This window comes from Bradyrhizobium sp. CB3481 (assembly GCF_029714305.1).
Classification (GTDB): Bacteria; Pseudomonadota; Alphaproteobacteria; order Rhizobiales; family Xanthobacteraceae; genus Bradyrhizobium.
On the sequence record NZ_CP121647.1, the window covers coordinates 3,671,769 to 3,727,301 of the forward strand.

At 63.9% G+C, this 55,533-nt stretch carries 59 protein-coding genes and 1 tRNA gene (1 of these 60 cut by a window edge); 36 read left to right on the forward strand and 24 right to left on the reverse strand.

The annotated features are described in order from the left end of the window. Positions 1-9: 9 nt before the first annotated feature. From rpmG to topA, 6 genes are all read right to left on the reverse strand, one after another. Positions 10-177, reverse strand: a complete 168-nt coding sequence (gene rpmG, locus QA643_RS17770) for a 50S ribosomal protein L33 (RefSeq protein ID WP_057756569.1) — start codon at positions 175-177, stop codon at positions 10-12. A gap of 124 nt (positions 178-301) precedes the next feature. After that, the gene (locus QA643_RS17775; protein WP_283034377.1) at positions 302-1,627 is read right to left on the reverse strand and encodes an LLM class flavin-dependent oxidoreductase; all 1,326 of its coding nucleotides are present in this window, start codon (positions 1,625-1,627) and stop codon (positions 302-304) included. A gap of 234 nt (positions 1,628-1,861) precedes the next feature. Continuing rightward, positions 1,862-2,599: an NUDIX domain-containing protein gene (locus QA643_RS17780; protein ID WP_283034378.1), complete on the reverse strand. Its 738-nt coding sequence runs from the start codon at positions 2,597-2,599 to the stop codon at positions 1,862-1,864. A gap of 40 nt (positions 2,600-2,639) precedes the next feature. Next, positions 2,640-3,080 carry a DUF983 domain-containing protein gene (locus QA643_RS17785; protein ID WP_283034379.1) on the reverse strand — a complete coding sequence of 147 codons (441 nt, stop codon included), beginning with the start codon at positions 3,078-3,080 and terminating at the stop codon, positions 2,640-2,642. Then, entirely contained in the window at positions 3,068-5,428 is a 2,361-nt protein-coding gene (rnr, locus tag QA643_RS17790) for a ribonuclease R (protein ID WP_283034380.1), read from the reverse strand. The genes QA643_RS17785 and rnr overlap by 13 nt, the downstream gene beginning before the upstream one ends. Then, positions 5,429-8,206: a type I DNA topoisomerase gene (topA, locus tag QA643_RS17795; RefSeq protein WP_283034381.1), complete on the reverse strand. Its 2,778-nt coding sequence runs from the start codon at positions 8,204-8,206 to the stop codon at positions 5,429-5,431. 229 nt (positions 8,207-8,435) lie between these two features. On the opposite strand from topA, the gene QA643_RS17800 reads away from it, so the two are divergent. Next, on the forward strand, positions 8,436-8,684 hold the full coding sequence (locus QA643_RS17800; RefSeq protein ID WP_283034382.1) for a hypothetical protein: 249 nt from the start codon (positions 8,436-8,438) through the stop codon (positions 8,682-8,684). Positions 8,685-8,842: 158 nt separating this feature from the next. Here the strand turns inward: QA643_RS17800 and QA643_RS17805 are convergent, their stop codons facing one another. Beyond that, entirely contained in the window at positions 8,843-9,319 is a 477-nt protein-coding gene (locus QA643_RS17805) for a helix-turn-helix domain-containing protein (RefSeq protein WP_283034383.1), read from the reverse strand. 110 nt (positions 9,320-9,429) lie between these two features. On the opposite strand from QA643_RS17805, the gene QA643_RS17810 reads away from it, so the two are divergent. Both QA643_RS17810 and QA643_RS17815 read left to right on the forward strand, forming a co-directional pair. Beyond that, positions 9,430-10,203: an SDR family oxidoreductase gene (locus QA643_RS17810; protein ID WP_283034384.1), complete on the forward strand. Its 774-nt coding sequence runs from the start codon at positions 9,430-9,432 to the stop codon at positions 10,201-10,203. 151 nt (positions 10,204-10,354) lie between these two features. Next, positions 10,355-10,495 (forward strand): hypothetical protein, encoded by a 141-nt coding sequence (locus QA643_RS17815; protein WP_283034385.1) that lies wholly within the window; start codon positions 10,355-10,357, stop codon positions 10,493-10,495. A 65-nt stretch (positions 10,496-10,560) separates the two neighbouring features. Here QA643_RS17815 and QA643_RS17820 read toward each other — a convergent pair whose 3' ends face one another. After that, positions 10,561-11,169 (reverse strand): NAD(P)H-dependent oxidoreductase, encoded by a 609-nt coding sequence (locus QA643_RS17820; RefSeq protein WP_283034386.1) that lies wholly within the window; start codon positions 11,167-11,169, stop codon positions 10,561-10,563. A 100-nt stretch (positions 11,170-11,269) separates the two neighbouring features. On the opposite strand from QA643_RS17820, the gene QA643_RS17825 reads away from it, so the two are divergent. Beyond that, complete coding sequence (locus QA643_RS17825; protein ID WP_283034387.1) at positions 11,270-11,671, forward strand: helix-turn-helix domain-containing protein; 402 nt, start codon at positions 11,270-11,272, stop codon at positions 11,669-11,671. 99 nt (positions 11,672-11,770) lie between these two features. Here the strand turns inward: QA643_RS17825 and dprA are convergent, their stop codons facing one another. After that, positions 11,771-12,889, reverse strand: a complete 1,119-nt coding sequence (gene dprA / locus QA643_RS17830) for a DNA-processing protein DprA (RefSeq protein ID WP_283034388.1) — start codon at positions 12,887-12,889, stop codon at positions 11,771-11,773. Positions 12,890-13,031: 142 nt separating this feature from the next. Here dprA and QA643_RS17835 point away from each other — a divergent pair, with 142 nt between their 5' ends. Continuing rightward, a complete protein-coding gene (locus QA643_RS17835) occupies positions 13,032-14,273 on the forward strand; it encodes an amidase (RefSeq protein WP_283034389.1) in 1,242 nt (413 codons plus the stop codon). A 3-nt stretch (positions 14,274-14,276) separates the two neighbouring features. Here QA643_RS17835 and plsY read toward each other — a convergent pair whose 3' ends face one another. Genes plsY through QA643_RS17850 form a run of 3 tightly spaced genes read right to left on the reverse strand, consistent with a single transcriptional unit; the run spans position 14,277 to position 17,163 of the window. After that, complete coding sequence (plsY, locus tag QA643_RS17840; protein WP_283034390.1) at positions 14,277-14,867, reverse strand: glycerol-3-phosphate 1-O-acyltransferase PlsY; 591 nt, start codon at positions 14,865-14,867, stop codon at positions 14,277-14,279. 36 nt (positions 14,868-14,903) lie between these two features. Further along, the gene (locus tag QA643_RS17845) at positions 14,904-16,205 is read right to left on the reverse strand and encodes a dihydroorotase (protein WP_283034391.1); all 1,302 of its coding nucleotides are present in this window, start codon (positions 16,203-16,205) and stop codon (positions 14,904-14,906) included. A 4-nt stretch (positions 16,206-16,209) separates the two neighbouring features. Next, complete coding sequence (locus QA643_RS17850; RefSeq protein WP_057861804.1) at positions 16,210-17,163, reverse strand: aspartate carbamoyltransferase catalytic subunit; 954 nt, start codon at positions 17,161-17,163, stop codon at positions 16,210-16,212. Between the two features lie 150 nt (positions 17,164-17,313). Between QA643_RS17850 and QA643_RS17855 the strand changes: the two genes are divergently transcribed. From QA643_RS17855 to QA643_RS17880, 6 genes are all read left to right on the forward strand, one after another. Further along, entirely contained in the window at positions 17,314-18,132 is an 819-nt protein-coding gene (locus tag QA643_RS17855) for a M15 family metallopeptidase (RefSeq protein WP_283034392.1), read from the forward strand. Between the two features lie 129 nt (positions 18,133-18,261). After that, on the forward strand, positions 18,262-18,675 hold the full coding sequence (locus QA643_RS17860; protein WP_283034393.1) for a hypothetical protein: 414 nt from the start codon (positions 18,262-18,264) through the stop codon (positions 18,673-18,675). A gap of 184 nt (positions 18,676-18,859) precedes the next feature. Further along, positions 18,860-20,503 carry an acyl-CoA dehydrogenase family protein gene (locus QA643_RS17865; RefSeq protein ID WP_283034394.1) on the forward strand — a complete coding sequence of 548 codons (1,644 nt, stop codon included), beginning with the start codon at positions 18,860-18,862 and terminating at the stop codon, positions 20,501-20,503. A 132-nt stretch (positions 20,504-20,635) separates the two neighbouring features. Then, the gene (locus tag QA643_RS17870; protein ID WP_283034395.1) at positions 20,636-21,412 is read left to right on the forward strand and encodes a type II CAAX endopeptidase family protein; all 777 of its coding nucleotides are present in this window, start codon (positions 20,636-20,638) and stop codon (positions 21,410-21,412) included. A gap of 125 nt (positions 21,413-21,537) precedes the next feature. Beyond that, positions 21,538-21,702: a hypothetical protein gene (locus QA643_RS17875; RefSeq protein WP_283034396.1), complete on the forward strand. Its 165-nt coding sequence runs from the start codon at positions 21,538-21,540 to the stop codon at positions 21,700-21,702. A gap of 47 nt (positions 21,703-21,749) precedes the next feature. After that, a complete protein-coding gene (locus QA643_RS17880; protein WP_283034397.1) occupies positions 21,750-22,217 on the forward strand; it encodes a CPBP family intramembrane glutamic endopeptidase in 468 nt (155 codons plus the stop codon). Here the strand turns inward: QA643_RS17880 and QA643_RS17885 are convergent. The 5 genes from QA643_RS17885 to QA643_RS17905 all read right to left on the reverse strand — a co-directional run bounded on the left by QA643_RS17885 (position 22,214) and on the right by QA643_RS17905 (position 25,302). After that, the gene (locus tag QA643_RS17885) at positions 22,214-23,146 is read right to left on the reverse strand and encodes an AEC family transporter (protein WP_283034398.1); all 933 of its coding nucleotides are present in this window, start codon (positions 23,144-23,146) and stop codon (positions 22,214-22,216) included. The two genes, QA643_RS17880 and QA643_RS17885, sit on opposite strands and share 4 nt — an antisense overlap. Positions 23,147-23,148: 2 nt before the next feature. After that, complete coding sequence (gene ruvX / locus QA643_RS17890; protein ID WP_283034399.1) at positions 23,149-23,631, reverse strand: Holliday junction resolvase RuvX; 483 nt, start codon at positions 23,629-23,631, stop codon at positions 23,149-23,151. 130 nt (positions 23,632-23,761) lie between these two features. Next, positions 23,762-24,025, reverse strand: a complete 264-nt coding sequence (locus QA643_RS17895) for a PepSY domain-containing protein (protein WP_283034400.1) — start codon at positions 24,023-24,025, stop codon at positions 23,762-23,764. A 14-nt stretch (positions 24,026-24,039) separates the two neighbouring features. Continuing rightward, on the reverse strand, positions 24,040-24,231 hold the full coding sequence (locus tag QA643_RS17900; RefSeq protein WP_283034401.1) for a hypothetical protein: 192 nt from the start codon (positions 24,229-24,231) through the stop codon (positions 24,040-24,042). A 189-nt stretch (positions 24,232-24,420) separates the two neighbouring features. Beyond that, on the reverse strand, positions 24,421-25,302 hold the full coding sequence (locus QA643_RS17905) for a LysR family transcriptional regulator (protein WP_283034402.1): 882 nt from the start codon (positions 25,300-25,302) through the stop codon (positions 24,421-24,423). A 103-nt stretch (positions 25,303-25,405) separates the two neighbouring features. Between QA643_RS17905 and QA643_RS17910 the strand changes: the two genes are divergently transcribed. Together QA643_RS17910 and QA643_RS17915 are read left to right on the forward strand one after the other, a co-directional pair. Next, positions 25,406-26,380, forward strand: a complete 975-nt coding sequence (locus QA643_RS17910; RefSeq protein WP_283034403.1) for a nitronate monooxygenase — start codon at positions 25,406-25,408, stop codon at positions 26,378-26,380. Positions 26,381-26,417: 37 nt separating this feature from the next. Beyond that, entirely contained in the window at positions 26,418-27,494 is a 1,077-nt protein-coding gene (locus QA643_RS17915) for a nitronate monooxygenase family protein (protein ID WP_283034404.1), read from the forward strand. Between the two features lie 15 nt (positions 27,495-27,509). Here QA643_RS17915 and QA643_RS17920 read toward each other — a convergent pair whose 3' ends face one another. The 3 genes from QA643_RS17920 to QA643_RS17930 form a co-directional block, all read right to left on the reverse strand. Continuing rightward, entirely contained in the window at positions 27,510-28,391 is an 882-nt protein-coding gene (locus QA643_RS17920) for an MBL fold metallo-hydrolase (protein WP_283034405.1), read from the reverse strand. Between the two features lie 36 nt (positions 28,392-28,427). Beyond that, the gene (locus QA643_RS17925; RefSeq protein WP_283034406.1) at positions 28,428-29,219 is read right to left on the reverse strand and encodes an alpha/beta hydrolase; all 792 of its coding nucleotides are present in this window, start codon (positions 29,217-29,219) and stop codon (positions 28,428-28,430) included. A 237-nt stretch (positions 29,220-29,456) separates the two neighbouring features. Further along, positions 29,457-29,621 (reverse strand): hypothetical protein, encoded by a 165-nt coding sequence (locus QA643_RS17930; protein WP_283034407.1) that lies wholly within the window; start codon positions 29,619-29,621, stop codon positions 29,457-29,459. Positions 29,622-29,992: 371 nt separating this feature from the next. On the opposite strand from QA643_RS17930, the gene gatC reads away from it, so the two are divergent. The 8 genes from gatC to QA643_RS17970 all read left to right on the forward strand — a co-directional run bounded on the left by gatC (position 29,993) and on the right by QA643_RS17970 (position 36,763). Then, complete coding sequence (gene gatC / locus QA643_RS17935) at positions 29,993-30,280, forward strand: Asp-tRNA(Asn)/Glu-tRNA(Gln) amidotransferase subunit GatC (RefSeq protein ID WP_283034408.1); 288 nt, start codon at positions 29,993-29,995, stop codon at positions 30,278-30,280. A gap of 30 nt (positions 30,281-30,310) precedes the next feature. Continuing rightward, positions 30,311-30,526, forward strand: a complete 216-nt coding sequence (locus tag QA643_RS17940; protein WP_283034409.1) for a hypothetical protein — start codon at positions 30,311-30,313, stop codon at positions 30,524-30,526. Then, on the forward strand, positions 30,523-31,998 hold the full coding sequence (gatA, locus tag QA643_RS17945; protein ID WP_283034410.1) for an Asp-tRNA(Asn)/Glu-tRNA(Gln) amidotransferase subunit GatA: 1,476 nt from the start codon (positions 30,523-30,525) through the stop codon (positions 31,996-31,998). The genes QA643_RS17940 and gatA overlap by 4 nt, the downstream gene beginning before the upstream one ends. A gap of 2 nt (positions 31,999-32,000) precedes the next feature. Next, positions 32,001-32,294, forward strand: coding sequence for a hypothetical protein (locus QA643_RS17950; RefSeq protein WP_283034411.1), 294 nt, complete (start codon positions 32,001-32,003; stop codon positions 32,292-32,294). Then, positions 32,291-33,775 (forward strand): Asp-tRNA(Asn)/Glu-tRNA(Gln) amidotransferase subunit GatB, encoded by a 1,485-nt coding sequence (gene gatB, locus QA643_RS17955; RefSeq protein ID WP_283034412.1) that lies wholly within the window; start codon positions 32,291-32,293, stop codon positions 33,773-33,775. Before QA643_RS17950 ends, gatB begins: the two co-directional genes overlap by 4 nt. 1,110 nt (positions 33,776-34,885) lie before the next feature. Then, positions 34,886-35,470, forward strand: a complete 585-nt coding sequence (locus tag QA643_RS17960; RefSeq protein WP_283034413.1) for a helix-turn-helix transcriptional regulator — start codon at positions 34,886-34,888, stop codon at positions 35,468-35,470. A gap of 23 nt (positions 35,471-35,493) precedes the next feature. Further along, complete coding sequence (locus QA643_RS17965) at positions 35,494-36,171, forward strand: HD domain-containing protein (protein WP_283034414.1); 678 nt, start codon at positions 35,494-35,496, stop codon at positions 36,169-36,171. Positions 36,172-36,496: 325 nt separating this feature from the next. Continuing rightward, positions 36,497-36,763 (forward strand): hypothetical protein, encoded by a 267-nt coding sequence (locus QA643_RS17970; protein ID WP_283034415.1) that lies wholly within the window; start codon positions 36,497-36,499, stop codon positions 36,761-36,763. A gap of 190 nt (positions 36,764-36,953) precedes the next feature. Here the strand turns inward: QA643_RS17970 and QA643_RS17975 are convergent. Next, positions 36,954-37,047: transfer RNA gene (locus tag QA643_RS17975), tRNA-Ser, on the reverse strand. A gap of 495 nt (positions 37,048-37,542) precedes the next feature. Beyond that, positions 37,543-39,774, reverse strand: coding sequence for a lytic transglycosylase domain-containing protein (locus tag QA643_RS17980; RefSeq protein WP_283034416.1), 2,232 nt, complete (start codon positions 39,772-39,774; stop codon positions 37,543-37,545). Positions 39,775-40,067: 293 nt separating this feature from the next. On the opposite strand from QA643_RS17980, the gene dapA reads away from it, so the two are divergent. From dapA to QA643_RS18000, 4 genes are all read left to right on the forward strand, one after another. Next, on the forward strand, positions 40,068-40,958 hold the full coding sequence (gene dapA, locus QA643_RS17985) for a 4-hydroxy-tetrahydrodipicolinate synthase (protein ID WP_283034417.1): 891 nt from the start codon (positions 40,068-40,070) through the stop codon (positions 40,956-40,958). 44 nt (positions 40,959-41,002) lie between these two features. After that, positions 41,003-41,416, forward strand: coding sequence for a large conductance mechanosensitive channel protein MscL (gene mscL / locus QA643_RS17990; protein WP_283034418.1), 414 nt, complete (start codon positions 41,003-41,005; stop codon positions 41,414-41,416). A gap of 15 nt (positions 41,417-41,431) precedes the next feature. Further along, a complete protein-coding gene (gene smpB / locus QA643_RS17995; RefSeq protein ID WP_283034419.1) occupies positions 41,432-41,905 on the forward strand; it encodes an SsrA-binding protein SmpB in 474 nt (157 codons plus the stop codon). Positions 41,906-42,018: 113 nt separating this feature from the next. Next, positions 42,019-42,594 (forward strand): peroxiredoxin, encoded by a 576-nt coding sequence (locus tag QA643_RS18000; RefSeq protein ID WP_283034420.1) that lies wholly within the window; start codon positions 42,019-42,021, stop codon positions 42,592-42,594. A gap of 175 nt (positions 42,595-42,769) precedes the next feature. On the opposite strand, the gene QA643_RS18005 is transcribed toward QA643_RS18000, so the two are convergent. Continuing rightward, positions 42,770-43,423 (reverse strand): uracil-DNA glycosylase, encoded by a 654-nt coding sequence (locus QA643_RS18005; protein WP_283034421.1) that lies wholly within the window; start codon positions 43,421-43,423, stop codon positions 42,770-42,772. 144 nt (positions 43,424-43,567) lie between these two features. Beyond that, positions 43,568-44,200 carry an NYN domain-containing protein gene (locus QA643_RS18010; protein ID WP_283034422.1) on the reverse strand — a complete coding sequence of 211 codons (633 nt, stop codon included), beginning with the start codon at positions 44,198-44,200 and terminating at the stop codon, positions 43,568-43,570. A 352-nt stretch (positions 44,201-44,552) separates the two neighbouring features. Between QA643_RS18010 and rpoZ the strand changes: the two genes are divergently transcribed. The 11 genes from rpoZ to parC all read left to right on the forward strand — a co-directional run. Continuing rightward, positions 44,553-44,945: a DNA-directed RNA polymerase subunit omega gene (gene rpoZ, locus QA643_RS18015; protein WP_024512695.1), complete on the forward strand. Its 393-nt coding sequence runs from the start codon at positions 44,553-44,555 to the stop codon at positions 44,943-44,945. 284 nt (positions 44,946-45,229) lie between these two features. Further along, complete coding sequence (locus tag QA643_RS18020; RefSeq protein ID WP_283034843.1) at positions 45,230-47,527, forward strand: bifunctional (p)ppGpp synthetase/guanosine-3',5'-bis(diphosphate) 3'-pyrophosphohydrolase; 2,298 nt, start codon at positions 45,230-45,232, stop codon at positions 47,525-47,527. 149 nt (positions 47,528-47,676) lie between these two features. Further along, the gene (locus tag QA643_RS18025; RefSeq protein ID WP_283034423.1) at positions 47,677-48,441 is read left to right on the forward strand and encodes a pyridoxine 5'-phosphate synthase; all 765 of its coding nucleotides are present in this window, start codon (positions 47,677-47,679) and stop codon (positions 48,439-48,441) included. Further along, positions 48,438-48,857, forward strand: a complete 420-nt coding sequence (gene acpS, locus QA643_RS18030; protein WP_283034424.1) for a holo-ACP synthase — start codon at positions 48,438-48,440, stop codon at positions 48,855-48,857. Before QA643_RS18025 ends, acpS begins: the two co-directional genes overlap by 4 nt. A 283-nt stretch (positions 48,858-49,140) precedes the next feature. Further along, positions 49,141-49,899 (forward strand): signal peptidase I, encoded by a 759-nt coding sequence (gene lepB, locus QA643_RS18035; RefSeq protein ID WP_283034425.1) that lies wholly within the window; start codon positions 49,141-49,143, stop codon positions 49,897-49,899. Beyond that, entirely contained in the window at positions 49,896-50,717 is an 822-nt protein-coding gene (gene rnc / locus QA643_RS18040) for a ribonuclease III (protein ID WP_283034426.1), read from the forward strand. The genes lepB and rnc overlap by 4 nt, the downstream gene beginning before the upstream one ends. Next, complete coding sequence (gene era, locus QA643_RS18045) at positions 50,707-51,636, forward strand: GTPase Era (protein WP_283034427.1); 930 nt, start codon at positions 50,707-50,709, stop codon at positions 51,634-51,636. The genes rnc and era overlap by 11 nt, the downstream gene beginning before the upstream one ends. Before the next feature lie 131 nt (positions 51,637-51,767). Then, entirely contained in the window at positions 51,768-52,148 is a 381-nt protein-coding gene (locus QA643_RS18050) for a hypothetical protein (protein ID WP_283034428.1), read from the forward strand. A 133-nt stretch (positions 52,149-52,281) separates the two neighbouring features. After that, complete coding sequence (gene recO, locus QA643_RS18055) at positions 52,282-53,031, forward strand: DNA repair protein RecO (RefSeq protein WP_283034429.1); 750 nt, start codon at positions 52,282-52,284, stop codon at positions 53,029-53,031. 97 nt (positions 53,032-53,128) lie between these two features. Then, positions 53,129-54,199, forward strand: a complete 1,071-nt coding sequence (locus QA643_RS18060) for an acyltransferase (RefSeq protein WP_283034430.1) — start codon at positions 53,129-53,131, stop codon at positions 54,197-54,199. Between the two features lie 224 nt (positions 54,200-54,423). Further along, positions 54,424-55,533, forward strand: the start of a protein-coding gene (gene parC, locus QA643_RS18065) for a DNA topoisomerase IV subunit A (RefSeq protein WP_283034431.1). 1,146 nt of this gene lie beyond the right edge of the window; 1,110 of the gene's 2,256 nt are visible here — the first part of the coding sequence; its start codon is at positions 54,424-54,426; the stop codon falls past the right edge of the window.

Below are 55,533 nucleotides of genomic sequence, written 5' to 3' on the forward strand. Positions count from 1 at the left end.
CTTGCGACGTTACTTGATCTTCGCTTCCTTGAACTCGACGTGCTTGCGCGCGACCGGGTCGTACTTCTTCTTGACCAGCTTGTCGGTCATGGTGCGCGAATTCTTCTTGGCGACGTAATAGAAGCCGGTATCCGCCGAGGAAACGAGCTTGACCTTGATGGTGACCGCTTTGGCCATGTTCAGAACCTCAAAATAGGGGGTGTCAGCGCCGGCCAAACCGGCCTGCAGTTGCCGCGCAACCTAGCCTCTGATCGCCCAAAGTCAAGGTTTTCGGGGCAAAAACCGCCCCGATCCGGGGTGATTAACCCTCAAAGAACCGGTTTTTTGGCCTCGGCAGCCCCAAATTCTCCCGCAGCGTCCGGCCCTCGTATTCTTTGCGGAAAATACCGCGCTTCTGCAGTTCCGGAATCACCTTGTCGACGAAGTCGTCGAGCCCGGCGGGCAGGAACGGGAACATGATGTTGAAACCATCGCTGCCGCGGCTCGTCAGCCAGTCCTCCATCTGGTCGGCGATGGTTTTGGGCGTGCCGACAAAGGAGAGGCCGCCGTAGCCGCCGACGCGCTGGGCGAGCTGGCGCACCGTGAGCTTGTCGCGCGCGGCAAGATCGATCAGGCGCTGGCGGCCGCTCTTGCTGGCGTTGGTCTCGGGGATCGGCGGCAATTGCCCGTCCGGATCGAAGCCGGAGGCATCGGTGCCGAGTTGCACCGAGAGCGAGGCGATGGCGCTGTCGTAATGCACCCTGCTGTCGAGCAGCGCGCGCTTCTCCTTGGCTTCCTCGACGCTGTCGCCGACCACGACGAAGGCGCCGGGAAGGATCTTCAGATGCTCGGGATCGCGGCCGACCTTCTCCATGCGGCCCTTGATGTCGGCATAGAGCTTCTGCCCGTCGGCAAGGCTGCCGCCGCCGGTGAACACGGCTTCCGCCGTCTCCGCTGCCAGCTGCTTGCCGTCCTCGGAGGCGCCGGCCTGCACGATCAGTGGCCAGCCCTGCACGGGGCGGGCGATGTTGAGCGGCCCGCGCACGGAGAGATATTTGCCCTTGTGATTGAGCACATGCATTTTGGCGGGATCGAAATAGAGCCCCCTTTCGACGTCGCGCACGAAAGCGTCGTCGGCAAAGGAATCCCACAGACCGGTGACGACGTCATAGAATTCGCGCGCCCGCTTGTAGCGCTCGGCGTGCTCCATGTGGTCGTCGAGCCCGAAATTCAGCGCCGCGTCCGGATTGGAGGTGGTGACGATATTCCACCCCGCACGGCCACCCGAGATATGGTCGAGTGAGGCGAAGCGCCGCGCGACGTGATAGGGCTCGTCGAAGGTGGTCGATCCCGTCGCGATCAGGCCGATATGCTCGGTGGCGCCGGCCAGCGCTGACAATAGCGTGAACGGCTCGAACGAGGTGACGGTGTGGCTGGGCTTGAGCGCATCGATCGGCATGTTCAACACGGCGAGGTGGTCGGCCATGAAGAAGGCGTCGAACTTGCCTGCCTCCAGCTTCTGGATCAATTGCCTGATGCGCGGGAAATTGAAATTGGCGTCGGGCCAGGCGCCCGGATAGCGCCATGCGCCGGTATGGATGGAGACCGGCCGCATGAACGCGCCGAGCTTGAGTTGCCGCTGTGCCATCGCCCCGTTTCCGTCGCTGTTGTTGTTGGGAAAGAGATAGGCACGGGCGAGAGCGGCGCCAGCGGGCAGCGCCGAGAAGAATTTTGCAATTTAAGGGATTGGGAGAGGATATTTGCCGTGACGCCAATACCGTCATTGCGAGGAGCGCCAGCGACGAAGCAATCCATGTCTCAGCTTGCGGAGAGATGGATTGCTTCGCTTCGCTCGCAATGACGAGAAGAGGGCGCGTGGCCCTTACGCCCCCAGCACGTCCTTCTGCATCTTGCCGCCGTAGAAATGGAAGAACGGCACCGGCGCGTCGTGGCGCAGCGGGCCGGTCGCAAGGCGGCTGTCGAGTTCGGCGAGCACGTTCTTGGTCATCGCATGCGCGTCGGCGAGCGGCTGCGAGCCGATCTCGACCCATACCAGCTCGACCAGTTCGGCATCGGCGTGGATCACGCCTTCGACGCGGTGCGCGATCGCCGATGCATCGGCGGTGAAGAAGCGCGTATCGAAGCGGCGGACGCGGCCGGGCGGGGTGATCGCGCGCGCGATCAGGAACAGCCCGGACGGATCGGGCAGCAGGCCCGCCTCGGCAAACGGCTGCCAGGCGCCGTCGAGCGTCACTTTCTTGTCGACCTTGCAGCCGAGGCAGAGACCGGTTTCCTCGCAGGCCTCGCGGATCGCGGCTACCGCCAGCGCGCGCGCCCGCGATGGCGTGATTTTCGGGCTGCCCTTGAGGAGATTGGCCTCGAGCTCAGGTGAAATCGGCGCGGCGACCGGCACGCGATTGTCTGACTTGTCGACGCGGCCGCCAGGGAAGACATACTTGCCCGGCATGAACACGACCTTGTCGTGGCGCTTGCCGACCAGCACCTTCGGCTTTGCGCCGGAGCGGTCGATCAGGATCAGCGTGGCTGCGTCCTTGGGCCGAAAGTAAGGATGGTGGTCGGCCTCTTTTCCTTCTTGTACATCAGTCGCAGCGTCGCTCATTCCACCCCCATTGTTGATGCTCCTGTCGCCTGTGGTCCAGCTAGACCGGAGGAATGTCGCTCGGCGCATTTTCGTCAAAGCCATGCATGCGCAGCGCCCACTGGATGCCGACGACGGCGCCCTTGATCGGCTGCAGCAGCGCGAGCGACGAGACGAATGTCGCCGGCAGATACATCGAGAGCTGCAGCCACACGGCCGGCGAATAATTGGTCTCGATCCACAGCACCGCCGGTACCACGATATGGCCGACGATGACGATGACGAGATAGGCCGGCAAATCGTCGGCGCGATGCGGGGTGAAATCGAGGCCGCATTTTGAGCAATTATCTGATGTCTTCAGAAAGGCGCGAAACAGCTTGCCTTCACCGCAGCGCGGGCAGCGGCAGCGGAAGCCGCGCTTCATCGCGGTCCAGACATCGCGCTTCTCGGCCTGCACGGTGTCCCGGGTCCAGACTGTCGTCGCAGTGTTCACCGTTTCCATGACTTGCCTTTCTTCGATTTGCCGGACTTGAATTTACCAGACTTGGTTTTGCCCGACGTTTCCTTGCGCGCTTTGCCAACCTTCTCGCGCGGGCTGCGGCCCGGACGCGATTTCGAAAGCGCGTTCGTACCGTCGCGTTTTCTGCCGCGCGGAATGAACTTGCCTTCCACTTTGCCTTCCGACAGCAGCTCGAACCGCAACGCGCCGGCTACCGGTGCAGCTTCTACCAGACGCACGTCGACAACGTCACCCAGCCGATGCATGGCACCGCTGCGTGAGCCGACGAGCGCGTGGCGCGTCTCGTCATAGTTGAAGTATTCGGTGCCGAGCGTGCGGATCGGGATCAGCCCGTCGGCGCCGGTATCCGATAACTTCACAAACAGTCCGGCGCGGGTCACGCCGGAAATCCGCCCCTGAAACGTCGCGCCGATGCGATCGGCGAGGAAATGCGCGATCAGCCGATCGGCGGTCTCGCGTTCGGCCTTCATGGCGCGGCGTTCGGTCAGCGAAATCTGTGCCGCAACCTCGCTCAAGCTCTCCAGCGTCTCGTTGTCCGGCAACGCGCCTTCGCCAAGGCCCAGCGCGCGGATCAGTGCGCGATGCACGATCAGATCGGCGTATCGCCTGATCGGGGAAGTAAAATGCGCATAGCGGCGCAGGTTGAGGCCGAAATGGCCGTAATTTTCCGCCGAATATTCCGCCTGCGCCTGCGAGCGCAGCACCACCTCGTTCACCAGCGGCTCGTAATCCTCGCCGCGGACCTGGCCGAGCACGCGGTTGAACAGGGAAGGGCGCAGGGCACCACTCTTCGCGAACGGCAGATCGAGCGTCTTCAGGAATTCCTGAAGGTTGTGAACCTTCTCCTGGGTCGGCTCGTCATGCACCCGATAGATAAGCGGCAACCCCTTCTTTTCAAGCATTTCCGCCGCCGCGACGTTGGCGAGGATCATAAATTCCTCGATCAGCCGGTGCGCGTCGAGACGCTCAGGCACGATGACGCGATCGACGGTGCCGTCGGGCTTGAGGAGGATTTTTCGTTCGGGCAGATCGAGGTCGAGCGGATCGCGCTCATCGCGCGCGAGTTTTACGAGCGCATAGGCCGCGTAGAGCGGTTTGAGGATCGGCTCCAGCAGCGGGCCGGTGGTGTCGTCAGGGCGTCCATCAATCGCGGCCTGCGCCTGCGCGTAATGCAGTTTTGCAGCCGAGCGCATCAGCACGCGATGAAAACTGTGCGAGCGCTTGCGGCCATCAGGGCCGATCACGAGGCGCACCGCGAGCGCGCCGCGTGGCTCGCCCGGCACCAGCGAGCAGAGATCGTTTGAGATACGCTCAGGCAGCATCGGCACCACGCGGTCGGGGAAGTACACCGAGTTGCCGCGCATCAGCGCGTCACGGTCGAGCGCCGAGCCTGGCCGCACATAAAAGGCAACGTCGGCGATCGCGACGTGGACGATGTAGCCGCCCTTGTTGTTCGGATCAGGATCGGTGATGGCGTGTACTGCGTCGTCATGATCCTTCGCGTCGGGCGGATCGATGGTGACCAGCGGCACGTCGCGCCAGTCCTCACGTCCTTTCAACTCGGCGGCTTGGGCGTCCTCGGCTTCGCGCAGCGCGGATGGCGAAAACGCCTGCGGAATTTCGTGGGCGTGAATCGCGATCAAGCTGATCGCCTTCTCACTTGACAGCGAGCCGAGCCGCTCCTTCACCTTGCCGGAGGCGAGGCCATAGCCGCGCGAGCGCAACAGATCGACGCTGACGAGGTCACCGTCCTCGGCGCCGCCGGTATCCGACGGCGCGATGTTCAATTCACGGCCGGCCTGCTTCTTGTCGACGGGAACGAGCAGGCCGCCGCCACCAGGCAGTTTGCGGAAGATGCCGAGCAGGCGCGTCCGGGCTTGATCGATGATCTTGATGATGCGGCCGCGATAGGGGGCGCCTTCGCCATCATCAGCCTTTTCGATCCGCAACAGGGCCCGGTCGCCGACGCCGGCAGCTATGCCCGGTTGCAGACGGCGCGGGACGTGGATGCGGATCTTCGGCGCGGGACCGCTTTCCTCGGTGTCCCATTCGGTGGGAGCAGCGAGCAATTCACCGTCGGTATCGCGGCCGGTGATGTCGGCGATCACCGTTGGGGGCAGCAGAGCCGTCTCGTGGATTTTCCGCCCGCGCTTGGCAATGGCGCCCTCGTCGGCGAGCTCGCGCAGCATGCGCTTCAGCTCAGCGCGGTCGGCATTCTTCAGCCCGAACTCGCGGGCGATCTCGCGGGTGCCGATCTTGCCGGGATGGGCACGGATATAGGCAACGATGGCGTCCCGGCTCGGAAAGCCATGGTCGTGTTTTTTCTTCACTTATCCCCGGGCCTTGCCCGCACTTTTCTTGGCGGGCGTTTTGGATGATTTGGCGGGCTTGGCCGCCGAAGTCTTGGCGGCGGACGCGACCGGCGCGCGCGCCTTGCTGACGGAATCCGATTTCGGCTTTGTCGCAGCCTTCTTCGCCACGGTTTTCTTGGCCGGCTTTGGCGTATCCGGATCGGCCGGCTTCTCTGCCGACTTGTTCTCTGCCGACTTGGCGGCCTTCTTCGGCGCAGCCTTCTTGGCCGGGCGCTTGGTCTTGCCGCCGCCCTTGGCAGCACGCTCGTCGATCAGCGCGATGGCTTCGGCCAGCGTGATCGTCTCCGGCGTCTTGTCGCTGGGGATCGTCGCATTGACGCCGCCGGCGGTGACATAGGCACCATAGCGGCCGTTCTTCACGGCGACGCCGCCAAGGCTCGGATGCTCGCCGAGCGGCTTGCCGGGGTCGGCGCCGAAGCGGCGGCCGCTTGGGCCCTTGGCTACCTTCTCGGCGATCAGCGTCACCGCGCGGTTGAGGCCGATGTCGAACACTTCGTCGCCGGCTTCGAGGCTCGCATAGGTCTTTTCGTGACGCACGAACGGGCCGAAGCGGCCGATGCCCGCCGTGATCGGCTCGCCGGTTTCCGGATGCTTTCCGATTTCTCGCGGCAGCGACAACAGCTTCAGCGCCAGATCCAGCTCCATGTCGCCGGGCGACATGTTTTTCGGAATGCCGGCGCGCTTGGGTTTTTCGCCTTCCGGATAGTCCTTCTGCTCGCCGAGCTGGATGTAGGGGCCGAAGCGTCCGGCCTTCACCGTCACGTCCAGATCGGTCTCGGGATCCTTTCCGAGCACGCGATCGGCGCTGGCTTCGCTATCGGCGGCCAGCGGGCGGGTGTAGCGGCATTCCGGATAATTCGAGCAGCCGACGAAGGCGCCGAACTTGCCGGCCTTCAGATTGAGTCGGCCGGTGCCGCAGGTCGGGCATTGCCTGATATCGCCGCCATCGGCGCGCGGCGGGTAGATGTGCGGCCCCAGCATGTCGTCGAGCGCATCGAGCACCTCGGCAACACGGAGATCCTTGATGTCGTTGACCGCGCCGATGAACCCGATCCAGAAATCCTGCAGCACCTGCTGCCAGGAAATCTCGTTGTTGGAGATGCGGTCGAGCTGCTCCTCCAGCGCCGCTGTGAAATCATATTCGACATAGCGCGCGAAGAAGTTCTCGAGGAAGGCGACGACGACGCGGCCCTTGTCCTCGCCATGCAGCCGCTTCTTCTCCAGCTTGACGTAGCCGCGGTCTTTCAGCACCTGCAGGATCGAGGCGTAGGTCGAGGGGCGGCCGATGCCGAGTTCTTCCATCCGCTTGACCAGCGACGCCTCGGAGAAGCGCGGCGGCGGTTCGGTGAAATGCTGGGTGACGGCTAGCGCCTGCCGTTTCAAGGGTTCGCCCTGGCTCATGGCGGGGAGGCGGCGCGAATCCTCGTCCTCCTCGTCGTCACGGCCTTCCTGGTAAAGCGCGAGGAAGCCGTCGAACTTGATGACCTGGCCTGAGGCGCGCAGCTCCAGCACCCGGGAGCCTGCTTTCGCAGCGATATCCACGGTGGTGCGTTCGAGTTCGGCCGATTCCATCTGGCTCGCGATGGTGCGAATCCAGATCAGTTCATAGAGTTTGGCCTGGTCGGGATCGAGGCGGCGGCGCATGTCGGCCGGGCGGCGCGACAGGTCGGTCGGGCGGATCGCCTCGTGCGCCTCCTGGGCATTCTTGGCCTTGGCCTGGTACTGGCGCGGCGCGTCAGGCACGTAGGCCTTGCCGTAATCATCGCCGATAACCTTGCGCGCCTGGGTGATCGCTGAGCCGTCGATCTGCACGCCGTCGGTTCGCATATAGGTGATGAGGCCGGTGGTCTCGCCGCCGATATCGATGCCCTCATAGAGCCGCTGCGCGATCCGCATGGTGTGCGCCGGCGCAAAGCCGAGCTTGCGGCTGGCTTCCTGCTGCAGCGTCGAGGTGGTGAAAGGCGCCTGCGGATTGCGGCGCGCGGGCTTTGCCTCGACGGTCGAGACCGTGAAGTTGGCGGCTTCAATGGCCTTCTTGAGGTCTTCGGCCTCGGCGCCGGAGCCGATGTCGAGGCGCTGGATCTTCTTGCCGTCGGCGCCGACGAGGCGCGCCTCAAACGCGTCGCCGCGCGGCGTGGTCAGTGTCGCCACCAGCGACCAGTATTCGCGGGGCACGAATTTTTCGATTTCGAGCTCGCGGTCGCAGACCAGCCGCAGCGCCACCGACTGCACGCGACCAGCCGAGCGTGCGCCCGGCAGCTTGCGCCACAGCACGGGCGACAGCGTGAAGCCGACCAGATAGTCCAGCGCGCGGCGCGCCATGTAGGCGTCGACCAGTGCACCGTCGATCTGGCGCGGCGCCTTCATCGCGTCGGTCACGGCCTGCTTAGTGATGGCGTTGAACACCACGCGCTCGATCTTCTGATCTTTCAGCGCGCGCTTCTCCTTCATCACCTCCAGCACGTGCCAGGAGATCGCTTCGCCCTCGCGATCAGGGTCGGTTGCGAGAATCAGCCGGTCGGCGCCCTTCAGGGCCTTCGCGATGTCGTTGAGTCGGCTCGCTGCCTTCGGATCGACCTCCCAGATCATCTGGAAATTGGCCTCCGGGTCGACGGAACCATTTTTGGCGGGGAGGTCGCGGACATGGCCGAACGAGGCCAGAACCTCGTAGGAGGCGCCCAAATACTTATTGATCGTCTTGGCTTTCGCCGGCGACTCCACGATGACGATATTCATGTCATTCCAAGGGCTTACGGGAAAAGATAAAGGCGGGTTCCACGAGACTCGCGGCCCACCGATTGGACCCGAACATGGGTGGTGAGGCGGCCCCTGTCAAATCAGCAAATGCTGCGAGGGAACTTTTTGGGGCGACTTAATATCTAGTGAGTTGCGAAATACGCCCTAGAGTTGCGCCCACAAAGGGGCTATTTCTGGACCATACTTTGTATCTTGGGATGCAAGTTTTTTGAGCAAAGCTGCGGGCGGCCGGAAGCGTAAGGCTTCAGGCAAGAAACCGGACTCGCCAACCGAAGATCATGAAAGAGGTGGGGAAGGCGGTCCTGACGAGGCCGTGGCCTTCATTGCCGAAACCGTTGCCGAACTGGTCAAGCTGGCCGAGCGCCACCGGCTCGAGGTGCTCAGCCATTTGCTTGGCATGGCGCAGCTCGAAGCGGAAGAGCGCCTGCGTACCAGGAGCAAACACAAGCTGTCGTGAGAGGGCGCTTCGAGCACTTCTCCCTCTCCCCGTTCTTACGGGGAGAGGGTCGGGGTGAGGGGCTATCTCCGCGCGCTCAATGCCAGCGAGTATGTAGAAGCAGCCCCTCACCCCGACCCTCTCCCCGCGAAAGAGCGGGGAGAGGGAGAAGAACCTACTTAAGCCATCGCGCGCCTGCCTTGCTTTCCCGACGGCCGCGGCTTCAGCGCGACATCCGCCGCGCCCAATAGCCGTCCGTCCTGCGAATGGAGTTCGAGCTTGCGAACCGGGCGGCCCTTTGCCTTGTCAACCAGGATAGTGGCGATCTCCTCCGGGCGCGCGTCGAATTCCTCGCTCCATTGCCGCAACGCGACCAGGATCGGGAAGACCCCACGGCCTTTCGGCGTCAGCAGATATTCCTGATAGGCGCTGCCGTCGGAGGCTGGCGCCGTCTTGAGGATGCCCTGATCGACCAGCGCGCGCAGCCGCACCGCGAGGATGTTCTTCGCAAGCCCGAGCTTCTTCTGGAATTCGCCGAAGCGGCTGACGCCAAACAGCGCCTCGCGGATGATCAGCATCGACCACCAATCGCCGAGTGCGTCCAGCGAGCGCGCGATCGGGCAATCGTCACGCTGGAAGCTTGTGCGTTTCACCATGACGGGCTCCCTCGAAAGCAGACGGATCACAGCCTTGTGTAGTTGCAACATTAAACCGAATGCCCTAGCTAAAGCAATCTGGTTTAATTATGCAACCACCGGAGACCGCCATGAGGCTTGCGAACAAGACGGCATTGATCACAGGGGGCAATAGCGGCATCGGGCTTGCGACCGCAAAGCTGTTCGTGGCCGAAGGCGCGCGGGTGGTCATCACCGGACGAAATCAGGCGACGCTCGACGCCGCCGCCAAGGAACTGGGTCCAAATGCGCTCGCGCTGGCGGCGGATACGACCGACGTTGCCGCCACCGCCGCCGCAATCGGAAAGGGAGCCGACAAGTTCGGTAAATACGACATCCTGTTTGCCAACGCCGGGATCGCCGGCGGCACGCCGCTGGGCGCTGCCACCGTCGAAACATTTGAGAAAGTCATCAGCACCAACCTCACCGGCGTGTTCTTCACCGTGCAATCCGCGCTGCCGCATCTGAATGACAACGCCTCGATCGTTCTCAACGGCTCGGTGATCTCAGTGCTCGGCAATCCCGGCTATTCGGCCTATGGCGCGGCCAAGGCCGGCGTCCGCGCGATGGCGCGGATCATGGCCTCGGAACTGTCGCCGCGCGGCATCCGCGTCAATGTGGTGGCGCCCGGCGCGATCCGCACGCCGCTCTGGGGCCCGGCGATTGCGACGCCGGAAGCGGAAAGGGCGTTCGAGAAGCGCATCGCACTGTCGACGCCGCTCGGCCGCCTCGGCGAAACCGACCATGTGGCAAAGACGGTGCTGTTCCTGGCATCGGACGATTCCGCCCATGTGCAGGGGCAGGAGCTATTCGTCGACGGCGGCGCCACGGCCTCTCCGAGCGGCGCGCCGATCTATCGGGGGTAGGGCTCACCGCCGCAAATTGACCTCCGGCCAATCCGCGCGCCCTGCGACGGATTGGCGCTGGGCCGGAAAGGCGCATTGAACGTTGGCGGCGATTGCCGGACATTCGAAACAAAGGAGTCTTTTGACCGGAGAGAACTGGAGAGCAGCAGTCATGCCGAAACAGGTCGGCGTCTCCTCGTCCGTCTCGCAGCAATCGGACAGCGCGCAATTTACTTCAATTGCGTTGTTCTCCGGCATCGGCCTTTTGATTTCCCTCGTCATCGTGCTCTGCCGCATGCACGGCATCTTCTGATCCGCTCTGCCGGTCATAGAAAGGTGGCTGCCGTCGGCGGGCGACGGCAGCCGACTTGTCTCAACTCACGCGGCGTGAAGATCGGCTGCCGCCTTCAGTGCGCCCGCCACCGCCTTTTCGCGATGCTCGGGGCCGACCTTGATACCATCGGCGGAAATGAATTCCGGATTGTTGATGCCGATGAAGCCGAACACCCAGCGCAGATAGGTTTCGAGGTGCTCGCCGGCCGCCGCCGGCGTGCCCGAGCCGTAATAGCCGCCGCGCGAGATCGCGACGATGACGCGCTTGCCGCCGGCAAGCCCTTCGACGCCCTGCGCGCCGTATTTAAATGTCTTGCCCGCGACCAAGATGCGATCGATCCAGGCCTTGAGCTGGCTCGGAACGCTGAAATTGTACATCGGAGCCCCGATCACGACGATGTCGGCGGCGAGGAACTCGTCCAGCACGGCCTGTCCCGTGGCGAGGTCCTCGCGCACCGACGGCTCGGGTGCGGCGCCTTGGCCGGCGGCGAGGTGCAGGCCGCTGAGGTGGCCGAGCGGCGTCGCCGTGACGTCGCGATACACGGTTTCAAGCCCGGGATTGGCCTGGCGCAGCCGCTCGACGATGGCCGCGGAAACCTGGCGGCTGACGGAGTGGGGGCCAAGGACGCTGGAATCGAGATGCAGGAGTTTCATGGTAGGGTCACCTTCATGGTATCGGTTTGTAACTGGCGCTATATGAGTGACCGTGGCATAACCCCGCAAGAACGCACATTTTTTACACCCGAGCACAGCCATGAGACCCGAGCACATCAATGTTCCTGCCTTGCCGCCCCGCGGTCACGACGGGGAAAACTGCCGCGCCGTGGCGTCGGTGCTGGCGCGGGTCGGCGACAAATGGAGCGTGTTCGTGATCATGATGCTGATCGACGGGCCGCAGCGCTTCAACGAGCTCAAGCGCAAGATCGGCGGCATCTCGCAGCGGATGCTGACGCTCACACTGCGTGGGCTGGAGCGCGATGGTCTCGTCACGCGCACGATCTTTCCGACGATCCCGCCGCGGGTTGATTACGAGCTGACCGATCTTGGCCGCGGTCTGGCCGAGCCCGTGCAGGCGCTTGGCAAATGGGCGTTCGAGCACCTGCCGGAGATCGAGGGCGCGCGGACCAGTTTCGACGCGCGCAATCTAAGGGATTAGACCCTGATCCGATCGGGTTCAGCCGATCGCCTGGCTACGCGTTCCCCCTTGACGGCTACTGTGCATGGGGTTGTTTTCGATATTTTGTTTGGGCGTGCCTTAGACTAGCGACACCAGCCCGCCGCCGTGGCGCTCCAGCCGGCCGGCAAGTTCGAGCTCCAGCAGCACGGTGCGCACCAGCGCGGCTGATAGCCCCGACATCCGGATCAGATCGTCGAGGCTGATCGGGCTTGGCCCGAGCAGCGCAACGATGCGCTCGCGCTGGTCCGGATCGGTGTCGAAGTCGAGCGGCTCGTCATCGCCTTCGCGCGCCGTGAGCACGATCGGCCGCTCCATGATCGGGGCAATGGCATTGATGACGTCACCGGCTTCGGTGACCAGCGCCGCGCCCTGCTTGATCAGATCATTGGTGCCGGCGGCGCGCGGATCCAGCGGCGAGCCCGGCACGGCAAACACTTCGCGGCCCTGTTCGGCCGCCATCCGCGCCGTGATCAGCGAGCCGGAGCGGTGCGCGGCCTCGATCACGACGACACCGAGCGAGGCGCCCGAGATCAGGCGGTTGCGGCGGGGAAAGTCGCGGGCGCGCGGCACGTGGCCGAGCGGCATTTCCGAGATCGCGCCGCCGCATTCGAGCAGCGCCGCGAGCAGATCGTCGTGCTCCGGCGGATAGATCCGGTCGTGGCCGCCGGCCAGCACCGCGACCGTGCCGCTCTCGATCGTGGTGCGATGCGCGGCCTGGTCGATGCCGCGCGCCAGGCCCGAGATGACGACAAAGCCGGCGTCGCCGAGATCGCGCGCCAGCTTGCCGGCGAATTTCAGCCCGGCGCCGGAAGCGTTGCGCGAGCCGACGATGGCGATCATCGGCCGCATCAGCGTATCGGGATGGCCGCGCACGCCGAGCAAAGGCGGCGGGTCATCGAGCGCCGCCAGCCGCGGCGGATAGGCGACTTCGCCTGGCGCCACCAGCGAAACGCCGATCTTCCTGCTCGCGGCGATTTCTGCTCGCGCGTCGTCCTCGCTGCAGATGCGCTGCGAACGCTGAGCCCCGCCGCGCCGCGCCAGATCGGGCAGCCGCTCCAGCGCCGCCCGCGCAGAGCCGAAATGGGCGATCAGCGAGTTGAAGGTGCGCGGGCCGACATTGTCGGAGCGGATCAGCCGCAGCCGGTCGATACGATCGGCATCGGTGAGGTGAAGTATCTGGTAGGAGCGGTCATGCATGCTAGTGCAGCTTTGCCCAACCTGAGATTGTGATCAACCTGTTTCAAGCGACCCTCATGGCCGGACTTGACCCGGACGTCCGTGCCTTCTCCAATGCCGCTGATCCGTACCTAGCACGCCCCACGGTAGAAAGTGTGTTCCCATGATCTCGCTCGCCGAACTCCAGCGCCGCATCGAAGCCGGCGATCTCTCCGCCGATGCCGCAATCCAGCAGTCTCTGGAAGCCATCGCCGCGCAGGACAAAACGATTGGCGCCTTCGTTTGCCACCGTCTGGCGGCTCATGCACCGAGCGACGGCCCGCTGCGCGGAATTGCTGTCGGCATCAAGGACATCATTGATACGGCCAACTTCTCCACCGAAATGGGCTCGCCAATCTATCGCGGCTTTCATCCGCGCGCGGACGCGCCAGTCGTCGCCATGCTCAAGCTGGCCGGCGCGACCATCATCGGCAAGACCACCACCACCGCGTTCGCCTCGATCGATCCAACACCGACGCTCAATCCGCACAACCACGGCCATACGCCCGGCGGATCATCATCGGGATCAGCGGCCGCGGTCGCAGCCGGCATGATCCCGCTGGCGCTGGGCACGCAGACCGGCGGCTCGGTGATCCGCCCCGCCTCGTTCTGCGGTGTCGCTGCCATCAAGCCGTCCTACCGTTTGCTGCCGACGGTCGGTGTCAAATGCTACTCGTGGACGCTCGATACGGTCGGCCTGTTCGCGGCCGGCGTCGATGACGTGGCGCGCGGACTTGCTGGGATGACCGGCCGGCCTGAATTGCTCCTGCCGCCGGACATTCCGACACCGCGCATCGGCGTGGTGACCCAGGATTTCGCAGGTAGCCCGGAGGCGTCAGGCGGAGAGGCGCTGCAGACCGCCGCGCGCGCGGCGGAACGCGCCGGTGCCACTGTGCATGGGGTTGATTTGCCGGAAATTGTCGCGGAGGCTTGGCGCGCACATCCAGTGATCCAGGAATTCGAGGCGCACCAGGCGCTCGCCTGGGAGTATCGCGAACATTACGACGCAATGGCGCCGCTGTTGCGCGCCAAGCTTGATGAAAGCAAGGGCACGCCGCACGCCGCCTATGATGCGGCGGTTGCCGTCGCGCACCGCGCCAGACAGGCGCTGGAAACAGTGTTCGACGAGATCGACGTGCTGCTGACCTTGTCCGCGCCGGGCGCGGCGCCCAAGGGATTGGGTTCGACCGGCGACGCCCGTTACAACCGTCTGTGGACGCTGATGGGCGTTCCTTGTGTCAACGTCCCGGCCTTTGTGGCCGAAGGCAATCTGCCCGTGGGTGTGCAGGTGATCGCGAAACATGGTGCTGATGCCAGGGCGCTGGCGGCAGCGCGGTTTGTCGAGCGGGCGATCGCGCGCCAGTAAAGCCTACTTCGCTCCGATCCGCCCCTCGGTGCCCGCCTGCAGCCGCTTGATGTTCTCGCTGTGCTTCCAGAACAAGAGCAGCGTCAGGACAACGAACAGCGAGGCCAGCGCGGGGTGGCCGAACCACCACAGGAATAGCGGCGTCACGAAGGCGGCGATCAGTGCCGACAGCGACGAATAGCGCGAGGTGAGGGCGGTCGCCAGCCAGATCAGGCAGAAGATCACGGCGGCCGGCCAGAACAGGCCGATCAGGACGCCGATGTAGGTGGCAACGCCCTTGCCGCCCTGGAATTTCAGCCAGACCGGAAAGAGGTGGCCGAGGAAGGCGCCAAGCGCCGCGAGCATTGCTGCATTGGCGCCGCCCAGATAACCCGCGATGACGACCGCGACCGTGCCCTTGAGCGCGTCCCCGATCAGCGTTGCCGCGGCGAGGCCCTTGCGGCCGGTGCGAAGCACGTTGGTGGCGCCGATATTGCCGGAGCCGATCGAGCGCAAATCCTCCGTGCCGGCGAGCTTGGTCAGCACCAGGCCGAACGGGATCGAGCCGAGAAGATAGCCGATCAGGAAGGCGACGATGAGCAATGCATCAGACATCGACGTGGCTCCTATCGCGGCAGCGTATACCGGGCACTAGACGTGCTCATAGACGGTGCGGCCGCCCACGATAGTACGCACGACGCGTCCCGAGAAGCGGGCTTCGTCGAACGGGGTGTTCTTGCACTGCGATTTGAGGTCGGCCGGATCGAGGATCCAGGGCGTATCGGGATCGATGACGATGACATCGGCCGGGGAACCGGCCCGCAGCGTGCCGCCGGGAAGACCGAGCAGTTCGGCCGGGCGGGTCGACATCGCCCGGATCAGCGTCTTGAAATCCATCTCGCCGTTATGAACAAGCCGCAGCGCCGCCGGCAGCATGGTCTGCAGCCCGACCGCGCCCGAGGCCGCTTCGGCAAACGGCAGTCGCTTGACCTCGACGTCCTGCGGATTGTGGTCGGACATGATCACATCGATCAGGCCGGAGGCGACGGCGGCAACCAGCGCCGTGCGATCCTCTTCGGTGCGCAGCGGCGGCGACAGTTTCAGGAACGTGCGGTAGGGACCGATGTCGTTTTCGTTCAGCGTGACATGGTTGATCGACACCGAGGCGCTGACGTCGAGCCCCGCCTCGCGGGCGCGCTTCAGAATTTCCAGCGACTCCATCGAGGACAGCGAGGCGGCGTGATAGCGCCCGCCGGTCAGCGCGACCAGGCGCATGTCGCGTTCGAGCATGACCGCTTCGGCGGCATTAGGAATGCCGGCCAGGCCGAGCCTTGCGGCGAACTCGCCCTCGTTCATCACGCCCTCGCCGACGAGGTCGGGGTCCTCGGTGTGGTGCACGATCAGCGCATCGAAGTCGCGCGCATAGGTGAGGGCGCGGCGCATCACCTGGGCATTGGTGACGCTCTTGTCGCCGTCGGTGAAGGCAACCGCGCCGGCCGCCTTGAGCAGCCCGATCTCGGTCATCTCCTCGCCGCGCAGGCCTTTGGTCAACGCCGCCATCGGGTGGATGTTGACGATGGCGGTGTCGCGGGCGCGGCGCAGCACGAAGTCGACGGTGGCCGAATTGTCGATGACGGGCGAAGTATCCGGCTGGCAGATGATGCTGGTGATGCCGCCGGCGGCCGCCGCTTGGCTGGCGGAGGCAAAGGTTTCGCGGTGGCTGGCGCCGGGCTCACCGACAAAGGCGCGCATGTCGATCAGCCCGGGCGCGACGATCTTGCCGGCGCAGTTGATGATGTCGGTGCCCTCGGGCACGCCGGCCGCGCCGATGCCACGCTTACTGTCACGGATCGTGCCGTCGGCAATCAAGACGTCGCCGGGGCCGTCAAAATCCCTGGAGGGATCGACGACGCGGGCATTGGCCAGCAGGATCGGGCGGCGTTCTGTCAGCATGATGTTACGCATTCGGCAGGTTGCGGGCGAGCGCTTCGAGCACCGCCATCCGCACCGCCACTCCCATTTCTACCTGTTCACGGATCAGCGATTGCGCGCCATCCGCCACCAGCGAGTCGATCTCCACACCGCGGTTCATCGGACCCGGATGCATCACCAGCGCGTCCGGCTTGGCGTAGGACAGCTTCTTCTGGTCGAGGCCGAAATAGTGGAAGTATTCCTGGCTCGACGGCACGAACGAGCCATTCATGCGCTCGCGCTGCAGACGCAGCATCATCACGATGTCGGCACCATTGAGGCCCTCGCGCATGTCGCGCGCAACCTCGACGCCCATCCGCTCGATGCCGCGCGGCAGGAGCGTGGAGGGAGCGACGACGCGGACGCGGGCGCCCATGGTGTTGAGCAGCAGGATGTTGGAGCGTGCCACCCGTGAATGCATCACGTCGCCGCAGATCGCGATCACGAGCCCTTCGAGCCGGCCCTTGTTACGGCGGATGGTCAGCGCATCCAGCAGTGCCTGCGTCGGATGTTCGTGGGCACCGTCGCCGGCATTGATCACGGAACCGTCAACCTTGCGCGCCAGCAGTTCCACGGCGCCGGAGGCGTGATGCCGCACCACCAGGATATCCGGGTGCATGGCGTTCAGCGTCACCGCCGTGTCCATCAGCGTCTCGCCCTTGCGGATCGAGGACGAGGATACCGACATGTTCATGACGTCGGCGCCGAGCCGCTTTCCGGCCAGCTCGAACGAGGATTGCGTGCGGGTGGAAGCCTCGAAAAACAGGTTCACCTGGGTGCGACCGCGCAAAGAGGTGCGCTTTTTGTCCACCTGGCGATTGAGCTCGACATATTCCTCGGAAAGGTCGAGCAGGCCGGTAATGTCGGCAGCGGAAAGCCCCTCGATTCCCAGCAGATGCCGGTGCCCGAGGACGAATGTCGATTTCGATATAGGGGTCATTAAAGCCAGAGCTATAGGTGCAGATGCCGGGCAGGGCAAGCCTCAAATCCGCCTGCCGGACTTATCCACTAGGGCTTCCGCGGCCGGCCGGTGTTCCCCGGAGGTGGTTTTCCGCTAGGGTGAGCGAGGGGCATCGGAGCCACGAAGAAAGTGCGGGATTTCGCTCACTCCAACCGGATCAACTTCGCGGCGCTGACAATGTCCGGCAGCGGTGCGGTAAGGCGCGCGGCGCTCGCCCTGGTGTTCGCAGCCATCTACGCTGCGAGCACCACCGCACACGCGCAAAAGCTGCCCGGCGGATTCGTCTACCTGCGCGATATCGATCCCTCCATCATCCAGGACATCCGCTACGCCAGCGCCAACAATTTCGTTGGCCGTCCGCTCCGCGGATATCAGGCCGCCGAATGCGTGGTGAAGCGCGAGGTCGGCCTGCTGCTCAAGAGCGTGCAGCAAGAGCTCGCGCTGCAGAACCTGTCGCTGAAGATGTTCGATTGCTACCGCCCGGCGCGCGCGGTGGCCGACATGGTGGCGTGGTCGCGCGACGGCAAGGAAACGCCGGCGCAGAAGCGCTACAATCCCTCGTTCAGCAAGGCCGACCTGTTTCGCTTAGGCTATATCGCCGCGCGTTCCGGCCATTCCACCGGGGCCGCGCTCGACCTGACACTGGTCGATCTGAAGGCCGACAATTCGGGCGTCTTCGATCCCGGCAAGGGCTACGCCGACTGTACCGCCAACGTGAACCTGCGCGCGCCGGAGGGCAGTGTCGACATGGGCACCGGCTATGATTGCTCCGACGTCAAGGCCAACACATCGGCGAAATCCATCACGGCACTCCAGCGCCGCTGGCGGGAGAAGCTGGTTCTGGTGATGGCGCGGCGCGGATTTGTGAACTATTCGAAGGAATGGTGGCACTTCTCGCTGCCTGGAGCAGGCGGTCAGGCCCATGATTTCCCGATACAGCGGCGATAGTGCAGGATTTGCTCAAATCCAAAGCATTTTCGCAAGACGACGCTAGCCATCGCAAAAGTAGTTGAGCGCTCGTTGAACACTCCTTAATTGCCGACACGCGATGTACGGGCAACACGAGGAGCACAAGGCATGCGTCTCGCAGGCATTTTAATTGCTGCCGTCGGCGTGGCCGGCTTCGCCGCCTACGACCAGTATGACAAGCGCGTAAATTTCAAGCGCGTCGATGCGCGCATCAGCGCCGTCAACGAGCAATGCTACATGGAAAAAGTCACGCGTGAGGTAATCACAAAGACGACGTCGACCTCCGACCTCTTGCGTTGCGAACTTGCGCAAGTCCTGACGCGCGAGCATCCGAAGTGGCAGGGTTATACGGTCAAGCACAAGATCGAGATTCGCTTTGCCTTTATCTCCCCGGTCGATGGCGCAACGCATACATCGAGCCTCGAGATGTCGAGCTTCCCCAATGGCCGGCCGCTGCGCGCCGGCGAGGTCCTTCCGGTTCTGGCTTCCAAGACCAAGGCGGACAAGACGCGCGCGATCTGACCTGCGCTGCCGCCCGGCATCGTACGGCACCCGCGCGAACGATTGGCGGCGTATACGGCGCGGGCGCCATGCCCCAGGCATGACCATCTAGCAGTAATCGTTTTTTCGCTGCCCTCGGCGGGCAAGCCGGCCTATGATTTCTCGATTACGCCGGGAAAATGATTCACAGGTTCCAGGATCAGACATGAGCCAGGCAACGTTCGCGACCCACGAGGTCTTCAACCAGTCGCCGCCCTTCTGCGATGTCGATCTCTATGCGGCCGACCGGCCGCTGGTTGACGCTGTCGCTGCCAATGGCGGCGCTGCCGCTGAGGAGGAATTGTCTGAATTCGGCAGACATTGGGGCTCGGCGGCGATGGCCGAGCGGGGCCGTCTCGCCAATGAGAACACGCCGAAACTGCGCACCTTCGATTCGAGGGGCCATCGCCGTGACGAGGTCGAATTTCATCCGGCCTATCATGAGCTGATGGCGCACTCCGCGCATGCCGGGGTGCATAATTCGACCTGGACGTCCCTGGGCAAGCCGGCGGGGGGCGCGTCGGAAGTGATACGCGCGGCAAAATTCTACATCGCCGCGCAGGTCGAGACCGGGCATCTTTGTCCGATCACCATGACACGGGCCTCGGTCGCCGCGCTGGCGGAGCAGCCGGATCTCTTGGCCCGGGTGATGCCCGTGCTGGGAACGCGGTCCTACGATCCGGCCTTTGCGCCGTGGTGGACCAAGCGCGGCATGACGCTCGGCATGGGAATGACCGAGAAGCAGGGCGGCACCGACGTGCGTTCCAACATGACGTGGGCGGAGCGCGACGGAAATGCCTATCAGATCACCGGCCACAAATGGTTCATGTCGGCGCCAATGTGCGACGCCTTCTTGGTGCTGGCGCAGGCCGAGGAGGGCCTGAGCTGTTTCCTGATGCCCCGCTTCACGCCCGACGGCGCGGTCAACGCGATCAGGTTCCAGCGGCTGAAGGACAAGCTCGGCAACCGGTCCAATGCTTCGTCCGAGGTCGAGTTTCACGGCGCCTATGCCGAGCGCGTCGGCGCCGAGGGCAAGGGCATCCGCACCATCATCCAGATGGTGCAGCTTACGCGGCAGGACTGCGCGATCGCCTCCGCCGGACTGATGCGCTCGGGCCTTGCGCATGCGCTGCATCATGCGCGGCATCGCAGCGTGTTCCAAAAACACCTTGCCGATCAACCGCTGATGCAGGCGGTGTTGTCGGACATGGCGCTGCATGTCGAGGCAACGGTCGCGCTGGTGATGCGGCTGTGCCGTTCGTTCGACCGTTCGCCTTTCGATACCAGGGAAGCCACCTATATGCGGCTGCTGACGCCCGCCATCAAATACTGGGTCTGCAAGAGCGCGCCCGCCTTTCTCTATGAAGCGATGGAGTGCCTCGGCGGCAATGGCTATGTGGAGGAGGGCATTCTGGCGCGGCATTACCGGGAATCCCCGGTGAACGCGATCTGGGAAGGCTCGGGCAATGTCATGTGCCTCGACGTGCTCCGCGCGGTGTCGCGTGAGCCGGAGGCGGCGGCCGGCATCGTGCATGAGCTGACCGGCGAGACGCTTGGCCTGCCGGGCGCGGTCGAAGCAACCAGCTTCATCGGCAAGGCATTCTGCCGGCCGGACAACGAACGTGTGGCGCGGCTGGCGGTCGAGAAGCTAGCGCTACTGGCGGCCTCAGCCGCACTCAATGCGGTATCGCCCCGCCATGCCGAACTGTTCGCGGCCACGCGGCTTGCCGGCAATCACGCCGGCATGTATGGCGCGGTTGATCTCGCTCCCGAAGATATTCGCGGCCTGCTGGAGCGGGTGCTGCCTTGACCACAACATCAGCCGTCATGGCCGGGCTTGTCACGGCCATCCACGTTCTTCCTGGCCGCGGCCACGTGGATGCCCGGGTCGAGCCCGGGTATGACGACGAGAGATAGTCTCCCTAGTCACGAGAATCGTTTGATGGACTCACTTACGTCAGCAACTGCGGTTGCAGCCCAGCCAGCTACCTCCGATCCGCGGCCGCCACGCGTCTGGAAATTCTGGGGCACCGCGCTGTGGGGCCTGTTCATCTTCGCCGCCATGTTCCTCGGGCAGCTTGCGGTCATCATCTATTTCGTGCTGCGCCAAGGCGGATCATTCGATGTCGCCGAGGCGATCCGGGTCGTTGGTGGCGGCCTCACCATCTCGCTCTCGGTGATCCTCGGATTACCCGCCGTGTTGCTGGCGACCTGGGTCGCGATCCGTCCGACCCGGATATCCTTTACCGACTATCTAGGCCTGCGCTTGACCTCATGGCGCAATTTCTTCATCGGTCTTGCGGCGCTCGCCATCCTGGTCGGCGGTTGGGACCTGCTGTCGCGGGCGCTCGGGCGTGAGGTGACGTCGGGCTTCATGGGCGAGGTGCTGAAGTCCGCACAGGCCGACGGCGCGCTGTGGCTGCTGGTGATCGCGTTTACCGTCGCGGCGCCGATGTGGGAGGAAATCTTTGCCCGCGGCTTCCTCTACCGCGGCTGGTCGGAATCAAAACTCGGCGTCGCCGGCGCCATCTTCCTGTCGTCGCTGGCCTGGACCTCGCTGCATCTGCAGTACGACTGGTTCTTCTTCGGCGAGGTGTTTTCGATCGGACTTCTGCTGGGATACCTCCGCTACCGCACGGGCTCGACCTGGCTGACGATCGTCCTGCACGGCATCAACAATCTGGCCGCGACGATCCAAACGTTTTGGCTAGCGGGCTGATCGCTGGTATGGGGTAGAAGTTAACCCCATTCGCGCCGTGAGGTTGTTGCCAGGCGATGCAGGATTCTCGTGATCGAAATCGTCCGGTCGCACTGACGGCGCAAGCGCCCAAAACCTGGGACTTCATGGAAACCACGTTTGTCGCCTTGGTCGCCTATGCGGTCTTCGGGCTTACATCAGGGCTTTCGCTGATCTTCATCATTCTGGTCACACGGGATGGCGCTGAAGCATTCTCTCTCGCGCAGCTTGACGAGTTCGCGATGCAGGGGGCTGGTATGGCGCTGCCTTGATTGTCGCCTGTCCGCCAACCCTTGCAGTGCTTTGGGTCGCGATACGTATGGCGGGCCGGCAGTTCTCCGAATATCTCGCGCTGAATTGGCCAAGCCACGACGAACTTATGAGCTCCTTCGCAGTCGCGGTCATCCTCGTGCTGGCGCAGATGGTGCTGTGGTCCGGTGGACAGTCGGCCAATCCGCTTTTCACGGTCAAGGGAGCAGGCGGTTTGCTCGTCCTGCTGATCGGCGGCTGCATCGCCGGGCCGATCATGGAAGAATTCGTCTTCCGCGGCTTCATGTTTCGCGGCTGGTCGGAATCCTTTCTCGGTCCGATCGGCGCTATTGTGCTGACGTCAGCGTTGTGGGGGATGTATCACACCCAATACGATTGGTCGGGCCGCTTATGGATATTCGTTGTGGGTCTCGTGCTCTGCACGTTTCGTTGGCGCAGCGGTTCAACCTGGCTGGCGGTGGTCGTTCACTCAGGCTTGAATATGTTCATTTTCTTCACGTCAAGGCTGTACGCCTAGGTCCCCGTCGTCGCCACCGCAATCGCGATCGGCATCGTCACCGCGGCTAGGATGGTCTGCAGCGTGATAATTTGGGCGAGTAGCGGGGCGTCGCCGCCCATTTGCCGCGCCAGCACGTAGGCGCTCGATGCGGTCGGGACCGCTGAGCAAATTGTCACGACGGCGAGGTTGGAGCCAGTTACGCCAAACTGCAACGCCAGGGCGACGGCGATCGCCGGCATCAGCACCAGCTTGAGGAACACTGCGACGCCAGCGGCGAGGCTTGGCCTGAACAGGCCTTCGAGATGCAAGCCGGCGCCAGTCACCAATAGGCCGATGGCGAGGGAGGAACGGCCGAGAGCGTCCGCCACCTCGTGCCAGAGTTTTGGCAGCGGAATGTGGGTGACGTTGAGCGCCAGCCCGACGGCGCAGGCCCAGATCAGGGGATTGCCCGCCACCGTCAGGACGATCGAACCGGCCGAGCGCTTTTCCGGCGACGCGTAATGGGCCAGCACGGTCACACTGAGCACGTTGACCAGCGGTACGATGGCGATCATCGCGACCGATGCGATCGCCAGCCCGAGATTGCCGAACAGACTGCCGGCGACGGAGAGCCCCACATAGGTCTGCCAGCGTGTTGAGCCCTGGAATATCGAGCTGAACGCCGGACCATCTATAGCGGCGCGCGCGAGCAGCGGGCGCAGCGCCAGACACAGCAGCGATACCGCGAGCGCCGACAGCAGCAGCGCGCCGCCGACGCCGCCAACTGGCACCGTGCTCAGATCGGCCTTGACCAAAGTCTGGATCAGAAAGACCGGGAGCAGCACGTAGTAGGTTAGCCGCTCCAGCCCGTGCCAATGGGTGTCGAGCCGCATCAGTGTCCGCTTCAGGATGAAGCCGAGCACGATCAGAAAAAATACCGGCAGCAGGGCCGCGATGACGACCGCCATTCCTATGCGTCTCCGCGCAGCTTCTTGAGCCGGTCCAGCGCACCCTGCAGGATGAAGATCGCGGCATGCTCGTCGATCACGTCGGCGCGGCGGGCGCGGGAGACGTCCATCCCGATCAGTTCGCGCTCGACGGCCGCGGTCGAAAGCCGCTCGTCCCACAGTCCGATCGCGAGGTCCGTGAGGTTGGAGAGGTTGCGGGCGAAGGCGCGGGTCGACTGCGCGCGCGGCCCCTCGCTGCCGTCCATGTTGATGGGCAGGCCGAGCACGAAGCCGGCCGCATGGCGTTCGCCCGATATTGCCAATAGCCGCGCGGCGTCGGCCTTGAAGGCCTTGCGCTGGATCGTTTCGACACCGGTCGCGAGCCTGCGGTCGGGATCGGACACGGCGACGCCGATGGTCTTGGTGCCGAGATCGAGACCGATCAGGGCGCCACGCGCGGGCCAATGCGTGACGGCATCGATCAGGGGGAGGATAGGGGCGGGCATGACGTCGCATACCACCGGCGCGTGATGCGCGCAAAGCGGATGGCGGCGCAGCGTCCATGCGAGAACGTCACGTCTGGTATCGCCTGGGTTTCAGGTGCGGTTCAATCGCGCCGCCGATCGGGCGGCTGCGTCAATCGTCGGGCTTTTCAAAGTTAATGACACCGGTCCTGGGGTCGGCGTGAAATTCCATTTTCTGACCGTTCTTCATGCCTTCGCCTTCCCAGCGCCCATCGTCGACTTCAAGTTTGGTGACCTGGGTGTAGCCCGCGTTGAGGACTTTCTCGATGACCTGCTGCGCCGGCATCCAGTCGGCCGCGGGCTGGTCAGCCAATGCGACGTTTGAAGAGCCTGCAGCAAAGACTGCAGCCAAACCAGCAGCAATGAATTTGTTCATGGCGATCTCCCTGGCTATCTCCCGGGCGTTGCCGGGAACTGGCGACGCTTCTTTTTGGCTTTCTTCTCGGTCTTCAAAACCTCGGCCTGGGCCCGGTAGCCACGCGCCATATTCAGAAAACTGCCCGCGACCTGCTCGTCCGAGGCGGACCTCGCCATGCGTTCAGCCTTGTCGGCCTGCTTTCGAAAGAATTTGGTTTCCTTCATCGTCGCTTCGCCCAGGCAACTGAGAGGGGCGGCCGGCTGGCTGGAAGCTCAGCTACGGCGCAGATCACGTGCGGCAACTCGGAAGATGCCGCACCGTTCCCTCGCGATGGGTGTTACCGGATCGTAACCGGGTTGATCATGCTCTGCACGCCGCCCTTGAAGCGCGGCTGGCCGAGCAACACTGGTATGTCAGGCGGCGATGACCTCGCCATGGACGTTCAGGCAGGACGCAAAGCCCTGCAGGGCGCTGTATTGGTGAGTGGTGCGGCGGGTGATGAAGAGCGTCTCGACGCGCGCTTGCGCCGGGCTCAGCGCGTGGACATTGACGCTGTCATTGCGTTCGACCACGGCGCGCGGCAGCAGCGTCACGCCCATGTCAGCGGCAACGCAGCCGACCATGCCGTCAAGCGTGCCGAGCTCGAACCGCGTGGCCGATGGCCAGCCGAATTCCGAAAACACCTGCTCGAGCCGCTGGCGGTAGGTGCAGCCGGTGCGGAACACTAGCGCGGTCGGGCCCGAACCTGGCGTGCCCGCGCGCAGAGCGGCAAGGCTTTGCCAGCGCCGCGCCGTGACGAGCACCAGTTCTTCGCGGAAGGCGACGGTCGCATTGAGTTCGGCGTGCTCGATCGGGCCGGCCACAAACGCGCCGTCGAACGTGCCGTTGAGCACGCCGGCGACGAGCTCGGCCGTTGTCGAGGTGCGCAGGCTCAATTGCACAGCCGGGAAGCGGCGATGGAATTCGGCGAGCAAAGCGGGCAGGCGGACAGCCGCCGTCGTCTCCATCGAGCCGATCGCAAGCGGTCCCTTCGGCTCGCCGTCGTCGCGCGCGGCGAGCAGCGCCTCGCGCGACAGCGCCGCCATCCGGTCCGCATAGGGCAGCAGGCGGCGGCCCGCGCCGGTCAGCGTCATGCCGCGGCTGTGCCGCTCGAACAAAGTGGTGCCGATCTCGGCTTCCAGCGCCTTGACGCGCTGGGTGACATTGGACTGCACGGTGTTGAGCTCGTCGGCGGCGCGGGTGATGCCGCCGAGCCGCGCGACGGCCGAAAAGGTCTGGAGGTCGCTCAATTCCATGATGCGTATCGTTTCATTTTAGAGATCGTAGCATTCTCTAGTATTCACTTTTATAGAAGGGTAGATCGGATTAGGATCGCTGTCCAGACGAGGGAGCGAGCGCATGCCGATCAGCACCGATTTGACGGCACTTCTGGGCATTCGACATCCGGTCCTGCTGGCGCCGATGGATACGATCTCAGGCAGCCGGCTAACCCGGGCGGTGAGTGAAGCCGGCGGATTTGGCATCCTTGGCGGCGGCTATGGAGATCGCGCCAGGCTCGAAGCCGAGAGCGCAAAGCTGAAAGATTTTGCCGGGCCGTTCGGCATCGGCTTCATCACCTGGAGCCTTGCGCAGAAACCCGAACTTCTCGATATCGCGCTCGACGCCAATCCGTGCGCGATCATGCTGTCGTTCGGCGATCCCGCGCCATTCGCGCCAAAGATCAAGGCGGCGCGTACGTTGCTGATCTGCCAGGTCCAGAACGAGGAGATGGCGCGTCAAGCGCTCGATGCCGGCGCCGACGTTTTGATTGCGCAGGGAACCGAGGCGGGTGGACACGGCGCCTCGCGGACCACGCTCGATATCGTGCCTGCGATCGTCGATCTGGCGGCCGGACGCGTCCCGGTCGTCGCCGCCGGCGGTCTTGCCGACGGGCGAGGGTTGGCTGCGATGCTGATGTTGGGAGCGTCGGGCGTGCTGATGGGTACGCGCTTCTATGCGAGCGTCGAGGCCGACGGCGCCGAGCGGGCAAAGCAATTGATATGTGCGGCCAACAGCGGCGAGACGGTGCGCGGCGTGGTGTTCGACTGGTCGCGACAGCTGTTGTGGCCGGCGCCATTCACCGCGCGCTCGCTGATCAACGACCATGTGCGAGCCTGGACCGGCCGCGAGATCGAGCTGATGCAGCGTGCGGAGCAGATTGCGGCGGACTATGCCGCAGCGAAAGCGGCCGGCAACTTTGATGTCGCCGCCGTCTTCGCCGGTGAATCCGCAGGGCTGATCCATGACATTCCGCCGGCGGCCGTGATCGTCGGCAGGATCATTAGCGAGGCGGAGCAGATATTGAGCGGACGGCGCAACTCCGTCGCTGCCTGATTTCCATCCACCTTCAATTCACAAGCGAGCAGAAACCATGTGGCCAGACCGCCGGATCATCGACCTCTTCAAGACAGAATTTCCGATCGTGCAGGCGCCGATGGCGGGCATCATGGATGCCGAGCTGGTGATCGCGGCGGCGCAGGGCGGGGCGCTGGGCTCGCTGCCCTGCGCGATGTTCACCGCCGAGAAGGCCCGCGAGCAGGTCAACATCATCCGCCAGCGCGTGTCTGCGCCGGTCAACATGAACTTCTTCTGCCACAAGACGGTTGATGCCGATCCCGCGCGCGAGGCCGGCTGGAAGGCGCGGCTCGGCGCCTACTACAAGGAGCTGGGCATCGATCCTGCCGCCCCGATCAGCGCCGCCAACCGTGCGCCGTTCGACGAGGCAGTGTGCGCGGTGGTGGAGGAATTGAGGCCGAAAGTCGTCAGCTTCCATTTCGGCCTGCCGGATGCCGCGCTGGTCAAACGCGTCAAGGCGGCCGGTGCCATCGTGATGTCGTCGGCGACCATCGTGAAGGAAGCGATCTGGCTGGAGGAGAACGGCGCCGACGTCATCATCGCACAGGGCGCGGAGGCCGGCGGCCACCGCGGCATGTTCCTGACCGACAACATATCCGAGCAGCCCGGCACCTTTGCACTGGTGCCGCAGGTGGTCGATGCGGTGAAGGTGCCTGTCATCGCAGCCGGCGGCATCGCCGACGGGCGCGGCATTGCGGCGGCGTTCGCGCTCGGCGCCTCCGGCGTGCAGATCGGCAGCGCCTATCTGCGCTGTCCGGAATCCAAGGTGAGCGGACCTGTGCGCGCCGCGCTGGCCCAGGCGCACGACGATTCCACCGTGATCACCAACGTCATGACCGGCCGGCCCGCGCGCGGGGTCGCCAATCGCGTCATGCGCGAGGTTGGCCCGATCTCGCCGGACGCGCCGGCATTCCCGCATGCCGCCACCGCGCTCGGACCGCTGAAGGCCGCGGCCGAAAAGCTCGGCAAGGTCGATTTCACCAACCTCTGGGCCGGGCAGGCGATACGGCTGGGGCGCGAGATGCCGGCAGCCGAACTCACCCGCTCGCTGGCAGGCGCTGCGCTGGCGCGGCTGGCTGCGCTGGGCGGGTAGGGCGGGCACCTGCCGCTACAGCGCGTGGACCCAGGCTTCGGGATAGAGCGCGTAGGCGGCGCTGCCTCGCCGCGCGAGGTGCGAGAATGCCGGGAAATGTAGATGCATTCCGGCGATCAGGATGCCATCGGTGGCGACGCGGTCGAACATGCGTTTTCGTGAGGCCGCAGCCGCAGCGAGGTCGGTATCGAAGGCCATGCCGGCTTCCGGAAATGCGGTCTGCACTTCCGGCACGTGCACCGTGTCGCCCCAGATCATCAGCTGCTCGTTGCCTGACGCGATCAGATAGGCGGTGTGGCCGGGCGTATGTCCAAGGCTGGGCACGGCGGTGACGCCGGGGAATACCTCGCCCTCGCTGAACAGCCGCGTCCTGTTCTTGTAGGGCGCGACCTGCTCACGCCCGGCGAGAAAATAGAGCTTTGCCGATCGTTCGTCGACCCTGGCCATCGCGCCGTCGTCGAACCAATGCGCCAGCTCGTTCTCGTGCATCACAAGCTCGGCGTTCGGAAACAGGAGCTGCCCGTTCGACATGTCGACCAGGCCAGCGGAATGATCGGGGTGCATATGGGTCAGCAGAACCGTATCGATCGCTTTAGGGTCGATCCCGGCTGCCGCGAGGCTGCGTTGCACGAAGCCGGCGGTCGGCTGCAGATAGTTGCCCGATCCGGTGTCGACGAGCGCCATGCGGCCTTTGGAATGGATCAGGAAGGTATTGACGCTGGTTCGCCGCGCCGGACGAAAAGCGTCGGTAAGGATTTTGCGCGCCTGTTCGAGATCGACGTTGCGCATCACGTCGAGCGTGCCGTCCAGATAGCCGTCGCTGATGGCGGTGATGACGATGTCTCCGATGCGGCGATGATAAACGCCGGCAATCTGCTGTGCGGGCTGCGGATGCATTGGGAAAACCTCGCGGCATGAGCGGGACGGGTTCGGTCAGGCGCCGACCGATCGCAGGAAGTCATCGATCGTCTCGAACAGCAGATCGGGGGTTTGCACCGCCATGTAGTGGCCGGTGCGGATCTCCGTGTAGCGGGCGCCGGGAATGGTCTTGGCCACGACTTGCGCCAGCGGCGGCGGGCGGACGCGGTCCAGGTTGCCGCCGATCACGAGGACCGGACAGTTCAGCCGGGCAAGGTCGTCCTGCATGTCCGCCGACGCCAGCATTCGCCAGATCGTCGCGTAGCTCGAGGGGTCGTTGCCGAGCCATCGCCTGCGGAATCGCTCGAACCGGGCGACGTCGCCGCGAAGCTCCGGCGCGTAGCCATTCAGCATGGCATCCTCGACCGCGACGGCCATGCCGGCGGCCTCGATCCTGGCGAGGCGTTCGAGGGCGGGTGCCCGGCGTTCCGCAGCGATGCCGGTGGCCGGGCTGCCGACCGCGACAGCGCTGGTACGCGCCGGGTAACGGGCGGCGAAATGCAGGGCGATCGCACCGCCGACGGCAATGCCTGCCAGTGCCACCTTGCCCGCAATGCCGAAGTGATCGAGCAGGCCAGCGATGTCGCCGGCCATGGTATCGAGAGTAAGCTCGCCACGGACCTTCTGCGACAAGCCGGCGCCGCGGGTATCATAACGAAGGACGCGGCGGGATCCGGCGAAGCGCGACGCGACCTCGTCCCAGCTTTCGAGCGAGCCGCCCATTTCATGGACCAGCACCAGCGTGCGGTCGCCGGCGCCACTCAGTTCGCAGCGCAGGGCGACGCCATTGGCTTCGACGAAATCCATGCTTCGCTCCCGGTATCCTTTTGATCTTTTTTGTTATCACCCGGCGAGCGAGGGCCCGTCGACCTCAAGATACGAGGTCCACGATAGCGAAGGCGGTATGAATCTCAAATCGTGAAGGGAGCAGGTGGAGGTCGATTTTTAGGCGATGGGCGAGCCGCATGGCCGGCGCGACCAAGGCGCACGGATAGCGGGGCTCCGAACCAGCCGGGCTGCTCGAACGCCTGGTGCTTCTGGCTGCTAATGCGCCGGCTCGTCGCGTCTGACGTCGAGATGTTCCGCCGCCAGCGACCGGTAATGCGCGGCCATCTCCTTGTAATGCTGCCTGGAGATCGGATCGGTCGCGCTTTCGGCGCGGCGTTCGAACATTTCCGCCTTTTCTTGCAGGATCTTAGCCTGGGACATGGCTCTGCTCCCGTTCGGTCAGGTCAAACAGACGAGATAGACGATCGCGATACCGAGCACGGTCCCGATGGACCACAGGGCGGGATCCCAGCTTTCCGACCCGGCATTGTCATTTTCGATGGTCGACATGACACGGCCTCCCGATGTTCTGGCCGCGACTACATTCCCCGTCTGTTTCAGGACGACTACGTCATGGGCTAGAAATGGTTTCGTCAGGCGTTTTTGCGAGGGAATCGGCGCCTCGCACACGAAAACTTGTCTGTTGGGACAGGGACGCCGAGGGGCCGCTGCAGGCTGTTCCCACCGGTTGCGGCGCAAAAGCGGCCTCTGCTATACGGCAGGTGCGAAATCTCCGTTTGAGGCCTATATTAATGTCCGTTGATGCCGCTACCGTTCGCCGCATCGCGCATCTGGCGCGGATTGCGGTCACCGACGCCGAGGTTCCCCACCTGCAGAGCGAGTTGAACGCCATGCTGGCCTTTGTGGAGCAGCTTTCGGAGGTGAATATCGACGGCGTCGAGCCAATGACCTCGGTGACCCCGATGAAAATGAAGAAGCGGGCCGACGTGGTCAATGACGGCGAAATTCCCGACGACATCGTGGGGAATGCGCCGGAAACGCAAAACCATTTTTTCCTGGTGCCGAAGGTGGTGGAATAAACCCTATCCTTGCTTGAGATCGGAAGTCCGATGTGTCTGCTCTGCGACGATGAAAAGGCCTATCAGGCCTACATGAATTACCTCGACGCGATGGAGCGGCAGGGCAAGGCTGCCGATCCCGACAAGTCTGTCGATGCCGTGCTCGATCAGCTCGAGGCCGCGGACAAGGCGCGTGCCCAGGAATCGAATAGTCCCGCCAACGACAAGACGCTTTCTCCTTTCTTCTGCAGCCCGATCAATAAATGACCGACCTGACATCTCTGACGATCGCGGAGGCCCGCGAGGGCCTCGCGGCTAAGTCTTTCACCTCGCTTGAACTGACGGATGCGCATCTTGCCGCCATCGAAGCGGCGCGCTCGCTCAATGCCTTCGTGCTGGAAACGCCCGACAAGGCCCGCGACATGGCGCGCGCGGTCGATGCGAAGATCGCCAAGGGCGAGGGCGGCCCGCTCGCCGGCATTCCGCTCGGCATCAAGGACCTGTTCGCAACGAAAGACGTGCGCACCACCGCGTGCTCGAAGATTCTCGGCAATTTCGTGCCGCCCTACGAATCCACGGTGACATCGCAGCTCTGGCGCGATGGCGCTGTCATGCTCGGCAAGCTCAACAATGACGAGTTCGCGATGGGCTCGTCGAACGAGACCTCGTGCTTCGGCCCAGTGGTCAACCCGTGGCGGCGCGAAGGCTCCAACACCACGCTGGTGCCGGGCGGCTCCTCCGGCGGCTCGGCGTCCGCCGTAGCGGCATTGCTGTGCATGGGCGCGACCGCGACCGATACCGGCGGCTCGATCCGCCAGCCCGCCGCCTTTACTGCGACCGTCGGCGTCAAGCCGACCTACGGCCGCTGCTCGCGCTGGGGCATCGTGGCGTTCGCATCCTCGCTCGACCAGGCGGGCCCGATCGCGCGCACGGTGCGTGATTCCGCGATCCTGATGCGCTCGATGGCCGGCCACGATCCGAAGGACACGACATCAGTCGATATTGCCGTGCCCGATTATGAGGCCGCGATCGGCAAATCCGTGAAGGGCATGAAGATCGGCATCCCCAAGGAGTATCGCCTCGACGGCATGCCGGCGGAGATCGAAAAGCTCTGGACCGAGGGCGCGGCATGGCTGAAGGCGGCTGGCGCCGAGCTGGTCGAGGTGTCGCTGCCGCACACCAAATACGCGCTGCCGGCCTATTACATCGTGGCGCCGGCGGAAGCCTCATCCAACCTCGCGCGCTACGATGGCGTGCGTTATGGCCTGCGCGAGCAGGGGCGCAACATCATCGACATGTACGAGAACACGCGCGCCGAAGGCTTTGGCCATGAAGTGCGCCGGCGCGTCATGATCGGCACTTACGTACTCTCCGCCGGCTATTACGACGCCTATTATCTGCGCGCGCAAAAAGTCCGTACGCTGATCAAGAAGGATTTTGAGGACTGCTTCGCCAAGGGTGTCAGTGCGATCCTGACGCCGGCGACGCCGTCGGCGGCGTTCGGTGTTGGCGAGAAAGGCGGTGCCGATCCGGTCGAGATGTATCTCAACGACATTTTTACGGTGACGGTGAACATGGCGGGGCTGCCCGGCATTGCCGTGCCCGCCGGCAAGGACGCGCAGGGCCTGCCGCTCGGCCTGCAACTGATCGGCCGTCCGTTCGACGAGGAGACGCTGTTCTCGCTCGGCGCGGTCGTGGAGCAGGCGGCCGGTCGCTTTACGCCGCAACGCTGGTGGTAGCGATGGCCGATTTCCGCGCCAGCCTCACGGACGCGACGCCCGCATCGGGGTTGGAACCGCCGCTGGCTGCGCTGTGGTGGGCGGCCAAGGGCGATTGGGATCGGGCGCACAAGATCGTGCAGGACGAAGCCGGCGCCGATGCCGCCTGGGTGCACGCCTATCTGCACCGTGTCGAAGGCGATCTCGGCAATGCCGGCTACTGGTACCGGCAGGCGGGCCAGCCGGTCGCGAAGGATTCTCTGGAAGCCGAATGGGAGCGGATCGTATCCGCGCTGCTCGGGAGTGGAAAAGCATGAACGCGTCAGTCAGACAGGGCAAACTGATCAAGGGCCAGACCGGCGACTGGGAGGTCGTGATCGGGATGGAGGTGCACGCCCAGGTCACCTCGACGTCAAAACTGTTCTCCGGCGCTTCGACCGAATTCGGCGGCGAGCCCAACAGCCATGTGTCGCTGGTCGACGCGGCGATGCCGGGCATGCTGCCCGTGATCAACGAGGAATGCGTGCGGCAGGCCGTGCGCACCGGGCTTGGTCTCAACGCAGAGATCAACCTGCGCTCGGTGTTCGATCGCAAGAACTATTTCTATCCGGACTCGCCGCAGGGCTACCAGATCAGCCAGTACAAGTCGCCTGTGGTCGGCGAGGGCGAGGTCACGGTCGAGCTCGATGGCGGCAAGACGGCGACCATCGGGATCGAGCGGCTGCATCTGGAACAGGATGCCGGCAAATTGCTGCACGACCAGTCGCCGTCGATGACGTTTGTCGACCTCAACCGCTGCGGCGTGGCGCTGATGGAGATCGTCTCGAAACCCGACATTCGCGATGCCGAGCAGGCCAAGGCCTACGTGACCAAGCTGCGCTCGATCCTGCGCTATCTCGGCACCTGCGACGGCGACATGGAGAAGGGCTCGCTGCGCGCCGATGTGAACGTTTCCGTGCGTAAGCCCGGCGGACCGCTCGGCACCCGCTGCGAAATCAAGAACATGAACTCGATTAACTTTATCGGCCAGGCGATCGAGTACGAGGCGCGGCGCCAGATCGAGATCATCGAGGAGGGCGGCGCGATTGATCAGGAAACGCGCCTGTTCGACCCCAACAAGGGCGAAACGCGCTCGATGCGCTCCAAGGAGGAGGCGCACGATTATCGTTACTTCCCGGATCCGGACCTGCTGCCGCTCGAGTTCACGCAAGCCTATGTCGATGAGCTGAAGGCGGAGCTGCCGGAACTGCCGGACCAGAAGAAGGCGCGCTTCATCGAGAGCCTCGGCCTGTCGCCCTACGATGCCGGCGTGCTGGTCGCCGAGCGCGAGAGCGCGGAATTCTATGAGGCCGTGCTCGAAGGGATCGCCGACAAGGCGCGCGACGGCAAGCTCGCGGCCAACTGGGTGATCAACGAGTTGTTCGGCCGTCTGAACAAGGAAGGCCATGGCATTGGGGATTCGCCAGTATCGGCGGCGCAGCTGGCGGCGATCGTCAGCCTGATCGGCGAGGGCACGATCTCGGGCAAGATCGCAAAAGACCTGTTCGAGATCGTCTGGACCGAAGGCGGCGACCCGCGCGAACTGGTCGAAACGCGCGGCATGAAGCAGGTCACCGATCTCGGCGCGATTGAGAAGGTGGTCGATGAGATCATCGCGGCCAATCCGGACAAGGTCGCGCAGGCGAAGGCCAAGCCGCAGCTCGCCGGCTGGTTTGTCGGCCAAGTGATGAAGCAGTCCGGCGGCAAGGCCAATCCGCAGGCGGTCAACGACCTCTTGAAGACGAAGCTCGGCATCTGAATCGTCCCGTAACGGGACACGCTTGCGACATCGGCGACGTCGCGATCGATGCGCACATGCGTGCATCGATCGTCATCGCGATCCAAAACGTGAGCGTCGCGACCGCAAGCAGCTTTCCGAATCGGCGGTCGCGATTCGTCCGGAAAGTTCGTTTTGGTGCGCGTCGGCGAGGCTTCAGCGCTGTGACCATGAAAATTTTTTTATTGCCAAACCCTGCGACTCAGAGTCCGTGCACACGGCTTTTTGGCGGCATCACTGAGTCGCTATGACATTGACCGTGCATCGATCGTCATTGTCGTGAATTCAAAAAAGCACTGCAGTAAAGGCGATTCCTGCAAAATCGACTGATACAGATGCGTCTCGTCGCGACACTTTTTGCATCAAGGCGCGAGCATGTTGTGAAGTCGCCGATGTCGCTGCTTCGCGCGCTCTCTCATCGCCGTGTCAACACTTCCTTAAGCGGGACGCTGTTTTTTTGAACGTGTTGGTGTATTCGGAATGGAGTGCATCTCGATTCCCGAATGCACGCAGCAGACTAAAGCCATCTCACACATTGGAGGGCAACATGGCCAAGAAAGCTAAGAAGGCGAAGAAGGCGAAGAGCGCAGTGAAGAAGACTGCGAAGAAGACCCGCAAGGTCGCCAAGAAGAAGTAACTTCGCTTCTTTGAGAATTGCCGGCGGCTTGATGCCGGCACGTCACACGAGCCCCGGATGAAAGTCTGAAGGCTCTGTCGACGAAAGAGGGTGTCGGCGAGACATCAGGTCAACGGTCGGATCGCACTTCAAAAAGATCCGGCAGAAGAAACGAGTTTCTTCGTTCGGTGCGGGTATCCTTAACTATCCGCAATTTCACCGGGCCAAGGCCCGACATGAAATCTGGTCCTGACGTGTTCGCCGACGCCCTCGTTCCCTCGGGGCGTATTCTTCCCCCGGAACGACCCGCTTCCGAAACCGATCGTTTCGATGGCCGCGCCTCCGGGCATCTGGCCCACAATCCTTCCCAACCCCGACATCTCCAGCCCAACCATCAGGGACCTGCATCATCGCGGGCCCGTGCGGCGCTTCTAGCTGCCTCGTTCGTTGAATCCGCGGCCGGGTCAGGCGTATGCTTGCCGCATGCCGAGGTCCGTCGAGAAGACCCTTGCTCGCTCGCGGTAACGCTAAGGCTTGTCCGCAGGCATCGCGGCATCAAGCAGGCGCATGCGGCCGAACTGCTCGGCGTAACCCAGTCGACCGTCAGCCGCATCGAGCATGGTGAGTTGAAGCCGGCGGGCGCCTTGCGAACCCGGCTGCTCGATCTCGTCTCCGCCCGCATCCATCCGGCGCGCGACGCGGCGCTTCGTCGTCTTGTCGAAGGCTCCGCGAGCCCCGTCCATCTCGTCTGCGATCTCACCCATCGGCTGCTGGCCGCTTCCGGTCCTCGCGAGCGCGAGTGGCGGCGCGCTGCCAGCGAGTTACGCGGCCAGCCGCTGTGGCGGTATGCGAGCGATGAAATCCGATCCGCCGAGGCACGATTGCCGGAGCTTGGCTGGGGCGAACGCGACGGGACCCACGCGCTGACATTCGTGACAGACGCTAACGGCCTCGACGAACTGCGTATCGTACCCGGTGCGCAGATCTGGGAACGCATCCTGCTGTCCGACGGCTCGCCGGCGCGGCTCGTCACAAGCCCGGCCGACGGCCTGCCGGTCTAGCTTGGTGCGCGCATATCTTATGCGTGGCGGCCGCCGGCGGGCTCCTTCAAGCTGGCGGCATGACCTGGAAACACGTCGTCACGCCCCTCGACTCGCTACAGCTTGCCGAACCGCTCGCCTCGCAGCTTCGCTTCCTGCTCGAGGCCGACAGGCTCAAGTCCGTCGTTCGTGGCAGCCGCATTGCCGACGGCGCGCGCCGCGAGAATGCCGCCGAGCATAGTTGGCATATCGCGCTCTTCGCGCTCGTGCTGGCGCCTCACGCGGTGGAGCGGATTGATCTGCTTCGCGTGATATCGATGCTCCTGATTCACGATGTCGTCGAAATCGACTGTGGCGATACGCTGCTGTACGACGCGGTCGGAACCGCCACGCAGGCGGCGCGTGAGACGGTCGCCGCCCGCCGGCTGTTCGCTTTGCTGCCGACGGAGCAGGCCGCTGAAATGCTCGCGCTATGGCAGGAGTTCGAGGCCGCAGCGACGGCGGATGCGCGGTTCGCCAAATCGGTCGATCGCCTGCAGCCCGTCCTGCTGAACCACGCGGTCGGCGGCGGTACCTGGACCGATTATGATGTGGACGAGGCGCGCGAGCGCGCGTTGACCTGCCGTATTGCCGAAGGTGCGCCGACGCTCTGGAGCGCGGCGGAGGCGGTCATCAAGGACGCGGTCGATCGAGGCTGGCTCAAACCGGCGCCGGGAACCTGAGCGGGTAAGCACGGTCCGCTCAAGGGTTCGGAGCGAAGTACGACACACACCGGTAATGGTTATCGTTGTGCGAAACCGCAGGGTAAACCGGTCTTCACGATTTCCGACTTCTGCTTGTGCCGCAGGCACTTCTGCGATTCTGCGCTCGACCGGGCGGGATGCGCATTTACACCCCGTTCATCGCGAACCTTAAACTGCCCTTCAAATTTGATCGGCCATGATCGCCTCAACAACAGACCGGCAAACGGCGTTGGAGATGACAAGCAGATAGTGGACGGGGGCCGCGCTCGGGGGAGGGCGGCAACGATAAAAAGGGGACCTACAGATGTTTCAGGGGCAGATCGATCTCGACACGGCCATTCCGGTGGAAGCGACGGCGGTTTCCGACGTGCTGTTCGAGCGCGGCCTTTACTGGGCGAGCGGCCGTTCGGGCGTCGTGAATCTGGTCGCGGCCCACAAATGGTTCAATCTCGCCGCGCTGAAGGGGCGCACTGACGCGATCGCGATGCGCCGAGAGGTCGCCGCGATGATGTCGGAAGCCGAGATCGCCGCTGCGCAGCGCGAAGCGCGCGCCTGGATGACGGCGCATTGATCATTGCCGGTTTGACAATACCAGGCGTGTGATCTTGGAAATACCGGCCGGGCGCGTCATCGCTTGCACGGCCAATAAAACGCACGAGACGTGGGATCGCGCCACGGCGTCTCAATCCTGTTCGACAGTCAGGAAGCAACCCGTCCGCCGGGCAGGCTACCTATGTATCCGGGATGGACAATTTGGGGGATGGCGGAGCCGGAGGGATTCGAACCCTCGATAGGCCTTTACAAGCCTATAACGGTTTAGCAAACCGCCGCCTTCAGCCACTCGGCCACAGCTCCATAGGCGCGGATATGCCTGACGCGAGGGCCAGCCGCAAGCGGCAGATGAAGATTACGACAAGGCTATTTAGAGGCGCGGGCATTTTCCGCCGGTAGCCGCTCCGTCCTAGGCTTTCTCCGCCAGGGCATCGGCGCTCGATGCCGGTTATCCAATTCCGAGACACACTGGATTCCGCCATTTTGGTCCGATTTCGCCCCCTGATTGGGCATCCCTAGACTTGGCGGCTCTAATCGGACGCAATGCTCGCTTGCAAGTTGGGTACTGCCGCACCTCGCGGAACCCCTGCTGCACCGGTCCAGTTTCGAACACTCTCACTCTATAATGGGTGCGAGATTGCTGCAGTGCTGGGAACTCGCCGGGGGCGCTCGAAATAATTTAATATAAACAATGCTTTGATCGGGTTTCAGGCGAAGGCGTGCATTATTTGTGCGAAGGCGGCCACCGCGCTTTCGGCCATGGCGAATTCGGGCCGGCCCGGCCTTGCCTGAAAACCGCTATTCGACGCTGGCGCCGCGGTGCAGGTCGGCTTCGATCTGGAGCTTGGAGCCGCCGCCGAAGCGTGCGCGATAGACCTGCAGATTCTCCATGATCCGCTGCACGTAGTTGCGCGTCTCGGAGAAGGGGATCAATTCGACCCAATCGACGGCATCGACTTTGGGATCGCGCGGGTCGCCATAACGCTCGATCCATTTCTTCACGCTGCCGCGGCCGGCATTGTAGCCGGCGAAGGTGAGGATGTAGGAGCCACGGTAGTCCTCGAGCAGGCCGCCGAGCTCGGCGGCGCCCAGCATGGCGTTGTAGACCGAATCGGTCTTCATCCGCTGAAGGTCGAAGCTGACGCCGGCGCGTTTGCAGACATAGCGGCCGGCATCCGGCGTCACCTGCATCAGCCCGTAGGCCTGGGCCGGCGAGATCACGGCCGGATTGAACGCGCTTTCCTGTCGCGCGATCGAGTAGACGACGCTCGGCTCGACCTCGGGGCCGATCTGCTTGAATGACGGAATACCGGTGACCGGATAGGCGTAGTGGTCGAACGGCAGGCCGCGGTTGAGCGCGGCCTTGCCGAGCAGCAGCATGCCGCGGGCATCATGGTGGCGCGCGGCAAGCTCGCCGAGCCCGGCCAGCGCTTCCGGATCGCCGTTCTCGCCCATGTCGCTGAAGATCGGGATCGCAAGCTCGCGCTCGTCGAGCTCGTAGAGCAACTGCACAGCGCGGACGATCTCCAGCCGGTCGGCGCCGCGGGTCCGCGGCACGCCGTTCAGCTCGAGCTGCGGCAGGCCAAGCTTGGCGCGCGCGAGCTGGCCGTAATAGCTGGTCGACTGTTCAGCCGCCCGGCCATATGCTGCGCGGGCTTCCTGGCTGCGGCCAGCCGCCTCCGCCGCGCGGCCCTGCCAATAGCCGGCGCGCGCCAGCGCGGTTGGATTGGCGCTGCCGACGCCGATACGGGCGAAATGCTGGGCGGCGAGCGCCGGGTCCTTCAGGAAGCGCAGCGCGATCCAGCCCGCGGTGAATTCCGCCTCCGTCTTGTAGATGTCGCGCGTCGGCAGCGCGGCATCCCGCGCGATGAGGTAGGCGTTGCGATGCTCGCCAACGTCGATCATCTTGCGCGCCAACAGCCGCCGCTCGATCCACCATTCGTTGAGATTGTGCAGGCGGTTCGGATCTTTCGGCGCACTCAGCATGAGCTGGGCGGCCTCGGTGAACTTCTCCTCGCGGCGAAGCAGCTGGATCCTGGCGAAGAGATAGCCGGTTTCGCCGTGCAATTCGTGCGGCACCGCCTCAAGCAGGGCGCGGAGGTTGGAGGCCTTCTTGTTGGCCGCAATGCGCGCCTTGGCGAGCGCGACATGGCCGGAGCCGAGCCGTTTCGCGGCGCGCATGCCGCCGGCTTCCTGCTCGGTGCCATACAGCAGAGATTCCATTCGTGCCTTGTGGTCGCCCGCGGTCAGCAGCGCACCGAATGTGTCGAGCACGGCGCTCTCGGTGTCTTCCGACATGCCGTCGTGACGCCAGGCCTCGCGGACCAATCGCTCGGCGTTGGCGCGATCGCCGCGCGCGATCATCGCCTTGGCCAGCGCGAACTTGCCTTTTGCCGAGATCGGCGAATCGTTTTCGAACCACGACCACACCGCGCCATCCTCGCGGCGGTCGTCCCACAGCGCGGCCTCGATGCGCCGGCGCAGGAAGATCTGCGACGGCCAGCTCGGATTGGCGGAGACGAACGCCCGGTAGCGTTCCACCGAGGCATTGTTGTTGTCGCTGCGCAGGATCAGCCATTCCGCGAGCTTGCGGGCGACCGGGTCCGAAATGGTCGCCTGCACCTGCGTGGCGTCGCCGGCCTTCTGCTTGCGCAGGAGCTCGATGACGTTTTCCAGCGCGTCCTTGTCGGCCTGCGAGGTCGACGTCGTCGCCGCGACCGCGGCTGGCGCTATATGCTTGCGCGGCGGCGGCAAGGCAGCGTGCTGGCGCGTGGCAGGCGCCAGCACCGGCGGCGCGGGCGTCGGTGCTGCGGTCGGGGCACGGGCCGCCGTCGCGGTGTGAGCGGGCGGCGCGTTGCCGGGGCTAGTGGATTTGGGAACGACGTTGCGCGCGATCGGTCGCGGCTTGGGCAGTGGAACCTTTGGCTTGGCCCAGGCTTCCAGAGGGAAGGCGGTCAACCCAACCGCCAGCGCGACGCTGGTGGCCAACGCGGTCGATCGCAATGCGGCGGCGCGGACGGGAAGGGTCACGGCTTTCCTCTGCGGCAGCGAATCATTCAATCGACCCGGCCATAGGTCTATTCGACCGAATATGTGGACAAAATGCTAAAAACGTCGCGGCCGTCCTGTTTGCGCCATCACCGCGGCAAAATCGCGGCTACTGGCCCCCAAAGCGGAAGGCGATCTGGGCCGGAGCCGAGAAAAGGCGTCGAAACAAAGCGCTAGCGCCCTGCGGCACGGCCCCTTTCGCCCGCTCGTCAGACCCGATATGAATTGAAATCCAGTTTCGGCCGTGCCGTTTCTTAAGCGTTTGGAGGAAGTCCATGGCAGCCAAGACAAAGTTCCGGGGATCGCTCACCGCCTTGGTCACGCCATTCAAAAACGGCTCGCTCGACGAGGCCGCTTTCCGGGGTCTGATAAGCTGGCAGATCGAGCAGGGGTCCCACGGCCTCGTTCCCGTGGGGACCACCGGCGAAAGCCCGACGCTGAGCCATGCCGAGCATCATCGGGTCGTCGAGATGTGCATCGATGAGGCGAAAGGCCGCGTGCCTGTCATCGCCGGCGCGGGCTCGAACTCGACGCGCGAAGCCGTCGACCTTGCTGTTCACGCCGAGAAGGCCGGTGCCGATGCCGTCCTGGTGGTGACGCCCTACTACAACAAGCCGACCCAGGAAGGCATGTATCAGCATTTCAAGGCGGTGAATGACGCGATCGGGATCCCGATCATCATCTACAACATCCCCCCGCGCTCCGTCGTCGATATGTCGGTCGAGACCATGACTCGGCTGTTCGAGTTGAAGAACATCGCCGGCGTCAAGGACGCCACCGCCAATCTTGCCCGGGTGTCGCAGCAGCGCCATGCGATGGGGCCGGATTTCATCCAGCTGTCCGGCGAGGACATGACCGCGCTGGCCTATATGGCGGCAGGAGGACATGGTTGCATCTCGGTGGTCGCCAATGTGGCGCCGAAGCTGTGCGCCGACCTGATGTCAGCCGTCATGAAGGGTGATTTCGCTACCGGCCTGAAGATCCAGGATCGCCTGACGCCGCTGCATGATGCCGTCTTCAAGGAGCCCGGCCTTGCGGGAGCCAAGCACGGCCTCAAGCTGCTGGGGCGGATCGATGACGAAGTGCGTCTGCCGTTGATGAACGTGACGCCGCCAACCGGCAAGGTGATCCGCGACGCCATGGTGCATGCCGGCCTGATCAATTAGGGGCTGCACGGTCTTCGCCCCAGGGACGAAGAGGGGGAGCCAACATGCTGAAGGAATTCCGCGAATTCGCGATGAAGGGCAACGTCGTCGACCTCGCGGTCGGCGTCATCATCGGCGCGGCTTTCGGCGCCATCGTGAATTCGCTGGTTGGTGATGTGATCATGCCGATCATCGGTGCGATCACCGGTGGTCTTGATTTCTCCAACTACTTCACGCCACTCGCGAAGACGGTGACCGCCAACAATCTGGCGGATGCCAAAAAGCAAGGCGCGGTGCTCGCGTGGGGCAATTTTCTCACGCTGACGCTGAATTTCCTCATTATCGCGTTCGTGCTGTTCATCGTGATCCGTGCCATGAATCAGTTCAAGCGCAAGGAAGAGACCGCTCCCGCGGCGCCCAAATTGACCAAGCAGGAAGAACTGCTGACCGAGATCCGCGATCTCCTCAAGAAGAGCTAATAAAGAAGAGCTAACGTGGCGGAAAAGAACGAGCGCCCGATCAAGGTCGTCGCCGAAAACCGCAAGGCGCGGTTCAATTACGCGATCGACGACACCATTGAGGCCGGCATTGCACTGACCGGTACCGAGGTGAAGTCGATCCGTAACGGCAAGACCACCATTGCGGAATCCTATGCGGATTCCAAGAACGGCGAGATCTGGCTGATCAACGCCAATATCCCGGAATACCTGCAGGCCAACCGCTTCAACCATGAGCCGAAGCGCCCGCGCAAACTGCTGCTGCACCGCAAGCAGATCAACAAGCTGATGGGCGCGGTCGACCGCGAAGGCATGACGCTGATCCCGCTAAAACTCTATTTCAACGAGCGCGGCCGGGCCAAGCTGTTGCTGGCGATCGCCAAGGGCAAGAAGCTGCACGACAAGCGCGAGAGCGAAAAGAAACGCGACTGGGGCCGCGAAAAAGGCCGCCTGATGCGGGCGCGGGGATAGGGAGCGTAGGATGGGTAGAGCACAGCGAAACCCATCGAATCCTTGCGGGGAGGGATGATGGGTTTCGCTTCGCTCTACCCATCCTACAGCACGTGGGTTTGACGAGGCAGAAGATGAACCAGAAAAACCTGTTCGAAGTCGACTGGAGCAAGATCCCTGCGCCGGAAGATGACGGCGGCGCGGCGCATCTCTTCGGCATGGCGATCCCGCCGGTGACGCTGCTGGCCACCGACGATAGTGCCGTGACGCTATCCGAGCTACCCGGCCGGACCGTGGTGTTCGCCTATCCGCGCACAGGAGAGCCCGGCAAGATCAGTCTGGTCGATGATTGGGACATGATCCCCGGCGCGCGCGGCTGCACGCCGCAAACCTGCTCGTTCCGTGACCTCTTTGCCGAACTGAAAGCCGCCGGCGCCAGGCAGGTGTTCGGCCTCTCGACGCAGGATAATGCCTATCAGACCGAGATGGCTTCACGGCTGCATCTACCGTTCCCGGTGCTGTCGGACGCCAAGCTCGAGCTGACGGTTGCGCTGAGCCTGCCGACCATGGAAGTCGCCGGGCTGACGCTGATCAAGCGGCTCGCGCTGATCATCGATGACGGCCGCATCCGCCACGTGTTCTACCCGGTATTCCCACCCGATCGTAACGCCGCCGACGTGCTGGCGTGGTTGAGGGAAAATCCCGCTTAAACGCTCGCTCTCAAACCCTCATGGTGAGGAGGCGCGGAGCGCCGTCTCGAACCATGCGGCCCCCCTGGTGCCATTCATCCTTCGAGACGCGGCAAACGCCGCTCCTCAAGATGTGGTCTGGCAGAGGTGGGTTAGGCGAGAGCGGGCGGGCAGCGGCGCAAACGCCAATTTCGTTTCACGAATCCAGATCCTTGCGCACCTTCGCAAATACCTCGCGAAACATCTTTGGCGTCAGCACGCCGGTGTTCGTGTTGTAGCGCGAGCAGTGATAACTGTCGTAGAGCCTGAAATTATCCGTCTTGTGTACGGCACCGTGCGAAAACGGAGCGGCAGCAGCGCGCAGGCCAAGCGCCTTCAGCGTCGTATCATGCGCAATGCGGCCGAGCAGAACGATCGCGCGCAGCTTTGGCATGGTCGCAATCGTCGTCGCCAGGAATTGCCGGCAGGTGTTGATCTCGATTGGCAGCGGCTTGTTCTGCGGCGGCACGCAGCGCACGGCATTGCTGATCCGGCAATCGACCAGCTTCAGCCCATCATCCGGTCGCGCCTGGTAGGTGCCCTCGGCAAAGCCGTATTCGAGCAAGGTCGCGTACAGGAGGTCGCCGGCATAGTCGCCGGTGAAGGGACGTCCGGTCCGGTTGGCGCCCTGCAGGCCCGGCGCCAGGCCGACGATCAACAATCGAGCGGTTGCGTTGCCGAACGAAGAGACCGGGGCGTTGTGCCAGGTCGGCTCCTTGGCGCGCGCCTCGGCGCGGAATTCGGCGAGCCGCGGGCAAAGCGGGCAGTCGTGATCGGGTTCAGCTTCGGCAGGGACGGGCAGGCTGGTCATGGATCCAAAGTGCTTTCGAAAGGCAGCCTGCCGCGGATCGGAGCGGGACGAACACCGGCTTGCGCCGGCGATGCACCCCAAAACAAAAAGCCCCGGTTCTGCATTCAATCAGAACCGAGGCTCTAGCAGCGTAATGGCCTATTCTCAATCGTCGAAATCGTCGTCGGCGGCGCCGCGCGGCGCCACGGTGGTGGCACGCTGCAGGAATTGCGGGGAGTGATGGCGCGGCTCGCGCGGGGCGGGGCGTTCGGAGGGGTCGCGGCCGAGCTTGGACTGCAGTTCAACGAGATCGGTGAAGACGTCGGCCTGGCGACGCAACTCGTCGGCGATCATCGGCGGCTGGCTTGAAATGGTCGACACCACCGTAACGCGAACGCCGCGGCGCTGTACCGCTTCGACCAGCGAACGGAAATCGCCGTCGCCGGAGAATAGCACGATCTGGTCGACATGCTCGGCGAGTTCCATGGCATCGACGGCGAGTTCGATATCCATGTTGCCCTTCACCTTGCGGCGGCCGGAAGCGTCGATGAATTCCTTGGTCGCCTTGGTGACGACGGTGTAGCCGTTGTAGTCCAGCCAATCGATCAGCGGGCGGATCGAGGAGTATTCCTGATCCTCAATGATCGCCGTGTAGTAGAATGCACGCAATAGCGTTCCGCGGCTCTGAAATTCCTTGAGCAGGCGCTTGTAATCGATGTCGAAACCGAGCGTCTTGGCCGTTGCGTAGAGGTTGGCGCCATCAATGAAGAGCGCAATCTTGTTGGAAGCTGGTGACATCAAATGGTTCTCACGTTGTGGTTCGCTTTTCTAGCGCAGCGGCTAACGACCGCGCGCACTTTCCGGTTCTGTTGCCTAAAGTTCGGTGAATCGTGCCCCACGACAGTCACCACTGCAATTATGGTGAGGCGAGGGCGAAAAACCTATACTTTTGACAGTGCAATGAAGAGATTTACTTGCCCTGTACGGCAACCTCGCCGCGTCTGGACGCTCCGGCCCGTCTGGCCCCTGACTGGGGTATCAGAGCCCCTTGGGAACGCAAATCACAAATTTGGTCTTGCGAAACCGCCCTTGCCACTATAACTAGCGGCCATATCTGACATATTTGGCCCCATTAACGGAGCGACAGTCTATGGCGCGCGTCACCGTGGAAGATTGCATTGATAAGGTCGACAACCGGTTCGACCTGGTGTTGCTGGCGGCACATCGCGCCCGTATGATCTCGTCCGGGTCACAACTCACGGTTGACCGGGACAACGACAAGAATCCGGTCGTTTCGCTGCGGGAAATCGCCGATTCCACGATTTCGCCGGAAGACCTGCGCGAGGAACTGGTTCACTCGCTGCAGAAGTTCGTCGAGGTCGACGAGCCAGAGCCCGATACCGTGCCTCTGATCGGCTCGGCCGGTGCCAGCGTCGACGCTGACGACACCGAGGTCGCGGTCGAACGCATGACCGAGGAAGAGCTCCTCAAGGGTCTCGAAGGCTTGGCGCCGCCGGAAGAGCAGCCCGAGGAAGATGAATAAGTACGGACCGGTTCCGGACCTTTCTGAACTGCCGATCTGCCCAAGGGCCCGGACATCCGTCCGGGCCTTTGCTTTTGTTGACATTTTGGTGGTTACAATGCGTCCTTGTGCGGCGCGGCCGAAATCGGCGGACTTAGCCGGCGGGTAGGGCCTTCGATGGCCGCAGGCCCAAGCGAAATTGAACCGTTTGGCGGCCCAAGCGGCGTGCAACGCCGTTCGAAAACGCATTAGATACGCCTATGGCGGGACCCGGTTCGGGTTTGGTGGAAGAAGGCAGTGAAGTGATGGCGTACTGGCGCCGCAGCTCCCGGCAGATGCAGGCCGCAACCGGCGGGGTCGCGGTCGCGCCGAGCTCGCCCGTGGCGGAGAAGCCGAAATCGCCGCGTTCGCGCATGATGCGGCAATACGACCTGGTCGAACGCGTCCGCTCCTACAACCCCGATACGAACGAAGACCTGCTCAACCGCGCCTATGTCTACGCCATGAAGGCGCACGGCACGCAGACGCGCGCCTCCGGCGATCCCTATTTTTCTCATCCGCTCGAGGTCGCGGCGATCCTGACCAACCTCAAGCTGGACGACGCCACCATCGTCGCCGCTCTGCTGCATGATACGATCGAGGATACCGAGGCGACGCGCGCCGAGATCGACAACATCTTCGGCCACGAGATCGGCGCGCTGGTGGAGGGGCTCACCAAGCTGAAGCGGCTGGAGCTGGTCTCGCGCGAGGCCAAGCAGGCCGAGAACCTGCGCAAGCTGCTGCTGGCGATCGCCGACGACGTCCGCGTGCTCTTGATCAAGCTTGCCGACCGCCTGCACAACATGCGCACGCTGGAATTCGTGCCGCACGCCTCGCGGCGCCGCATCGCCGAGGAGACCCTCGATATTTATGCGCCGCTCGCCGGCCGCATGGGTATGCATGAGATGCGCGAGGAATTGGAGGATCTGTCCTTCCACGTGCTCGACCCCGAAGCCTATGCGGTGGTGAAGCAGCGGCTCGACGCGCTCGCCGAGCGCAACCGCAACCTGATCGGCGAGATCGAAAGCCAGCTGTCCAAGAACCTGCAGAACAACGGAATCGCCGCGCGCGTCTATGGCCGCCGCAAGCAGCCGTTTTCGATCTGGACCAAGATGGAGCGCAAATCGGTCGGCTTCGAGCAATTGTCCGACATCTACGGCTTTCGCATCATCCTGACCGACGTCGAGGCCTGCTATCGCGCGCTCGGCGTCGTGCACACCACCTGGCCGGTGGTGCCGGGGCGTTTCAAGGACTACATCTCGACGCCGAAGCAGAACGACTACCGCTCGCTCCATACCACCGTGATCGGTCCCGGCAATCAGCGCGTCGAGCTGCAGATCCGCACCGAGGAGATGAACCAGATCGCCGAGTTCGGCATCGCCGCGCACGCCTTCTACAAGGAAGGCATGGGCTCGCCGACCGAGCGGCTCAAGCACGAATCCAACGCCTTCGCCTGGCTCCGTCACACCGTCGGCATCCTCTCCGAAAGCGCCAATCCGGAGGAGTTTCTCGAGCACACCAAGCTGGAGCTGTTCCACGACCAGGTGTTCTGCTTCACCCCGAAGGGCAAGCTGATCGCGCTGCCGCGCCAGGCCAATGTGATCGACTTCGCCTATGCCGTGCATACCGACGTCGGCAATTCGGCCGTCGGCTGCAAGATCAACGGCAAGTTCGCGCCGCTGTCGTCGGAGCTGCAGAACGGCGACGAGGTCGAAGTTTTGACCTCTAAGGCGCAGTCGGCGCCGCCGTCGGCCTGGGAATCACTGGCGGTCACCGGCAAGGCCCGCGCCGCGATCCGGCGTGCCACCCGCACCGCGGTGCGCGACCAATATGCCGGCCTCGGCCGCCGCATCATCGATCGCCTGTTTGCCCGCGCCAAGATCGAATATGCCGACGACAAGCTGACGGGTGCGCTGCCGCGGCTGGCGCGCGCCTCGATCGAGGACGTGATGGCCTCCGTCGGGCGCGGCGAACTGAAGGCTTCCGATGTCGCGCGCGCGATGTATCCGGACTACAAGGAAGAGCGGCTGGTGAAGTACGGGGCCGCCAAGAAGAGCCTCGCGGTGAAATTGAAGCTGAAGTCGGAGCCGCCGCATCCGGCGCGCGCTGCCTCGGTCATCCCGGTGCGCGGCATCAATTCCGATCTGCCGGTGAAGTTTGCACCGAACGGCGGCGCCGTGCCGGGCGACCGCATCGTCGGCATCGTCACGCCGGGCGAGGGGATCACGATCTATCCGATCCAGTCGCCGGCGCTGAAGGATTTCGAGGAGGAGCCGGAACGCTGGCTCGACGTGCGCTGGGATATCGACGAGACCATGCCGCAGCGTTTCCCGGCGCGCATCCTGGTCCACAATGTCAACGAGCCCGGCAGCCTCGCCCAGGTCGCCACCGTGATCGCCGAACATGATGGCAATATCGACAATATCAGCATGTCGCGCCGCTCGCCCGATTTCACCGAGCTGACCATCGATCTCGAGGTCTATGACCTCAAGCATCTCAGCGCAATTATCGCGCAATTGCGCGCCAAGGCCGTCGTCGCCAAGGTCGAGCGGGTCAATGGGTAGCCGTTCACGTGCTGTTGCTCCTCATGGTGAGGAGGCGCACTTGCGCCGTCTCGAACCATGTGGCCACAGTAGGGCCCACATCCTTCGAGACGCGCTTCGCGCTCCTCAGGATGAGGGATAACTCAACAGAATTGCTGCGAGCCCTAATTATGTCCGTCCCCCCGCTGCGCCTCGGCGTCAATGTCGACCACGTCGCCACCTTGCGTAATGCGCGGGGCGGCGAGCGGCCGGATCCGGTGCGCGCCGCGCTTGCGGCGATCGCGGCGGGCGCCGACGGCATCACCGCGCATCTGCGCGAGGATCGCCGTCACATTCGCGACGCCGACATGGCCCGCCTCAAGGCCGAAATTTCCAAGCCGCTGAATTTCGAGATGGCGGCGACCGAGGACATGCTGCGGATCTCGCTCGCGACAAAGCCCCATGCGGTATGCCTGGTGCCGGAGCGCCGCGAAGAGCTCACCACCGAGGGCGGGCTCGATGTCGTCGGCCAGCATAACGCGCTGGCGCCGTTCATCGCGCGGCTCAATGACGCCGGCATCCGGGTGTCGCTATTCATCGCCGCCGACCCGCGCCAGATCGAGATGGCCGCCAAGTTGCGCGCACCCGTGATCGAGATCCACACCGGCGGCTGGTGCGACGCCGTGGTCGACGGCCACGCTGATAAGGCCGAGGCCGAGTGGCAGCGGATCGTGGAGGGTGCCGCATTGGCGCGCGCCGCCGGGCTGGAGGTCCATGCCGGCCACGGCCTCGACTACGAGACGGCCGAGACGATTTCGGCGCTGCCGGAGATCGCCGAACTCAACATCGGCTATTTCATGATGGGGGAGGCGCTGTTCGTCGGCCTGGGCGAGACCGTGCGGCAGATGCGTGCCGCGATGGACCGTGGCCGCGGGAAAATCGCAGGACACGCATGATCATCGGCATCGGCTCCGATCTGATCGACATCACACGGGTGGCCAAGGTGATCGAGCGCCACGGCGACCGCTTCCTCGACCGCATCTTCACCGACGCCGAGCGCGCCAAGGCGGCGCGCCGCGCCAACAGCGAAAAGATGGTGGTCGCGACCTATGCCAAGCGATTCGCCGCCAAGGAGGCCTGTTCCAAGGCGCTCGGCACCGGTATCAGGCGCGGGGTCTGGTGGCGGGACATGGGGGTGGTGAACCTGCCGGGAGGCCGTCCGACCATGAAGCTCACGGGCGGCGCGCTGGCGAGGCTCGAGGCGCTGACGCCGGAGGGGCTGGAAGCGCGGATCGATCTGTCGATCACCGACGATTGGCCGCTGGCGCAGGCCTTTGTCATAATTTCGGCGGTCGCCCCCGGCAAATCATGAGGCGCGCGGGCGTTTGCGCCGGGAACTGGGACAAAACTAAAACTCGTTGATTTTTCAATTGGTTATAAAGTTTTGACGATGCGCTTGATTGCGCGCCCACCAACAACCGTCTAAAACGCCGCCAACGATATATTCGAGCCAGGGCCGATTCTGGTTTGCGCCGGAATTGGCCCTCAACATCAGGTATTAAGATCGTTTTCCTGACGCGAACGTTGCAGCCGATTCGCGCGCGGAAAACGTTCTGCCACCGTGTGGGCCAGGGCCCGCGGGAATTGGGAAAGCGATGAGCGTGACATCCGGCACAAAATCTGAAAGCGGCTTGGGTGAAACCATCCGCGTCGTCATCCACGCTCTCCTGATCGCGCTCGTCATCCGCACCTTCCTGTTCCAGCCGTTCAACATCCCCTCGGGATCGATGAAGGCGACGCTGCTGGTGGGGGATTACCTGTTCGTCTCGAAATATTCGTATGGCTACAGCCACTATTCGATTCCGCTGTCGCCGCCCTTGTTCTCGGGCCGCATCTTTGGCTCGGAGCCGAACCGGGGCGACATTGTCGTATTCCGCCTGCCGAAGGACGATTCCACCGACTACATCAAGCGCGTGATCGGCCTGCCGGGCGACCGCATCCAGATGCGGGAAGGCCTGCTCCACATCAACGACAAGCCGGTCAAGCGCGAGCGCCTTACCGACTTCATCGGCGAGGACCCCTGCGGTTCCGACGCCACCGCGCGCGTCAAGCGCTGGAAGGAAACGCTGCCGAACGGCGTCAGCTATGAGACGCTCGATTGCGTCGACAACGGCTTCTACGACAACACCAACGTCTATACCGTGCCCCCCGGCCACTTCTTCATGATGGGCGACAACCGCGACAACTCGACCGATAGCCGGGTGCTGTCAGCGGTGGGCTATGTGCCGTTCGAGAACATCGTCGGCCGGGCGCAGATGATCTTCTTCTCGATTGCCGAAGGCGAACATGCCTGGATGTTCTGGCGCTGGCCGACTGCGGTGCGCTGGAATCGCCTATTCTCCATCGTGCGATGAACGACGAGACCGCGACCATTCCCGATACGGCGACCCCAGGCGAGGCGGGCCCGCAGGCCGATGCCGCCGCTACGGCTGCGCCGAAAAAGAGGAAGCGCGGCAAGGCGGCGGCCAAAGCGGCCACCGCCGCGATCGAGGGCCGCATCGGCTACACCTTTTCCGATCCCGCGCTGCTGACGACGGCCTTTACCCACGTCTCGGCATTGAAGCCCGCGACGCGCCACCGCGCGGACAGCTATCAGCGGCTGGAATTTCTCGGCGATCACGTGCTCGGGCTGATCATCTCCGACATGCTGTACCGCGCCTATCCGCGGGCCGATGAGGGCGAATTGTCGAAACGGCTGGCCGATCTCGTGCGCAAGGAAAGCTGCGCCGACGTTGCCAAATCGCTGGGATTGCTCGAGGACATCAAGCTCGGCGTGGTCGGGGCGGGGGCGAGCGCGCGGCTGCGCAAATCCGTGCTCGGCGATATCTGCGAGGCGGTGATCGGAGCGATTTATCTCGACGGCGGCTATGCCGCGGCGTCCCAGTTCGTCGAGCGCAACTGGCTGGAGCGGATGCGCAAGCCGCGCCGGCCGCTGCGCGATCCCAAGACGGTGCTGCAGGAATGGGCCCAGAGCAAGGGCTTGCCAACGCCGGTCTACCGCGAGATCGAGCGCACCGGCCCGCATCACGACCCGCAGTTCCGCGTCGCCGTCGACCTGCCGGGCCTTGTGCCCGCCGAGGGGGTCGGCGGCTCCAAGCGCGCGGCCGAGAAGGTTGCCGCCTCCGTCATGATCGAACGCGAAGGCGTTGCCGGCGGCAGCAATGACAGTTGAAGCCTCACCTGAAGCCGCGCCCGCCGAGACCCGCTGCGGTTTCGTCGCGCTGATCGGCGCCCCCAATGTCGGCAAATCGACGCTGGTCAATGCGCTGGTCGGCTCCAAGGTCACCATCGTCTCGCGCAAGGTGCAGACCACGCGCGCGCTGATCCGCGGCATCGTGATCGAAGACAACGCGCAAGTGATCCTGGTCGATACGCCCGGCATCTTCTCGCCGAAGCGGCGGCTAGACCGTGCCATGGTGTCCACCGCCTGGAGCGGCGCCCATGATGCCGACCTCGTCTGCGTGCTGCTCGATGCCAAGGCCGGGATCGACGAGGAGGCCGAGGCGATCCTTACCAAGCTCGCGACGGTCGCGCATCCAAAGATCCTGGTGCTGAACAAGATCGACCTGATCCCGCGCGAAAAACTTCTGGCGCTGGCGCAGGCCGCCAACGAGCGCATGAAGTTCGAGCACACCTTCATGATCTCGGCGCTGTCGGGCGACGGCGTCGACGACCTGCGCAAGACGCTGGCGAAGAGCGTGCCGCCGGGCCCGTTCCACTATCCGGAGGACCAGATGTCGGATGCGCCGCTGCGGCATCTGGCGGCGGAAATCACCCGGGAGAAGATCTACCGCCAGCTTCACCAGGAACTGCCGTATCAATCGACCGTCGAGACCGACAGCTGGACCGAACGCAAGGATAAGTCGGTGCGGATCGAGCAGACGATCTTTGTCGAGCGCGAAAGCCAGCGCAAGATCGTGCTCGGCAAGGGCGGCGCCACCATCAAGTCGATCGGCGCCGACTCGCGCAAGGAGATCGCAGAAATTCTGGGCGTGCCCGTGCACCTGTTCCTGTTCGTCAAGGTGCGCGAGAACTGGGGCGACGACCCCGACCGCTACCGGGAAATGGGGCTGGAATTCCCCAGGGAATGATGAGGAACCGTCATTGCGAGCAAAGCGAAGCAATCCATAGCTCCACAAGCCGTGAGGTGGATTGCTTCGTCGCTTCGCTCCTCGCAATGACGGGCTAGAACAAGAGCCGCCAATTACCAAGAACAGGCACGATGAACGTACCCCGCAATGTGGTCTGGTTTGAGGTCCTGCTGTACCTGTCGCTGACGCTGGATGCCGTGTCGGTGGCCTTTCAGGACCGTACGCCGACGGCGAAGATGACGGAGCAGATGATCAACACCGGAACGCTGATGGCGGCTGGCCTGATCCTGCTGCTGGTCTACTTCGTCCGCCTCGCGGCCCAGGGCCGCAAGAACTGGCCGCGCTGGGTGCTGGCTGCAGCCCTCGTGCTGTCGGTGATTTCGCTCGTGCAGATCATCGGCGAGAAGGGCCTGCAGTTCGACAGCGGCATCGAGATCATTTCCTGCGCGCTGACGGCGATGGGGCTGTATTACTCGTTCACCGGCGACGCGGTGGGGTGGTTTAACGCCTAGCTCAGTCATTCCGGGGCGATGCGTAAGCATCGAACCCGGAATCTCGAGATTCCGGGTTCGCATCTGCGATGCGCCCCGGAATGACGATCGAGAGGCCGCTGCGCTCTCCACCCAAATCCGCTAAACTCCTCCCATGGAATGGACCGACGAAGGCATCGTGCTGGGCGTGCGGCGGCATGGCGAATCCTCCGCCATTGTCGAGCTCTTGACGCGCGAGCACGGCCGTCATCTCGGCCTGGTGCGCGGCGGGGCCTCGTCGCGGATGCGGCCATTGCTGCAGCCCGGCAACAACGTCACCGCCGTGTGGCGGGCGCGGCTTGATGAGCATCTCGGCACCTACGCCATCGAAGGCACGCGGCTGCGCGCGGCGACGCTGCTGGCATCCTCCCACGCCGTCTATGGCGTCACCCATCTGGCCTCGCTGGCGCGGCTATTACCGGAGCGCGACCCGCACGACGACATCTATGAAATGCTCGACCGCACGCTCGACGATTTTGAGGACGCCGGCGGCGCGGCGGCTCACCTCATCCGGTTCGAGCTCGCGATGCTAGCTGAGCTCGGCTTCGGGCTCGATCTGGAAAACTGTGCCGCCACCGGTGAGACCACGGATTTGATCTACGTCTCGCCAAAATCCGGCGGTGCAGTGTCGCGGCGGGCCGGCGAGCCCTACCGCGAGCGCCTGTTGCGTCTGCCGCCGTTCCTGCGCGAAGGCGAGGGCGGCGCGAACAGTTGGTCGGACCAGGACCTGCAGGACGGCTTTCGGCTGACCGGCCTCTTCCTGCTCCGCCATGTGCTGGAACCGCGCGGGCAGGGCCATTCGGATGCGCGGGGCGGGTTCATCAACGCGGTGACGCGGCAGCGGGCGCGGCTGGCGCAGCCCTGAGTACTGGGCTAAAGAAACCTCAAATTCAGACGTCCATCCAGTGCCCGCCCGCGTGCCCCCTATCCGTCAATCACAATTCATCCCCCGCATTGAATCCATGCGCGGCATCGCCGCACTGGCGGTCGCACTCATGCACGTGTCGTCCTCCTTCGTCGAATTGCCAGGGCGCAGCGTCGTGGACCGGACTGGCCTGTTCACCATCCAGGCGTTGAGCAATGGCTACGGGGCGGTCGTGGCCTTTTTCGTCATCAGCGGGTTTGTGCTGGCCCGATCACTGGACAAAAATTTTGACATCGCTCGTTTCGTGGTCGCCCGTGTCTTCCGGCTTTACCCGGCGGCGATCGTGACGGTCGCGATATTTGTCGCGGTTTATTATTGCTCCGGCTTCAGCCTGTATCCGAAGGCATCGTTTGAACCGCTCAACGTCGTCGCCAACATGCTGATGTTGCGCGTCGATATCGATCTGGTGATGTGGTCGATGAAGGCGGAGGTGGCCGCCACCCCGCTGATCATTTTCTGCGTCTGGCTGTTCCGGCGACACGGGACGTCGGCGGTTGTTGCCATGACCCTGGTGCTGTTCGGGCTTGCCTTTGTCGGTCAATTCTCCAAGTCGATTGGCGACGATACCAACCTTGCGCTGCTGTTTGCTTTTCCGGTCGGCATTCTCGTGCATTTCAGGGGCGGGGACCTTGCCGCAAGGCTCACACCGGCTGCGGTCACACTGAGCGCGATCGCCTCCGTCGCCGTGTTCTGCGGTTGCTCCTTCTTCAAGCCGACGGGAACGTGGACGCTGCTGGTGCAATGCCTGTCGGCCGCGACCTTGGTGATGTTGATCGCCTGGCGTGCCGGTGCCACGACGTTCGCGCCGCTCGACGTCGCCGTGGTCAGATTCTATGGCAAGATCTCCTACAGCTTCTATTTGCTGCATCCGCTGACGTTGTGGGGAGCGGGCCGGTTGGTGGTCAATTCGATGGCCCAATTCGAAACCGTGCCGGTAACACTCATCGTTATCGCCGCCTTTGTGCTGTCCGTCGTTGCCGTGACGCCGCTGGCCTGGCTGTCCTGGAAGTTCGTGGAACTGCCGGCCATGAATCGGCTGCAGTCGGCACGGGCATCCCGCAGCGAACTGCCGCTGCGGGTATTGCCCAGCGATCAACGCGCGAATTGAGGCGAGCAAGGCCTTGAGGCGGCACCGGGCGCGAATCACCTCATCTGCCTGAGGCCGTCGTCCCTGCGAACGCAGGGACCCGTACGCCGCGGCCCATCGATTGAAGCTGTGGCGCCAGCCATTTTTCGCCACAAACACTGGTGGTTATGGGCCCCTGTGTTCGCAGGGGCGACGGGCCCCATTCGCATCTTGCCGGATTTGCCGGCAGCGTTTAACCCCTCCCCATGGGAAAACGACAGCTGCCGCCGGAAGAGCCGGCCGAAATCCATGAGGTGATGCTGCGCGATGCGCTGGAAGAGCGCTATCTCGCCTACGCCCTCTCGACCATCATGCACCGTGCCCTGCCGGACGCCCGCGACGGGCTGAAGCCGGTGCACCGGCGCATCCTCTATGGCATGCGCCTGCTCCGGCTCGATCCCGGCACGGCGTTCAAGAAATCGGCGAAAATCGTCGGCGACGTGATGGGCTCGTTCCATCCGCACGGCGACCAGGCGATCTACGACGCCATGGTGCGTCTCGCCCAGGACTTCGCCTCGCGCTACCCGCTGGTCGATGGCCAGGGCAATTTCGGCAATATCGACGGCGATAACCCGGCCGCCTACCGCTACACCGAAGCCCGCATGACCGAGGTCGCGCGGCTTCTGCTTGAGGGCATCGATGAGGATGGCGTCGAGTTCCGTCCCAATTACGACGGCCAGAGCAAGGAGCCGGTGGTTCTGCCCGGCGGCTTCCCGAACCTGCTCGCCAACGGCGCGCAGGGCATCGCGGTCGGCATGGCGACCTCGATCCCGCCGCACAACGTCGCCGAACTCTGCGACGCGGCGCTGCATCTGATCGACAAGCCCGAGGCGAAATCGAAGTCGCTGCTGAAATGGGTCAAGGGTCCGGATTTCCCGACCGGCGGCATCATCGTCGATTCCAAGGAAAGCATCGCCGAAGCCTATATGACCGGGCGCGGCTCGTTCCGCACCCGGGCCAAATGGGTCCAGGAGGAGGGCGCGCGCGGCACCTGGGTCGTCGTCATCACCGAGATCCCGTGGCTGGTGCAGAAGTCGCGGCTGGTCGAGAAGATCGCCGAGCTGCTGAACGAGAAGAAGTTGCCGCTGGTCGGCGACGTCAGGGACGAATCCGCCGAGGACATCCGGCTGATCATCGAGCCGAAATCCCGCGCGGTCGATCCGGCGCTGATGATGGAATCCTTGTTCCGGCTCACCGAGCTGGAAAGCAAGATTTCGCTGAACCTCAACGTGCTGATCAAGGGCAAGATCCCCAAGGTGGTGGGGCTTGCCGAATGCCTGCGCGAATGGCTCGACCATCTGCGCGACGTGCTGGTA

Bases quoted from the DNA above. Each gene is read 5' to 3' on its own strand.
- gatC (WP_283034408.1), top strand. From the start codon at position 29,993: ATGTCCGTTGATGCCGCTACCGTTCGCCGCATCGCGCATCTGGCGCGG.
- QA643_RS17805 (WP_283034383.1), bottom strand. From the start codon at position 9,319: ATGGTGAAACGCACAAGCTTCCAGCGTGACGATTGCCCGATCGCGCGC.
- rnc (WP_283034426.1), top strand. From the start codon at position 49,896: ATGAACGACGAGACCGCGACCATTCCCGATACGGCGACCCCAGGCGAG.
- QA643_RS17910 (WP_283034403.1), top strand. From the start codon at position 25,406: ATGCCGATCAGCACCGATTTGACGGCACTTCTGGGCATTCGACATCCG.
- QA643_RS17970 (WP_283034415.1), top strand. From the start codon at position 36,497: ATGTTTCAGGGGCAGATCGATCTCGACACGGCCATTCCGGTGGAAGCG.
- QA643_RS17845 (WP_283034391.1), bottom strand. From the start codon at position 16,205: ATGCTGACAGAACGCCGCCCGATCCTGCTGGCCAATGCCCGCGTCGTC.
- QA643_RS17780 (WP_283034378.1), bottom strand. From the start codon at position 2,599: ATGAGCGACGCTGCGACTGATGTACAAGAAGGAAAAGAGGCCGACCAC.
- QA643_RS18050 (WP_283034428.1), top strand. From the start codon at position 51,768: ATGAACGTACCCCGCAATGTGGTCTGGTTTGAGGTCCTGCTGTACCTG.
- rpoZ (WP_024512695.1), top strand. From the start codon at position 44,553: ATGGCGCGCGTCACCGTGGAAGATTGCATTGATAAGGTCGACAACCGG.
- QA643_RS17775 (WP_283034377.1), bottom strand. From the start codon at position 1,627: ATGGCACAGCGGCAACTCAAGCTCGGCGCGTTCATGCGGCCGGTCTCC.
- QA643_RS17865 (WP_283034394.1), top strand. From the start codon at position 18,860: ATGAGCCAGGCAACGTTCGCGACCCACGAGGTCTTCAACCAGTCGCCG.
- QA643_RS17820 (WP_283034386.1), bottom strand. From the start codon at position 11,169: ATGAAACTCCTGCATCTCGATTCCAGCGTCCTTGGCCCCCACTCCGTC.
- QA643_RS17880 (WP_283034397.1), top strand. From the start codon at position 21,750: ATGGCGGGCCGGCAGTTCTCCGAATATCTCGCGCTGAATTGGCCAAGC.
- QA643_RS17930 (WP_283034407.1), bottom strand. From the start codon at position 29,621: ATGTCCCAGGCTAAGATCCTGCAAGAAAAGGCGGAAATGTTCGAACGC.
- acpS (WP_283034424.1), top strand. From the start codon at position 48,438: ATGATCATCGGCATCGGCTCCGATCTGATCGACATCACACGGGTGGCC.
- QA643_RS18010 (WP_283034422.1), bottom strand. From the start codon at position 44,200: ATGTCACCAGCTTCCAACAAGATTGCGCTCTTCATTGATGGCGCCAAC.
- lepB (WP_283034425.1), top strand. From the start codon at position 49,141: ATGAGCGTGACATCCGGCACAAAATCTGAAAGCGGCTTGGGTGAAACC.
- QA643_RS17900 (WP_283034401.1), bottom strand. From the start codon at position 24,231: ATGAAGGAAACCAAATTCTTTCGAAAGCAGGCCGACAAGGCTGAACGC.
- mscL (WP_283034418.1), top strand. From the start codon at position 41,003: ATGCTGAAGGAATTCCGCGAATTCGCGATGAAGGGCAACGTCGTCGAC.
- ruvX (WP_283034399.1), bottom strand. From the start codon at position 23,631: ATGCCCGCCCCTATCCTCCCCCTGATCGATGCCGTCACGCATTGGCCC.
- QA643_RS17940 (WP_283034409.1), top strand. From the start codon at position 30,311: ATGTGTCTGCTCTGCGACGATGAAAAGGCCTATCAGGCCTACATGAAT.
- QA643_RS17870 (WP_283034395.1), top strand. From the start codon at position 20,636: ATGGACTCACTTACGTCAGCAACTGCGGTTGCAGCCCAGCCAGCTACC.
- QA643_RS17915 (WP_283034404.1), top strand. From the start codon at position 26,418: ATGTGGCCAGACCGCCGGATCATCGACCTCTTCAAGACAGAATTTCCG.
- topA (WP_283034381.1), bottom strand. From the start codon at position 8,206: ATGAATATCGTCATCGTGGAGTCGCCGGCGAAAGCCAAGACGATCAAT.
- QA643_RS18025 (WP_283034423.1), top strand. From the start codon at position 47,677: ATGTCCGTCCCCCCGCTGCGCCTCGGCGTCAATGTCGACCACGTCGCC.
- QA643_RS17815 (WP_283034385.1), top strand. From the start codon at position 10,355: ATGCCGAAACAGGTCGGCGTCTCCTCGTCCGTCTCGCAGCAATCGGAC.
- era (WP_283034427.1), top strand. From the start codon at position 50,707: ATGACAGTTGAAGCCTCACCTGAAGCCGCGCCCGCCGAGACCCGCTGC.
- gatA (WP_283034410.1), top strand. From the start codon at position 30,523: ATGACCGACCTGACATCTCTGACGATCGCGGAGGCCCGCGAGGGCCTC.
- QA643_RS17850 (WP_057861804.1), bottom strand. From the start codon at position 17,163: ATGACCCCTATATCGAAATCGACATTCGTCCTCGGGCACCGGCATCTG.
- dprA (WP_283034388.1), bottom strand. From the start codon at position 12,889: ATGCATGACCGCTCCTACCAGATACTTCACCTCACCGATGCCGATCGT.
- QA643_RS17905 (WP_283034402.1), bottom strand. From the start codon at position 25,302: ATGGAATTGAGCGACCTCCAGACCTTTTCGGCCGTCGCGCGGCTCGGC.
- QA643_RS17925 (WP_283034406.1), bottom strand. From the start codon at position 29,219: ATGGATTTCGTCGAAGCCAATGGCGTCGCCCTGCGCTGCGAACTGAGT.
- plsY (WP_283034390.1), bottom strand. From the start codon at position 14,867: ATGTCTGATGCATTGCTCATCGTCGCCTTCCTGATCGGCTATCTTCTC.
- QA643_RS17785 (WP_283034379.1), bottom strand. From the start codon at position 3,080: ATGGAAACGGTGAACACTGCGACGACAGTCTGGACCCGGGACACCGTG.
- QA643_RS17810 (WP_283034384.1), top strand. From the start codon at position 9,430: ATGAGGCTTGCGAACAAGACGGCATTGATCACAGGGGGCAATAGCGGC.
- dapA (WP_283034417.1), top strand. From the start codon at position 40,068: ATGGCAGCCAAGACAAAGTTCCGGGGATCGCTCACCGCCTTGGTCACG.
- QA643_RS17835 (WP_283034389.1), top strand. From the start codon at position 13,032: ATGATCTCGCTCGCCGAACTCCAGCGCCGCATCGAAGCCGGCGATCTC.
- QA643_RS18000 (WP_283034420.1), top strand. From the start codon at position 42,019: ATGAACCAGAAAAACCTGTTCGAAGTCGACTGGAGCAAGATCCCTGCG.
- QA643_RS17895 (WP_283034400.1), bottom strand. From the start codon at position 24,025: ATGAACAAATTCATTGCTGCTGGTTTGGCTGCAGTCTTTGCTGCAGGC.
- QA643_RS17885 (WP_283034398.1), bottom strand. From the start codon at position 23,146: ATGGCGGTCGTCATCGCGGCCCTGCTGCCGGTATTTTTTCTGATCGTG.
- QA643_RS18005 (WP_283034421.1), bottom strand. From the start codon at position 43,423: ATGACCAGCCTGCCCGTCCCTGCCGAAGCTGAACCCGATCACGACTGC.
- QA643_RS17825 (WP_283034387.1), top strand. From the start codon at position 11,270: ATGAGACCCGAGCACATCAATGTTCCTGCCTTGCCGCCCCGCGGTCAC.
- QA643_RS17950 (WP_283034411.1), top strand. From the start codon at position 32,001: ATGGCCGATTTCCGCGCCAGCCTCACGGACGCGACGCCCGCATCGGGG.
- QA643_RS18060 (WP_283034430.1), top strand. From the start codon at position 53,129: ATGCGCGGCATCGCCGCACTGGCGGTCGCACTCATGCACGTGTCGTCC.
- QA643_RS17920 (WP_283034405.1), bottom strand. From the start codon at position 28,391: ATGCATCCGCAGCCCGCACAGCAGATTGCCGGCGTTTATCATCGCCGC.
- QA643_RS17875 (WP_283034396.1), top strand. From the start codon at position 21,538: ATGGAAACCACGTTTGTCGCCTTGGTCGCCTATGCGGTCTTCGGGCTT.
- rpmG (WP_057756569.1), bottom strand. From the start codon at position 177: ATGGCCAAAGCGGTCACCATCAAGGTCAAGCTCGTTTCCTCGGCGGAT.
- QA643_RS18020 (WP_283034843.1), top strand. From the start codon at position 45,230: ATGGCGTACTGGCGCCGCAGCTCCCGGCAGATGCAGGCCGCAACCGGC.
- recO (WP_283034429.1), top strand. From the start codon at position 52,282: ATGGAATGGACCGACGAAGGCATCGTGCTGGGCGTGCGGCGGCATGGC.
- QA643_RS17860 (WP_283034393.1), top strand. From the start codon at position 18,262: ATGCGTCTCGCAGGCATTTTAATTGCTGCCGTCGGCGTGGCCGGCTTC.
- gatB (WP_283034412.1), top strand. From the start codon at position 32,291: ATGAACGCGTCAGTCAGACAGGGCAAACTGATCAAGGGCCAGACCGGC.